Raw genomic sequence first — 56,026 nt, 5'->3', positions numbered from 1 at the left:
TTTGAGGGAAACCCCTACAATGCAATTATCAGTGGGATCCTTGAAGAAACATTTGGTGTTAGTTTTATCCGGTTTTCACTGCGTTGACCAACGAGGCCCTTACCGTCTACAGTGACAATCGAGGTAGTTTCCAGCATGCAAATTTCCAGCTTTACAGATGTAATTCGCTTCACCGAACGGTTTACCAACCTCGAGAAGCAAACAACCCACTACACCACTCGTACATATAGACTTGATAGGATGCATTGCCTATTGGAACACTTGGGCAATCCTGAGAGGTCCTTCAAGAAAATTCATCTTGCAGGTTCAAAAGGCAAAGGCTCAACAGCAAGCTACCTGGCAAGTGCTCTGACCGCCATAGGCTATAAAACAGGTCTTTACCTCTCCCCGCATTTGGTCGACTACCGTGAGCGGTTCACGTTGAGTGGGACGTTCTTTGAGGAAGCCTTGCTCGTATCAACAGGACAGGAGTTAGTAGACAGTATTGAAGGATTCTCTTTCAGGGATGAGTGGGGAGAGACCAATCCTACCACGTTTGAACTCTTCACTGCCTATGCCTATCTGCTTTTCAAGAACAGTGGCTGTAGTTGGGCGGTTATCGAGACAGGCCTCGGAGGTCGTCTTGATGCAACCAATACCATCATCCCCGAGGCTAGTGTTCTCTGTCCCATTGAGCTGGAACATACCAAGATTCTGGGCTCCACCATTAGGGAAATTGCCTCTGAGAAGAGTAAAATCATCAAACAACGGGTCCCTGTATTTATCGGACTCGAAGAAGGAGAAGCATTGGAAGTGTTCCTGGCTGAAGCAAAAACCCAGCAAAGCACACCCTACCTGCTCAAAGACTATCTGAGTTCACTGACAAGTAGCACCACCGGCGACGGGGAACACGTTCACTACCGGTGGATGAATGGGGAGGAAGAACACCTCTGCCTTTCCATGCGGGGACTGGTCCAGGCACAGAACAGTGCACTTGCAATGTTGGTCTTGAAAACACTGGGTCTCTTTGACAAATCCATGCTTCCTGCCATTGAAGCAAACCAGATACCAGGTCGATTCCAACAGCTCTCAAAATCCCCCTGCATCTATATAGATGGTGCACATACCACTCGTTCCCTGCAAGCTCTGCTCTCCTCGTTCTCAAGCCTTCACCCAACCAAGGAGAATACGGTCATTTTCGGTGCATTGGAGGACAAGGATCATACCCACATGCTCTCTCTATTGCTTGACCACTTCCAGAGAATCATCATCAGCAAGCCAGGTACCTTCAAGAAGAGTGACATCAAGCAATTGCATGAGCTTCTCTTGCAACTTGCTGATGAGCGAAACGAGCACTATGAGATTCTCTTGATTGAAGACAATCTTGAAGCATTGAAAGAAGCACTTTCTCTTACGGCAAAGGAAGGAGCAATTCTTACCTGTGGATCCTTCTACCTTGCCGGAGGTATAAAATCTGCCTATGAGCAGGTCAGGAGTTCCTATGAGTCTCAACTGGCGTGAGATAGCGCTCATTCTAGAGGAGCTACCCCTAGTGGGCAGTTCGCTGCAACACACAACACAGCATGATTTTCACTCTCTCAGTTGGCACTTCTATCATCCAGAAGCAGGGAGATGGACGTTGTATACCGAGGTAGGGACTCCCTTCAGCCGACTCCATGAGCTCAAAAAACCCATCAGTGCAAACCAGATGGGAAAGACCGCAAAGCTCCAACGTTTCATTCAGTTCTGTCGTGCAAACCTGGAGGGAGCGAAGGTGGAATCGGTCTACCAACAGCCCTACGACCGTATCGTGCGCTTACGCATGGACAACCATGGCACCATACTGAATCTCTACCTACGGTTCTACAGCGGACCAGGTGCAAACATTCTGGTTACCGATGCACAGGACATCCTACTCGATCTGCTCTACAGACGTCCTGGACGAGAAGAACAGAGTGGGCAGCCTTTCGTGCTTCCTGAACCGCGTAAAGAAGAAGGAAAACCATTTCTTGTCAGGCAGAGGACCGGCGGTTCCTTTAATGAACAGATCGAGGAAGCCTATGGGGAACAGAGCAACACCATAACCAGGGAAGAACTGGTCAAACGAGTGGAACGTACAATGGAACGGGAGCTCAAGAGCCTGAATACCACACTCAACAGTCTCATCCGCACCAGTGCCGCAACCCAGGATTTCTTGCATTTCAAGAAGTTTGGAGACCTACTCAGTGCCAACCAGCATATGCTCGAGGGTACGATGGAAGAGATAACGGTGGAAGATTGGGAGACTGGAGAACCGCTAACCATACCTATGGATGAGAAGATTCTCGCTCGAGAGAATATCTCTCTCTATTATGAGAAGTATCAAAAAGCAAAAAAAACCCATGAGAATGCCATACAAGAGGTTGAGAAGACCAAAGCACTTATTGCCCAAAGAGAAAGACACTTTTTAGCATTGCTTGATCCCAACCGTGACCAGTTGCAGGCAATAAAAAGCCTGAAAAAGGAACTTGAAGCGAGCGCTGAAAGTGAACAACAAAAGAAACAAAGTCCGGGCCTTACCATTCAAAGTGGTGCGTTCACCCTTCTTGTCGGCCGTAATGCAAAGGAAAACGACGAACTGCTTCGTCATTATGTAAAAGGAAATGACTACTGGATGCACACCCGTGATGTCCCAGGAGGGTATGTGTTCATCAAATACATCAGAGGGAAGAGTGTGCCTCTAGACGTTTTGCTCGACGCAGCAAACCTTGCGGTAGTATTCAGCAAAGCAAAAAACCAAGGTCGTGCAGATCTGTATTATACTCAGGTAAAACATCTGAGGAGGGCTAAGGGAGGGAAAACCGGTTTGGTTCTCCCAACCCAGGAGAAAAACTTGACCGTTACACTGGACGAAGGGAGACTTTCACGATTACTTTTAGGGCATGAGCATGCTTGACAGTCACCACCACATGATTTTCTATCCGGAAGACAGAGAAGTACTCTCCCAAGCAACGGAAAAACGTACAGCAGAGACATATCTCCTCTCCCTTCCCTCTGCTATTCTCATCCCACATGCAGCCTACCAGTTTTCTCTGGAAGCCTTGCATAGAAGTTTCTCAGTTGCAGGAAACCTGAAACCTTCCTTGATTGTCTTTCTTGGTCCTTTACATCAAGAAATACTGGATGCGGATGCACCGGCTTTTCTTTTTACCAGTGAACAGGAAGGGATAACCATAGCAGGGAGAGATCATCCTTTTGCAACCACTATGATCAAGGACCTCACTGTAGCCTATGCCCCCTATTTTACTCAGGAAGACAGTTACCTGATTGAGGAACCTGCCCTTGAACTGACTCTGCCCATGGTACACAGCTACTTTGGTGATGTTCCCGTGCTTCCCATTCTTGCTTCCTCATGTACCAATGAACAAATGAAAACGTATCATAAGCTTCTTGAATCGGTTCTAGAGCAAGAGAAGCACGTGCTGTTCATCGTTTCAGCAAATGCAAATGCGCTGCTGCCTTCTCCGCAGGCGGAAGAGGATGCTAAGACTTTCATTTCCCGCTTACAAACAGGTACTAGCCTGCTGGAGAACAGGAAAGGAGAGAGGATAAGCAGTTGCAACATTTCGAGCTTGGAAGCTCTCCGCCAACTCGGTTCCCTCCCTGGGAAATGGAGCATTGGTGGGTACTTTGACAAGATGGGCGAACAACCTGAACTCAGCAACCAAAACGTTACGAAGGAAAAACATGTTTGGCACATCAGTGCATACCAAGGAGCTATACATGTATAAGGTGAGTCGAACCTTTCCCTGTGAAATTGATGGACAGATGATGCAGTGCATCATAATTGGTCCCCAATCGATGGATCTTCCATCCTACCTCCTACAAGGAGAAAAAGCATGTGGTTACATCTATGAGGATGGAACACTTACCAAATGGTATTGGAAAGGCCTAAGCGTAGTGGAAGGTGAACGTTGTCTCTACTTTGATCCACTGCCATTGTTCCCCTTTTCAGACATTGCCACCAGAAAGCGCGCCCAAGCCCTCACGTTGGTACGGGATCTCGCACGTGCATTAGAAGCCCTGCCCTACTCGTTCTTGGATTTATCAAGTGGTATTCTCCCTCTCTGGAGAGTCTGGGGCATAGAAGATGGTCGATTGTTGATCCTTCCACAGGATTTGGCAGACCTGTTTGCTTCCTGCAGTGATGAAGAGACACGCTACTTCCATAGCTCTTCATGGGTGCATCATGGACTGCATCAACCTTTCACTCTCTGTGACCAGATGACAAGTCTTCTCTACTATGCAGCACTGGGTTTTCCCCCATTCTATGATAAAGACAGCAGGGAGGACTCTTTCAGAGCCCTCCCCTTGGCCTATACAGGAATAGCGCTCCCGCAATCTACGGTACAGTTCATCGACCGCACCCTTTCCCTGAGTTTGACAAAACAGCGGGATGCAGTCTTAAACAAGGAGCCGCAGAAGGCGTTGTCCTGGTTCCTTTCCCAGACAGAATCCTTGCAATGGACACTGGATGCTACTGAAACGGTACAAAGCAGGGAGTCTCTCACAGCCATCGAAGCTTGTGCTTCATTTTTGAACGGACAGCACAAACGGGCAAAACGACGAATTTTTTGGAGAAAGAAAGGTTGGCTGGTCATTACGATTGCAGCTGTGGTCATCTCTGTAAGCTGGTTTACCACCACCCGAATACAGGAATCACGTAAACCTCCCTATACCGCAGGCATGGGACCGACGCAGATCATTGAAGCGTATTATGACAGCATGAATGAGCTGAGTTTGGAGAAAATGGAGGCATCTCTTGCAAAAGGAGTGAAGAATCCATCATCGATGGAAGTCACCAACCTCTATGTAACCCGTCAGACCAGACAAGCATATGAGGGTATCAATACGCAGGTTGATCCCAATGACTGGATTGCAGAGGGTAAACCTCCAATTCTGAGGGGAACCTTCATCTATGGGATTACCAATCTATCCATTGAGCAGATAGGACATAACAGGTATCGTGCAACGGGGATAATGTACACTCCCTATGCATATACCGATGAGGAACCTGAGCAGAATATAACGGCTACTCCGGTCTATACCTATGAGCTGCAGCAGGAATTCTCTGTTGAAATGGGAGAGAAAGGATGGTATGAAATTACCGATATAGGGAACGCCTCGGTTCAACCACTGGAAAAGCTGATGGTGGAAACCTATGTCAAGAACAGCAATACTGCGCTATCTCAGTGAGTATTGCTTGCTTATCTGCAGGATCCATCCACTTGACTTCAGAAAAACTCTTAAAAAACGTCATCTGCCGCTTCGCATAGAAGCGGCTGTTTCTTTCTATCTGGTCTGCAATAATGGAACGAGACCACTCACCGTGCTCCATCGCCTGAAAGAACTCTTTGTATCCGATTCCTTGCAACCCAGGCCAGGAGCTCTCGGCGCCCATTCTCAGGAGCCCCTGAATCTCATTTTCCAATCCTTCATCGAACATCTTCTTGATCCTAAGGCCAATCCTGCTACGGAGTAGAGCACTATCGTGCGCCAAACCGATGACCAACGGGTGCATACCATACCGTGGCTCGGCAGGAAGTGAAAAACTACTCAAGGGTTTACCACTTGCCTCATAGACTTCCAAAGCTCTGCTTACCCGGTACATGTCACTGGGATGAATTCGCTCAGCTGAGACGGGGTCCACCTCAGAGAGACGCCGAAACGCCCACTCGTTTCCATGTAACTCAATCAGCGCAGAAACCTGTGCACGAACAGCCTCATCACTTGGAGGGGCTTCACTGAGACCATAGAGGAAATGTTTGAAGTAATAGGCGGTTCCCCCGCTGATGATGGGGATTTTTCCTTCCTGATGAATTTTTTCACATGCCTTGTCTGCATAGGAGATGAAATCACCTACGCTAAACTGCTCCCATGGGTCCTGAACATCAATGAGATAGTGAGTAATGGTATTCTGCACCTCTTTCGATGCCTTGGCAGAACCAATGTCCAGATGTCTGTAAACTTGGATGGAGTCGGCATTGATAACAGAAAACCTCTGCGGATCGAGATCCAGCAGAAGTTCTGTTTTTCCGACCCCAGTGGGACCGAAGAGAAAAATAATATGGCTGAAAGCTCCGCTACTCGTCAGACTCTTCGAAATGTATTTCACCTTTGAGCGCTCTTGTGAGGACTTCGCTGACAATCTTGCCATTGTTCTTCTCAATTTCTTCGCCGCCACATCCTGGGTTGCTCAGGATATTGGCTTCTTTGATTGCTACACAGGTAATCTGGTAGATATTATCCTCATAATCGATAAGACTGTTGAGTGGAATGCTCACCTCGTAACTCCTTGATTGTAAAAGGTCACTTTGCTACAATTACATTATCATAGAGATTTCTATCAATAATGTACAGCCCTTAGAACGCCCTGCGATACCCCAAGCGCATATATTGTTTGAGTTGCTTCTCACCCAAATTTGTTGAGAGGGTTCCTTGGGTTGTCACCCAAGGGAGGTACGAACCCTCCAAGAAAAACACCCCTCCCTTTCCGATGAATTCATACGAGAGGGCAAGAGCCCCTCCCAGTCCAAGGATATATCCTTTTGTGGATTCCCAACTGATTTGGCTCTTGATACCACCAGAGAGTACCAATGGCTGGAATCGTAGGCTTCTTACGGAAACAGATGCACCAAGAACTGGTGCCTTCCAATATTCTTCCACGGATCCATTGATGGTAGGAAGGCTGAAAGCGAGGTGTTGCTCAGCTCGTCGCCCAAGGATACCCACTTCAAGCGTAGTCGATTCCATTCCTTGGCTTGCTCCCAAGAACACTCCAGCAAACAGGAGGGATGGAGCAAAGGAAATGAGAATCACAAGTGAGAGTACAAGCTTACTGATTTTCACGCTTCCTTGCCTCTTCTATGATTATTTTTGCTACTTCATCTGATTGTAATTCAGTGGTATCGATCACCAAGTCGGCAACCGATGTGTCGCTGTTGTTAATCCCATACAACCTGAGATAGCGCGCGCTGTCATTGGCATCCCGCATTTTGGTCTGCTTGAGGCGTTTTTCAAAGGAGCCGCCTTCACGCTCGGTAATTCGTCTTGCCCGCTCTTCTGTGGTGGCTCTAAGGTACACTTTCAAATCAGCTTCCTTGAGCATCCAGATGGCTAGCCGACTACCCAAAACGCAATTTTCACTTGCAAGAGCCATTTCTACCTGTCTGCGGTCAACCTCCAGATCATACTCGTCAGTCTCTTCTGCAAGCTTGCAGAACGTCCAGAAATCAATCCCTTTCTCCTCACTGAGGGTACGGAACGTAACGTTGATCATCTCATACCCCAAAGCTTGGGCTACCTTGCTGGAAACTGTAGTATTTCCGCAGCCACTCTTTCCACTGATTGCTATACGCACCGTTTCCCCCGTTACTCGATATTACGAACCTGTTCCCTGATGTTTTCCAATCCGTCTTTCATTTTGACCACTTGGATATTCAGTTCCACCATCTGGCTCTTACTCCCAATGGTATTGATTTCTCTGTTCATCTCCTGGCAGAGAAAATCAAGGCGCTTGCCTACTGGCTCTCGCTCCTCAAGGAGCGAGAAGTACTCCTTCAGATGAATTGCCATGCGCTTGATCTCTTCACTCACGGAATACTTGACCAACATGACCGCAACCTCACTGAGAATTCTGTTCTCATCATAGTTCTGGTCTCCGAGCATCTCTTCAAAACGACTTCTGAGATTGGTTTTAACCAACTGTTCGAGTTCATCTGCATGACTGCCCACGATATCCAGTCCAGCTTGAATGACCTCTCCCAACCGCCTCAGGTCTACTTTGGTAGATTCACCTTCGCGTTGCTTGCTCTCAGCAAGTTGACTCAAAGCCTCTTCCAAGGTAGAGAAAAGCAGGAGGCGATATTGCTCACTATCGCTCTCACTTATACTGGAGAGCACTCCTTCACTTCCGAGATAATCAGAAAGCTGTGGTTTGAGTGCTTTCCCGGAAAGTGCAGCAATCTGGGCAAAAGCTTCACTGTACCGGCGTACCGCAGTAGGGTCGACCGTAAGTTGTACATCACTGACCAGATTCTTGACTCGAATATTCACTTCAACATGTCCACGTTTTGCAACGGCTTTCACCCGTTTATCAATCTCTATCTCAAAGGGAGAGAGGTAGTAAGGTATATTGTGGTTGATATCGAGATACCGGTTGTTGTATGACTTCACTTCAACCGCGAGTTGGAATTTTTCGCATACGGATTCTGAGAATCCGTACCCTGTCATGCTGTTCATTGGAAACTCCTTCGGATTTCGGCAATTTGCGGCCCAAGGGATCGATTATTACCAGCACCCATGGTAATACACAACCAACGCTCTTGCAACCAAGTAGAGGCAATCTCCGTAGCTGATTCGTCACTGGGTGCGAAAGCTACCCTGTCACCCATGGTCTCTCTGAGCAAGGAGAACAACCGTAAGGAGGACTCATCATCGGCTGAACCATCATTACGAGCGGAGGCATAGGTATTTTGCACGATGAGACGGTCACAGGTGGCAAGCACTTCGGCAAACTGATGCAACAATGCATTGGTCCTGCTGGCAGTATGGGCTGAGAAGACCACCAAAAGGGGGTACCCAGGATAGCGGAGATGAATCTCTTCCAATGAGGTTCTGATCTCACTTGGATGATGTGCATAATCATCCAAGTAGATGACCCGGCCTGCTCTGAACAGCTCCTCTGTCCTGCCCTTGCACCCTTGATACTTTGCAAGATGGGGTAAAAAGAGCGAGACAAGCGTGGGAAGTACTTCATCTGTTATCAGACCCTTATTTTCAACATAAAGTTTGGGCTCCGGTCGGTCCAACACCATGGCAAGGGAAAGCACCAATGCCCCGACATGGTCATCCACCAATGCCCTCGCGTGGCTGGTTACCGTAAAAGGAAGGTCCTTCAGGAGATCAAGCGTGTACCGGCCACCTGCTACCTCTTTAATGCTAAACGGTCCGTCCGATGAGAATCCATAGCTGAGAACACTGAGATCAGGACGTGTATGCTTTGCATACGAACCAAGTGCCTTTGCTCCAGAATCATCACTGCAATAGATCAGAAATCCCCCACCCTGCAGGTTGTCCACCAGTGTCTCAAAGCTCTTCATCACTTGTGCTTCGGAAGAAAAATAGTCAGGATGGTCGTATTCCACCGAGGTAACCAATACCCCCCGCAGTGAATAGGAATGAAAGTGATCCTGGTACTCACACGCTTCAAAGAGCGCACACTCCCTTCCCCCGGCAGTCTCCTTCTGCGGTGCACCATAGATTGCATAGAACGGAAACTGACCTTCACAGGCTTGCTGCAACAGATGCGTAGCAACAGAACACGTGGTGGTCTTGCCATGCGTTCCTGCAACAGCGTAACTATCCTGCTGTTTGCTGAGATAAGCTAGATACTGTGGATAGGTAGAAAGAGGGAGGGAACGCTTACGGGCTTCCTGGAGGATAGGCAACGCCTCACTGTAGGCGCTGCTGTAGATTACCTCTTTCGCATCAAGGGGAAGCACTGACGCTTCAAACCCCTCAAATACAGCAATGCCTGCTTCCTGTAGGACAGCATCACTGCTAAATATCTCGGCCGTATCGCATCCACAGACAGAGAACCCCCAACGTTGAAGCAACAGTGCCAGACTGGACATGCCAGTTCCTTTGATGCCTACCAAGAAAACGTGAGTTCCAATTGTCTGCATTCCGCCCTCCAACAAAAAAAAGACTGCCGCAAAAGACAGTCTCAGCTTCAAGGATGGTACCTTATTTGGAGGCTACAGCCTTGAGGTGGGCGTTACAAGGCTTGCAAACCTTGGCTTTTTCACCGTCAATTGTTACCTCATAGAGCACCTTTACACCGGTTCTCTTACAAACGGGACACTCGCCTCGGCCACCTTTTACCTCTTCATTGCGAATACCACTACCTCTATGTGCTTTGGACATATACATTACTCCTTACAGGTTCAAACGTTCACTCATCTGACTATACTGGTGGTCGACGCTGTATGTCAAGTACGAACTATTATTACAAGCTTACTGCAAGGGAAACCAAGAAGAGAGGATTGATATCGGTAGAAGAACCCAGGTACCAGGCTGTAGGATACCCGTACCCGATGGCAATGGTAAGGGTATCGAGCTGTGCATCCAGAGCTATGGTTTGTAACCCTCTGCTAAAACTAAAAGACAAGAGGTCTGAAGGGGTTGGTTTTTCTTCTTGGTATCCTACCAGCAGGCTTACAGACCAGTTGGGAAGCAGCTGTAACTTTGTCGAAATCCCAAGACGAAGTTGTCTCTCCTCATCACTGCCAATATTCAAGAAGTCAAAGGCACCCTGTACCTTTATAAGATGCAATTGATTGGATGCATCATACGTCGGGGAGCTGACAGAGACCCCCCAATCGAGGGTCTTTAGCACTGAGTCCCCACTGATAATCAAGGTATCATCAGCCCTGGCATAGGCAAACTGGTTGCTCACCACCCCCATCTTGAACCAATGATAATCAAGAAGAAGTCCCATACCGAAAGCAACATTGGAACTGCTGTTCAAGGATTCATACCGTCCAATCGTAGTCTCCACAATATAGTCCAGAAAGGTCTGTTCATTGCGAATCTCAATCATCGGTCGATTGCTCTCAGCAGAAGCCCGTACGGAAACCCCAAAATAAAGAGGAGCTCTCCCGGAAGCCCAGTCAAACTGAAACATCGTAATCTTGTGGCCATCATATGTACTCTGGCTGGAAGCTATCTTGCGATCCGACAAACTATTACGATTCTGGACTGTAAAGGCAAGACTCCCTGCACTGAAACTGATGGCCCAGTCAGCGACGGGCTGCACAAGCATTGGATTCGGTTCATTGTTCGCTACATATGTGGACTCAATCTGATCTTGATACCTAAAAGCAGCTAGCAGATGGGTCTCCTCCCGACCAGGAAGTGCCAACAAGGCGGGATTCGCAACAAATGAGTCTGATGCATAGTCCAACGCGAGACCGGCATTCCCCATTCCCCATGAAGCGGTGGATGCAAAATCTAGGGGAAAAGCCTGCAGGAAAGCAAGCGGTAATACGGCGAGCATTCCAGCTAATATCCAGCGTTTCATCAGATTATATTCTCCTTCTTTCCCAGCATACCAAAAAAACACAAATAAGGACACCAATACTTGCTGAACCTTTCTATTGTGATTACACCCTCACTACTGTTACCATAGAGACATGAAAACGTTACGAACACTTTTAAGCGCCATCGGCATCAACGATACGAGCGTTCCCGATACCCAGACCATCGAACAAATTTGCCAGCACTCACAGAGGTGCAAGCCCTTCTCAGTCTTCTTTGCCTTCAAGGGTCTGAGGACCGATGGAAGCCATTACATCAACGACGCAATTGAGCATGGTGCCATCTGCATCATAGCAGAGGAATCGACGCTCCGACCAAGGCTCCCTGCTTCTGTTCACTACTATACGGTGAAACACCCTCACACAGCATTTGCGTTGATGTGTTCTGCCTTCTATGATTACCCGCAGAGGCAACTCGTCATTGTTGGGGTCAGCGGCACAGATGGGAAAAGTACCACAAGTGATTACCTTTACCAGATTCTTCAGCGCCAAGGCATCAAGACAGGATTGCTGACTACCGTCAATATGGACGATGGATCAGGAAAACAGGAATCTCCCTTTCGTCAGAGCACTCCAGAGGCAGACCAACTGCAGGAATTTCTCTATCGATGTACCCAAAATGGCGCAACGCATGTCATCTTGGAGTGCACCAGTCATGCACTGAGCAAAACATTCGACCGACTTGGGGGAATAGAATTCAGTGCTGCCATTATTACCAAGGTAACCAGTGAGCATCTTGAATTCCACCATAGTCTGGAGGAATATACAAATGCAAAGGTAAATCTTGTGCGTGCACTGAAAGAGAACGGGATCCTGGTAACCAGTACGGACAATCCCAGGATTAGCGCATTTAGTGAAGCTCTCACCCCTACACAAAAAGCAATCATCCTTGGCTTGGATGTCCCGATGCGTATCGAATTCATGGGATACCAAGGGGTGGTAGTGGAAATCCTGGGCAAAAGGATACACACACCATTACTCCTTCCCAGCTTGGCAACAAACGCACTGCTTGCCGTGTTCTGTGCTGCAGATCTTCTCCATAAACCTGCAGAAGACCTGCTCCCACTCATTGAACAGATTGAACCGGTCAAGGGACGGATGCAACTGATTGAAAACGCCTTGGGAGTGCGGGCAATCATTGATTTCGCACACACTGTTGATGCATATGAAGGAATATTTTTCTTCGCAAATCGTACCAGTGAGGGAGGGAACTTAATTGCTGTCTTTGGTTCAGCAGGTGAGCGCGATACTACCAAACGTTCCCCCATGGGAAAGATTGCCAACAGGTACTGCTCGACCATCATTCTCACGGAAGAGGATCCAAGATATGAAGGAAATCAGGTGATTTTCAGTGACCTTCGTTTCTTGATGCACAATAGCGCCTGTACCGTGCTAGAGATTGAGGACCGCAGAGAGGCAATCAAGAAAGCAGTTTCCATCGCGCAAACCGGGGATACCATCCTGTTCTTGGGGAAAGGGCATGAAAAGACCATTGAGCGGGAATCAGAAAAAATCCCTTGGGATGAAATCACTGAAGTCAAGCATGCCCTCAGAGCAGAGGAACAAAGAAGACAATGCAAGTAGCGCTACTCTATGGGGGACGCTCAGCTGAGCATGAGGTGTCCATCAACAGTGCATTTACAATTCACCAAGCGCTTCTGCAAGCTGGGTATTCAGTGCTTCTCATTGCTATCACCATCAAGGGGAGATGGTTTTTGCAACAGGAATTGAATCACCAGTTTGATACTTCCCAACCACTGAATCTCAGGCCCGGAATGGGTATCTTCAAGGGGGAAGAGAAACTTTCCATCGATGCAGCCTTCGCTACCACCCATGGGTATCAAGGAGAGGATGGGAATCTACAGGGAGCCTGTCTGCTCTGCAACATTCCTCTTTGTGGTTGTGATACGGTTAGCAGTGCCATCGGTATGCATAAGGCAATCGCCTCTGAATTGTTTTCCGCCCACGGAATTCCTATTGTTCCTTCCTCCACGATTGACTCCTACCAGCTTGCAACACTCACCCGGGAGCTTTTTCATACAATGTGTGCCACCCATGGGCAGGACCTGTTCATCAAACCAGAGAATGCAGGCTCCTCAGTGGGGGTGGTAGCCCTGCCCAATGCGACCTATCATGAGTTCTTGGAAGCAGTCGAGGATGCAGCTCGCTACAGTGAACGAGTATTGGTACAGCCATACAAGAAATCCATCATGGAGGTAGAGTGTGCCATACTCAGGACAGAAGACGGGACCTTGCATGTGGCCGGACCTGGACGAGTCATAGACCCTGCAAAAGAAAGAGAAGGATTTCTGAGCTATGCCCACAAATACGGGCAGATTGACACAGCTCATATCCGAGTCCCAGCCGAGTTGCCACCCGCCATGGAAAACCGGATCAAGGACTACGCTCGCAGGGCATTTCTTGCAATCAAAGCCGACGGATATGCCAGAGTGGATTTTTTTGTCCACGGTGACACCATCTTCCTCAACGAGATCAATACCAGTCCAGGAATGACAGAGAAAAGTCACTACCCTGTACTGATGGCTTCCATTGGATTCGATTTACCCTGTGTGGTAACAAGCCTGATACATCATGCAATACAACGAGGAAAAGAGGAGCGAGGGCGTTGTTTCACGCCGCCAAAACCATGATGGAGTTGGAACCTGTCATTTTTCATGTTGATATGGATGCTTTCTATGCAGCAATCGAGGTCCTCGACAACCCCTCATATGCTGGTACCTGCCTACTCATCGGCGGCAACAGTTCCAGAGGTGTGGTTGCTACGGCAAGCTACGAGGCAAGGAAGTATGGCATCCACTCTGCTATGCCGATGGTACAAGCTCTTCGCCTGTGTCCTCATGCAGTGGTGGTCAAACCCCGCATGGCACGCTACAGCCAAGTAAGTTCACAGGTCATGGATATTCTCAGGCAGTTCTCTTCCGATTTGCAACAGATATCAATTGATGAAGCTTTTCTCGACATGACAGGGACCAGAAGATTGTTCGGCATTCCCCGCCAGGCGGGAAAAATACTGAAGGAACGGGTCAAGAAAGAGACAGGTTTGACCATTTCAGTGGGTATCGGAGCCAGTCGCTTTATAGCCAAGATGGCAAGTGACTATGATAAGCCCGATGGGCTATGCAGGGTATCCCAAGGCAAGGAGATTGCCTTCATCGATGCTGTAGGCTTGCAAAAACTCTGGGGGGTGGGGAAAGTTACCCAATCCTTGCTCGCAAAACACCACATACAAACGACAAAGGAACTACGCTCCTACACAATGGATTCTCTGCAGTCACTTTTTGGGAAGAGCATGGGGCAATTTCTCTATCTTGCATGCAGAGGCATTGATCCAGGAATCTTCTCTGGTGAAGCAAAAAGCCATTCCATCTCAACCGAGACAACCTTTGAGCATGATGTCACTTCTCTCTCCATTCTCGAGCAAACGCTGCTCTCAATGAGTCATGAGGTGATGTTCCGTGCACTGGAAGAAAAACAGATAGGACGGACGGTTGGGATTAAGGTACGGTTGCCTGACTTTACCACCTACACACTCCAGGCAACCCCACAGGGCACCATCTACAGTGCAGAGCAGATTTACCATCTGGCAAAACAGTTGCTGTTGCAGAAATGGCATGATGGAACCCCTATCAGACTGATCGGGGTTGGGCTCTATCAGCTGTATGAAGGGAGTCGGCCCTTGCAAGAGGAGCTCTTTGAGGATCCGTATCAAAAGAAACGGAAGATTGAACAAGTAGTGCTTGCCCTGCAGAAACAGGGCAAGCAGGTATTCAAGGCCAAGAATCTGGAAACACCTACTCCATCAGAGAAGTAAGTTCCTGAACACTCCGCCTGCGCTTGAAAAGCGGCGTATCCTCTTTCTGATAGGCTGGATGCATTTCTGTAAGGGTGGGTTGTCTCTCTGGGTTCTCATACAGGACGCCCAAGGGGAACGGATCACTCTCCATGGACTTTACAAGTGACTGGATCTTGTCTGAGGCGTTCCAATCATCACCAAGGACATAGCTGTGTTCCTTGTACCAGGCAAAGGTGTTCACCTTGTTGAAGGAGACACAGGGATCAAAGATATCAACCAAGGCATATCCCTTATGGATGACAGCTTGCTTGATGACCTCTTTGGTCAACTCACGGTTTCCTACAAAAGTACGGGCAACAAACCCAGCTCCCAAGCTGATGGCGAGCGCCAACGGATTCAGCGGCTCTGAGATTACTCCTTCACTCTGCAGCGGAGTCTTGAATCCCCTTTGGCTGGTAGGGCTGGCCTGACCTTTGGTCAAACCATACACCATATTGTTGTGTACCAAGTGCACAATATTTGGGTTTCTTCTGATAGTGTGGATAAAGTGGTTTCCCCCTTCTCCGTACATGTCACCATCCCCACCTTCGGCAATAACCAACAGCTCAGGATTGGTCAGCGAAATTGCCGTTGCCACAGGAAGTCCACGTCCGTGGAGACCATTAAAGAAGGAGGTATTCACATACTGAGGCATCTTGGCCGCCTGGCCGATACCACTGGAGATGACAACGTTTGTAGGATCAACATCCAACTCATCAAGACTCTCCTTGAGCAGTTGGAGCAATAAGAAGTTTCCACAACCAGGGCACCATGCTATTTCAGTGTTTATGTCAAATTGAGTTTGTTTCATGCCAGTACCTCCCCGATACGTTCGACCAACTGTTCAACGCTGAATGGACTTCCGTTGTACTTCAGGATGGTCGTATCAAAAATAATTCCCAAATCACGCCTGATCAACTGACCGAATTGGGCTGAAGCATTGTTCTCTACAAGAATCAGGTGCTCTGCTTTCTCCAGTATCTCCCTTGTACCGGAAGGGAGTGGATATACCTGGGGAAAGAATGCAAAAGCAACACCCTCATCATCGAGGGTGGCTATCGCCTCTTCAATTGCACCGTAGGTTGAACCCCAGCCTACCACCAAGGTAGTGTAATGCTTCGCACCTATAACTCTGGGTTCAATATCCTTGTATGCCGAAAGCTTCCTCATCCGTTTGTCCATCATGGCTTGTCGTACTGCAGCGCTTTCAGTTATACGTCCTTCCTCGGTATGTTCATCACTATCAACACAGACATAACCTTTCCCCTGGCCAGGTATGGCACGCTCAGAGATTCCTGAATCGGTAATCTTGTACCGCTTGTAGGAAGCGTCACTCTCGATTACATGATTCGTTCTTTCAAGCTTGGAGAAATCAATTTTCTCCATGACTCCCTCTCCATCCAGATAATACTGGTCAGTCAAGATAAAGACCGGGACCTGGTAGGCATCCGCTATTTCGAAAGCCTGATGAGAAAGCAACACTCCATCCTCCCAGGTACCTGGGGCAAGAATGACCCGGGGGAAATCTCCATGCCCGGCATAGAGTGCAAGGTTCAAATCGCCTTGCTCAGTTCGTGTAGGCAATCCTGTTCCCGGGCCAGGGCGCTGTGCGAGATGCACAACCACAGGGGTCTCGGTAATCCCCGAGAGACTGATTCCTTCTGTCATCAGGGCGAACCCTCCTCCACTGGTGGTAACCATCGCTCTTGCTCCTGCATACCAGGCACCGAGTGCCATGTTGATGGCGGCGATTTCATCTTCGGCCTGTTCGACCAGGACAGAGTGGGACCGTTCATGCGATGCAAGATAGACCAGGACACTGGTCGAAGGTGACATTGGATATGAGGCAACAAAGTTGCATCCTCCACTGAGGGCTCCGATACCGATGGTTTCAAATCCCTTGATGGCCTTCATCTTGGTAACAGAAACATCGCGTTGTATCGAGAAATGATAGTCACTCTTTTTAGCTGCTTCCTTTCCAAAATCAAACGCCTTGAGGTTGTTCTCAACCACGCTCTCTCCTTTGCTGGAGAACCGATCGGAAAGCAGGGACCGTGCAATTTCCTCTTCACAGGAAAACAGTGTACTCAACACCCCGACAAAAAACGTGTTGGCATAAATCTGACTGCCAACTTTCTGCATCTGCTCCTTGACATTCACTGGGTACAAGCGGGCACCAGTCTTACGTGCCTGTATGTAGTCTTTTTCCCCAATGATGAGGGTTTTCTCATCAATCCGGTCAAGCAATCGATCAAGGCCATCCTTGCTCAGGACGATGAGTACATCAATACGATCAACGAATGCCTGTACACGGCTCGATGAGATTCTGATCTCTGAGGTATTGTTCCCTCCACGGACCCGGCTCATGAGCTCCTTCGCAATAAACGCATGATATCCACTTTTTTGCAACAAGGAGATAACCAGGGATTCGATTGTTTGGAGCCCCTGCCCAGCTTCTCCGGAAAGGACAATACTGTATGATTGTCGTTCCATATAGACCTCCTAATCTATGAGAAAGGAATCATACAATTCCTAGCTCTTTACTTGTCTTTTATAGATGTTTATCTTATCACAGTATCGAAAAAACTCAATGAGCAAAGAACCAAACGCTTGGTAAGCTAAAGGCCCTTTTATATCTCATACGTTGATGAGAACCCTTCAAGTAAGCGCGTATCCATACTCACACTGATTAGATAATGCCTCTCTATATTCACAACATATAGTGAAAAGGAGCAACAATCAATCGTACCAAAAGGATAGTCAACCGCTTTATGAATGGAACCTTTTGCGACTCTGGAGGGGGAAGAGATGCCTCCATGTAGCATTCCAGCATTTCCTCGAGCTGTGAGGCCAGACGTTCACTTTCCATGAAAACCATGGTCTCTGTACTAAGGAAAGAACTTCTCGGATCCATATTGAATGTCCCGATTCCCACGGTAGTTCCATCTATGAGTATCGTTTTCCCATGCAAGGACCCTGGCCCCTGATACTCAAAGATATCGGAGGAACGCAATAATCGTTTCCGATTGTTCAGGTACCCAGCTATCGCCAAGTAGTTGGGACTGACAGCTTCGGAATTGGTAAGGAATATTCTTTCGGCTTCACCGGTAAATTCTGCATGCTTTCTCATCGCCCCATTGATGATGATGTATGGGCTCTGTAGCACGATTCGCTCTTTTGCCGAATTGCTATAGTCTCTCATCGCATAGAGCACTGCAGGATCCTTTGATCCTCTATCAAGTGGATTATGTACCATATGAATCATTGCTACCGGCACACATGCAGGGAGGTCAGAACTCGTTTCATACTTGCTTGCTGCCTCCATATAGGTATTGGTTGCATCCACTACTTTGCGTTCGGTTATCCGAGAAGGTTCTTGCAATTCCGCATATGGTGCGTGCCATAGCGTTTCAAAATAGGAACGCGCAGCATGTAACCCACTGGTAGATACATCTGCATCACCTCGTATCAGCACATCCATATCAAACACCGGTTTGTACTGCTCATTATCAAAGTAATACTGATCTCCGATATTCCTTCCGCCTAGTATCCCATACCTCCCGTCCACCAAGAGCATCTTGTCATGGAGACGGTGTTGCCATGTCCATGGCTTGAATGGGTTGAACGGCTCCCAATACCGTAGCTCTATGTTCTGGTGATGTGTCAGCGCATGAAACACACTTCGCAAGGAAAATCGAAGATTATGAAATATTCCATCAAGGAGAATGCGCACATGAACGCCCCTATCAGCAGCAGAGAGCACCTCACCGAAGAAAATATCTGCAGCCTCCCCAGGATAGATAGTATAGTATGCAATATCGATATAGTCTGTCGCATCCTGCAGTAAGTGTATGCGAGCATCAAAACTTTTCAGCCGATCATTGAGCAATGCTGCGCCATCATTGCCATGCAAGGGCTGAGAAGATTCATGCAAGTCTTCAGAAACTTGAGGAGAAATAGCAAACATGAGTATGCCACCTACCAAGGCATAGACTAGATAGCAGAGAATCACTTTCCTCAAAAACTTGGATACCCTTCTCATAGCTATATTTATAATAGTAACATACTGTAGATGCAAATCCCATAGCCAAAAAGAGCAGTCGGTTGATAATCAGGAGTGGAGAATCATCATCAAACCACAACAGGGTGCTTCCTAGACTGAGAATTCCTTATTCCGTGTAAGCAGAACCAATGTAATACTACTCGCAACTAACAACATCAGGATTCCCCCTTGTAGTAAAGGCATCCATTGCAACCCTATAAAAGAACCAACCAATCCAAACAGTGGCGGGGTCACCGTACTTCCTACATAGGCACTGGCCATTTGAAGACCGATGATGCGTTGGCTCGATTCAGGCCCAAAATTCCGTGGAGTCTGATGGATTAAGCTCGGAAAGATTGGAGCACAGCCCAAACCAAGCAAGAGGAGAGAGAACCCTGCAAAGGTCAAGGAAGAAAGGAACAGTGCTATAATGCTGATAAGACAGAGCAGCAAACCCAGAAAAATCATCTGGACATTACCCAAGCGGTAACTGATGAAACCACTTGCCATTCTCCCTGCAGTAATCCCTAGGAAGAACAGCGACCCATAGAATGCCGCATCAGAGGGGAGCAATTGCTTCACCTGTACCAAGTAACTTACCGCCCATAATCCTGTGGACACCTCCAAGGCACAATAGAGAAAAAATGAAAGCAAAGCAAAAGGAAGTGCCTTATGGCGAAGCGTTCCTTTCTGCTGTGAGGGATAGTCCTGTGCAGTTCGCTTCCCTTTTGGGTCAGTCCAGAGGGCAAGAGAGGCTATCAATACGATAACCTGGAGTGTTTGCATCAAGCCCAGCACCCGGTAGCCGTTGCGATATCCCCATTGCAAGGTGAGGGAAAGTCCCATGACCGCAGGACCTGCACTTGCACCCAATCCCCAAAAAGAGTGCAACCAGTTCATGTGGCGTGCCTCATAGTGCAGTGCAACATAGTTGTTGAGGGCTGAGTCAACTGAACCCGCACCCAGTCCGAGGGGAACTGCCCAAAGCATCAGGACAGGAAGTGTAGAGGCAAAGGAAAAGCCAAACAGGGCAATTGCTGTCATTGCCACGCTGACAAGGGTCACTCTTCCCGTGCCAAAGCGTTGGGTCATGCGATAGCTGGAGAGAGCAGACGCAACAGTACCGATGGAAGAGGTTGCCCCTATGAGTCCTGCACTCCAAAATGGGAGCCCAAGTGATTGTTGCATAACCGGCCATACACTGCCCAGTACACCATCAGGCAAACCAAGACTGATGAATGCGAGATAGATGACAATCAGGAGAGCCACCTCAGGCAACTCCCCAAGTGAGGAAGTAGACCGTTACCAGAACCGCAAGAACGATACGGTAAAAACCGAAGGCAGAGAAGTCGTGACGACGGACATAAGCCACCAACGCCTTGATACAGAGCAGTGAGACCAGGAAGGAGGAGACAGATCCTATAGCAATCAAGAGATATTCTTCCCGGCTATAGCTGAGTCCCAGCTTAATCAATTTCAACAAAGAAGCACCCGCCATGACAGGAATAGCCATAAAGAATGAGAATTTTGCTGCAACAGATCGTTCCAAACCAATGATGATTCCTCCAAGTATGGTGGAGCCACTTCTGCTGGTTCCAGGAATCAGGGCAAGCATCTGGAAGAGCCCAAGGTATAAGGCATCACGATAGGTAATTTCGGAAAGTTCTCTTACACGGCGTTCCCTTTTTCCCCATGTTCCCTTCTCAAGTACAATATACAACAACCCGTAGACAAAGAGAGCAATGGCAACGACTTCCCAACGATAGAGATATGTGTTCATCAAATCATCAATCAAGATGCCTATCACCCCAGCAGGGATGGTTGCAATGAGTACCTTCACCCAGAGGATGTAGGTCTCGGTCTTCTCCTTGGCATCCTTTGCTTTGGAAAAAGGGTTCAGTGTAGAAAAATAAAGAATAACCACGGCAAGAATTGATGCAAGCTGAATGATGATGAGAAAGAGTTCTCTTGCTTCTGCTCCAAGGCTAAGATGCATCACTTCATCCAACAGCAACAGATGACCCGTTGAACTGATGGGAAGCCATTCGGTAATCCCCTGCACAATTCCCAAAAGCAGTGATTTTAGACCTTCCTGAACCATATGCTCCTCCAATCTTCAGCAAGTCTAAAGCAAAGCGTTCCGCTTTACAAGCTGGATTAATCGTTCACGCATAAGTTCTCCCACCTTGTGTTGATTCCCTGCAAATGATAGATTTGCCGTGTAAGGGAGAGGAGCATGGCACTGCATATTGTTTTGTTTGAACCAGAGATACCACAAAACACTGGAAATATCGCGCGAACATGCGCAGCAGTTGGTGCAACCTTGCACCTTGTGCATCCTCTTGGTTTCAGCCTGGAAGAGAAGTACCTCAAACGTGCCGGCCTTGATTATTGGCCACTGCTCACGATGGTAGAGCATCCAAGCATTGAAGCCTTCCTTGAAGCACACCAACACAATATGTTGTATTACTTCACCACAAAAGCTCCTCAGACCTATAGTGAGGTAACCTACCCCGAGGAAACTTATCTTGTCTTCGGCAAGGAGAGCGCTGGCATCGATGAATCGCTGCTCGTCAAGAATGCAAAACGGTGTGTAAGAATCCCGATGAGGAAAGAAGCACGAAGCTTGAATCTCTCGAACAGCGTGGCAATTGGCGCATACGAATACCTACGACAACAATCCTTCCCATCTCTGCAAGGGAAAGGGATATTACATAGACTTACATGGGAGGCCTGAGCATGGATACAATCGGCATCATTGGATGTGGAAATATGGGTGGCGCTATCGCGGGAAGCCTGCAGATGAAAGTCATTGTCTATGACAGTGATTCACGCAAAGCTGAACAACTTGCGACAAACAAGGCAACCATTACCGTGGTAGACTCGCTTCAAGCACTCTTCAAGGAATGCTCAACCATGCTCATTGCAGTAAAACCGCAGATTCTCTCCACTCTTTACCCAGAATTACAAGCATTGGGAAGCAACAGTAAGCGTTGGATTTCCATCGCAGCTGGGATTCCCCTCTCTGTTCTCACCGAGAAACTGGGAACTCATGAGATTGTTCGATTCATGCCGAACATAGCTGCTCAGTATGGCCGTGCTGTTACCGCAGTAGCTCCAGCGGAGGGTTGTTCCGCATCCCTACGTGAAGATTCCCTGCAGGTTGCGTCCTCCTTTGGATCGGCCTTTCTCCTGCCCGAATCACAGTTCTCAGCCTTCATCGGAATCAGTGGATCGGCCATCGCCTATGTGTTCTCCTTCTTGCATGCTCTTGCTATGGGAGGGGTTGCACAAGGGATTGCCTATCCACAAGCTCTGCAGATAGCAAACGACACCCTTAAAAGCGCTACCTCCCTGATTGACGCAACAAAGGCAAATCCAGTGGAACTTGCCACTCGTGTCTGCTCTGCTGGGGGCACTACGATTGAAGGAATGAAAGCTCTCGCCCAAGGAGGGTTTGAGGGGCTTGTCATGCGTGCTGTGGAGGCATCAAGCGAGAAATCAAAAGTACTTGAAGAACAAGCAGCCAAACAGGGGAAATAAGTATTTCTGAAAGGAAAGAAGGGATCAGTATGATAGATTTGAAAGAAATCAAAAGCAGACGAGATGAAATTGCAGAGAATATCAGGGTGAGAAACATGCAGGTGGATATTGATGCCATCATTGACTTGCAGGAAAAGCGCTCAGCACTGTTGAGGCAGGTTGAGGAACTTCGCTCCAAAAGAAACGAGAATGCCAAAAAAATGAAGGGCAAACTCGATTCAGAGTCGCGTAGCACCCTGATTGCCGAAGGCAAGTCCTTGAAAGAATCAATTGCAGAGATTGAGAGTAGCCTCTCCCATATTGAGGAGGAGTTCCAGAAACTCGCGAGGACAATTCCCAACTATGCCCACCCCGCCGCCCCGGTGGGAAAGGAAGACAAGGACAACACCGCAATCAAGTTTGTCGGTACTCCACCCCAGTTTTCCTTCAAACCCTTGGACCATGTCCAGCTTGCTGAACGACTCGACTTGATTGATTTCGATACTGCTACCAGGGTCAGCGGCCCCAAGTTCTATTACCTCAAGCGAGAGGCTGTCATTCTACAGATGGCCTTGGAACGATATGCAATGGATATCGTAATAAAGAAAGGATTCACACCCTTCATCACACCTGATATCGCCAAGGAGGAGATTCTCCAGGGCATTGGGTTCAACCCCAGGGGGGAAGAGAGCAACATTTATACGATTGAGAATACCGATACCTGCCTGGTTGGAACTGCCGAGATAACCCTTGGAGGCTACTATGCAAACCAAATTCTCTCAAAAGACCAGCTCCCGATAAAGATGGCAGGTCTCTCCCATTGTTTCCGCAGAGAAGCTGGAGGTGCTGGACAGTATTCCAAGGGGCTTTACCGGGTTCACCAGTTCTCGAAACTCGAGATGTTCATCTACTGCACGAGTGAGGAATCTGAAGCATTTCATGATGAGATCCTCTCTATCGAGGAAGAGATTTTCAGTGGTCTTGGCGTAGCCTACCGGGTAGTAGATACCTGTACCGGTGATCTCGGTGCCCCGGCCTATCGAAAATTCGATATTGAAGCATGGATGCCAGGTCGTGGAGAAGACGGTGAGTATGGCGAGGTTACCTCCACCAGCAACTGCACCGATTACCAGGCACGTTCCTTGGCGATCCGCTATAAGGACGACGAAGGAAAGATCCAGTTCCCTCATATGCTTAATGGGACAGCCATCGCTCTGAGTAGGGCAATGGTTGCCGTCTTGGAAAATTTCCAGAATGAAGATGGATCCATAACAATCCCCCCCATCTTGGTTCCCTATACGGGTTTCTCCAAGATAGAGGCACGCTCGTAAGGATGGAAGAATGCAAATCAGCGCACTCACAACCGACTTCTATGAATTGACCATGATGCAGGGCTACTTCTTGAACAAGCACAACCCGAATGTAGTCTTCGATATGTTTTACCGTACAAACCCATTCGAGGGAGGGTATGTGATTTTCGCTGGTCTTCATGAACTGATCGACAAGCTTGAATCACTATGCTTCAGCGAAGAAGATATTGCATATTTGAAGAGCTTGGGAAAGTTTACCCCTGAATTTCTCTCCTATTTGGCTGATTATCACTTCAGTGGTGATTTGTATGCCATGGAAGAAGGTACGGTGGTTTTCCCAGGGGAGCCGTTGCTTCGCATCCATACCAGCTTGATCGAAGCCCAGTTGATCGAGGGATTGTTGCTCAACACCATCAATTTCCAGAGCCTTATTGCAACAAAAGCCTCCAGGATGTTACTTGCAAGCAAACAGGGCCTCCTCATGGAGTTCGGGCTCAGAAGAGCACAGGGAAGTGATGGAGCACTCTCTGCCAGCAGGGCTGCTTTCATAGGAGGCTGCCAAGTCACCAGTAATACCCTTGCGGGCAAGGAGTACAATATTCCTGTTGCAGGTACCATGGCCCACTCTTGGATCATGAGTTTCCAGAGTGAATTGGAGTCCTTTCGTGCCTATGCCAATCTCTACCCTGACAACACGGTTCTCTTGATCGACACCTATGATACACTCGGTTCTGGAATTGACAATGCAATCATTGTCGGACTCGAACAGAAACAGAAAGGAAAGAAAATTGGAGTGAGAATCGACAGCGGAGACCTCTCCTACCTTCCTCGTGTCATCAGGAAACGCTTGGATGCAGCCGGGCTTGAAGATGCAACCATCGTGGTCTCGAACGACCTGACTGAAGCAATCGTACAAACCCTGGTCCTTGACGGAGTTCCCATTGACAGTTGGGGCATTGGGACACATTTGGTTACCGGTGGATCGCAATCCTCCTTGAACGGGGTGTATAAGCTAGCCGCAAAGGAAGGAGATGATGGACATTTTATTCCAACTATGAAAATTTCCAACAGCTTCGAGAAAACCACCAACCCCGGCATCAAACAGGTCTACCGGTTCAGTGACGATGATGCAGGGTCGATTGCTGACTTGATTACCCTGGAGAAGGAGAAAATAACCCCGGGAAGAACGTTTGTTTTCTATCATCCATTTGCAGAGGCTGATTTCTTCGAGATGCAAAGCAGCCGCTACACCCATCTGAAGCCTTTGATCAACAAGCAGATGGAAGGTGGCAAGAGAATTGGGAAGAAGCCAAACCTTCAGGAAATCCAGAACTATGTACAAATGGAACTTAATACGTTCCACAAGAGCTACTTGAGACAAATCAATCCTCACATCTACAAGGTCAGCCTCTCCTCCAAGCTTAAGAAGTTGAAGATGGAGCTCCTGGCTGCACAGAGAAAAAAGACAAAGGAAGGACTATAGTTGCTGTACGGGAAGGCGGAGGATGGTCTTCAAATCATCCTTGCTCTTCCGCTTTGGATGGTCCAGATAAATCTCCCGATGTGACCTGCCGAGACGGACCAGATGATGTTCTTTGCAATATGTTTCCATCATTTGGAAGCTCTTTCCCTCGAAGCTGAAAGGACCGGTGTGCAGGAGCGTGACACAAAGTCCATCCTCAATGCTGGAACGATAGATATCCAAGGTAGGGATGCCCTCCTTAAAAGCTAACTCGTCCCTGACTTCCGTGAACAAGGAGTCTGTTATGTCCTCCGGTTCAGCAATCATTGCCGACCAACTCCATGGCTCCCGATTCTCAACTTCCCTTGCCGTCCAGACGCACTCCAAGAGAGGCGGCTCCATTGCTCCGGTACGTTCACAGAGGAGGTCATGCAAGGAAAAAAGCAACTCTGTGGCAAGGCTGTACTCCTCTTCGTTCGAATTCCCCTCTCCATCGATTATAAAATAAGGAACTGAGGGAACCGTACACAAGGAAGGAGTCTCTTTTGCTTTGTAGAGAGACTTCCGTAATGTTTCGACACCCATGATTACCTCCTACATGCATTGCTCGATTGCTTGAGCCAAAATCTGAGCCATCCGTTGTCTCCACTGCGGTGAAACCAAGTTTCTGGCATCCCCTTCATTGGAAAGAAATCCAACCTCCACCAATACAGCAGGCATTCTGGATCCATTGAGCACCCATAGATCACGTTCCTTCACCCCACGATTTCTGCTGGTCACCAATGAGCCATCCATGGCTTCCTCGAAAATGGTAGCCACCACGAGATTCCGCTGATTGAGCAATCGGTTCAAGGAGAGTTGAGAGTGAGCAGCATAGAGCGGAATATTCTCAATCGGAGTGAATGCATCAAGCAAAGTCACCCGCTTATCTTGTGTTTTGGTCAGTATTTCAAATCCTGAAGCTTCATCTGTCATAGCACTGTTTACATGAATGGAAACAAACAGAGCACTTGTGTGTGGTTGGAGTGGAGTCTGGTAAGCGATACTGCAACGCTCCTCAAGAGACAGGAATACGTCATCAGATCGAGTCATGACAAGTTGCAAATGGGGATGGGAGACCGCAAGCAAAGCGTGCAGGCGTTTGGCAATATCCAAGGTAAATTCTTTTTCATAGATAGTACCACCTGCAAAACTCCATGCGTTGGTAGCTCCTGGGTCATGCCCCCCATGACCAGCGTCGATAATCACCGTTCCCAAGGGATAGGAGAACGGATCTTCTGCGCCAAACACATTCAGTCCACAGACCACCATAACAAGGATGGCAATTATCAGCCTTTTCACGCATTCTCCTTGGGCCACTGGCTGCACAAGGTGTTAAAATCACGCTTCTGCAACCATATCATCCGTTTCTTTACCTCGTCGTTATACACTTCCTTGTCGAAATATCCCTTGTATCGTTTGGCTACGTTCTTCCCCCTGATTTGCTGCACGCTTAGCGCTTTGGTATAGCAACGTGTGAACCCCTGCACCTCACTGCGGTCTTCAATTACACTCTCCCGGTCAGGAACCTGCATCAGCAAATTGCTGTTGAGGGCTAGGTCATATCCATAGAGGTGACAGCGCACACCCCAATCCAGGGCTTGCCAGTATTCACTGTGAATTTCCTCATCAAATCCTCGTAAACGCTGAAACAGTGCCCGGTCATAGAGTCCCAGACAAAAAACCGGATAGAGCGTCGAGCGGATAACTGAGGGGTCAGGAGAGGGAAAATCTGAATCAGGATCCAGCTCGCGTCCTGTGAGACGGGGTATTCTTAGACACGGTATGATTTCTCGGTTGGCATTGGCAATTACCGCACCAAACGCTGCTGGATGTTCCCCCTCGCTCATTGCAGAGAAGAGGAAGGTACCATCAAATTTCACAAGCAACAGGTCACTGCGAACGATGAGAAATAGATTTGCCTGGCATTCATTGGCTACAGCATTTATCTTTTCACCCGTAAATGCATGGGTGGCAAATACCAAAAAGGTGACATCTTTAAACTCCTGCTGCATTGCAAGCATATCGAACCTACCCTCTTGGGTTACCACATGCAGGCTGTAATTCATCTCCCTCACATACCAATCCAATGCCTCCCGCAATTGTTCAGGAGTACCGGTATCGAGAATCCCTATGGCAAGTTGCTCAATGTTGTGCAATTGATTAATCCGCTTACCAATCTCTTGTTTTCTTCGATATATCCGATAGTTAGTCATCATCGCTCAACAACACCAAGTCCTCAGGGCGAAAGATAACACCCTTATGTCCTTCTTTGATAATCTTTTGGATATCCTTGCTGCTATGGCCTGCTACTGCAGTTATTTCAGTACTGTTGTAGTAAGGAACCGCTTTAGCAAACGGTTTGTCATCAATCGTACAAATCTGCACTACATCACCGGCGTCAAACACCCCATTCACCGACACGATGCCCTTGGGAAGCAGACTCTTCTTTGCTATCAGGGCCTTTTTTGCCCCTTCATCGACCACAATGGAACCGAGATGGGAGTTATAGAGAATCCAACGTTGCCGCTGACTCAAACGTTTCACACTGTGTATGCACGTTCCCACTACTTCCCCGCTAAGCAAACGAGGAAGCACCTCTTTTTCATACCCACTGGCAATAATGGTGGTGCAACCTGCCATTCTTGCTATCTTTGCAGCAAGCAGTTTTGTTTTCATACCTCCGGTAGCATGCGTGGACCCTGCACCTCCAGCATAGGACAGGATGGTCGCATCAAGTGAGGTGATGTCACTGAGCAATACCGCTTCCTTATCTTTCTTGGGATCAGCAGTAAACAGCCCAGTAATGTCGGTGAGGATGACTAGGAGATCCGCATCAATCTTGCTTGCCACCATGGCACTCATACGGTCGTTGTCAACGAAGGCCGTTCCGATCTCAGAGGTACTTACTACATCGTTCTCGTTAAAGATGGGAATAACGCCAAGGTCCAACAATGTAAATATACTGTTTCTTAGGTTCACATACGTAAGACGGTTATTCAGATCATTGCGAGTCAACAATATCTGAGAACAGACCAAGCCATGACGTTTGAAAGAACGACGATAACTGGACATAAGCAATGGCTGTCCTATGGACGCACAAGCCTGACGCATTGGGACCTGTTTTACTGGACCCTTGAGTGAAAGCTCCTTGGCACCCATGCCGATGGCTCCACTGGAGACCAGGAGCACTTGGTACCCATGTGATTGCAGGTGAGCAAGCTGATCGACTATCACATCGATGTAATGCTCATCGATGCCCCGCTCACTACTGAGCAAATTGGTTCCAACTTTTACCACTACCCTGCGTACCGATGAAAGATCCCTCATCATAGAACCTCATTACCAAGCAATGAAGGTTTGTCTAGAGGCAAGTCATGATGCAAAAAACTCCGCCCTCCATCCTTGGTATAGGAGGAGACGACCTGTCCAGTTCCCATAACGAGATATTTGGTTGTCATCAGCCCTTCCAGACCAACGGGCCCACGTGCGTGAATCTTTGCAGTACTGATACCCACCTCTGACCCAAGGCCGAAGCGGAATCCATCGGCAAACCTGGTTGAACAATTGGCAAAGACATCTGCAGAATCCACCTCAGTAAAGAATTTTCTTACCGAGTCTGAATCCTCACTCACGATGGCATCGCTATGATGGGAACCGTAGGTCTCAATATGGTTAATCGCCTCAGAGAGAGATTCCACAACATGTATGTTTATCTCGAGGGCAAGATATTCCTTTTTCCAATCCCCCTCCTGATAGGGGATACAGTCGATGATCTTACAGACTTGCTCATCCCCATGGATGATGACTCCTGCCTCAGAGAAGCGCTCCGCAAGCAGGGGAAGGACGTCAGGAGCAATTTGCTTATGTACCAGAAGCGTCTCTATTGCATTGCAGGCTGCAGGGTATTGTGTCTTGGAGTCAAACGCAATTTCTATTGCTTTGGAGATATCAGCCTTGGCATCGAGGTAGAGATGGCAAATTCCATCTGCATGTCCCAGCACAGGGATGGAGGTATGGTCCATGACATAGCGAACGAAGGCATTGGATCCTCGTGGGATCAAGAGATCAATATCCCCTTCCATCCTCAGCATGGTATCGACATCACTATGGCTTTCAAGCAACAACAGCCAAGCAGAGCCAAGCGAAGAATCCTTACAGCTTTTCTGGATTGATGCTACCAGGGCGCTATTGGTCTGGAATGCTTCCTTTCCACCCTTGAGAATAATGCCATTGCCACTCTTGAGACAGAGGGAAACAATCTGGATCAAAGCATCAGGCCGCGCTTCAAAAATCATACCGATAACCCCAATGGGTACGGCAATCTGTTCAAGCAAAAGCCCTTCATCCAGCTCTCTCCGTTGCTTGATGGTACCAATAGGATCCGGCAGGGAAGCTACCTGCTCCAACCCAAGCAGGGAGGCATGCAGCTTCTCTTCATTGAACACCAACCGTTTTATCAAGGCTTCTTTCTGCCCTGATTCCTTTGCCTGAGCTATATCTCTTTCGTTCGCAACCTTGATGGTTTCCCAGTCACGACGCAGTCCCTCCCCAATCAAATGAAGGAGTTGGTTGCGTTCCGTTTCACTACTGGATGCAAGGCGTTTGGCACGCTTTCTCAGCGAACGAATGCTCTGTTGCAATGCTGTTGATTCCATATTCAGCCCCTTATATACAGTAAGTATACACTAAACTGAATACCGGAAGGTATCAAGGTGGTAAAGAGGGAAGAGCTTCTGTTTTACGATTGCCTTTTAAAATGTATAATGGTAAAATGCAACCATTCGCAACATAGGAGATACCATATGAAATTTCGAAGCATAGTCTTACTACTCTGCATCATTCCGGCCTTGCTTTTTGCGCAGGGTGCCCCTGAACAAGCGATACAGGAACGTGATTACTATCAGGCAGTCGATGCCAACGGGAGAACACTCAAGCTACAGGAAAAACCCTCAAAGGTGTTGATTGCAGGGAAAGCAGGCAATATGCCGGCAAATGCGTTATTCCTCTTCCCTGAAGTCACCACCATGGAGCTGACCATCCCCAAGACAGACCAGGGCCTTGGAGACTTTTTCTCCTTTATCAGGCCATCTCTGGATGACAACCCACGTATCAGCCAGAATGCCAGTGTTGAAGAGATTGCCAGCTACCAAAGTGATTTGGTACTGACCAAGGCAACCCACTTTGAATCAATCGCACGAAAGCTTGATCAACTTGGAGTGGCAAACTTCACGATGAACCTTGAATCCTATGAGGATTGGAAGCGAGAAATTGTTGAACTGGGGAAATTGTTGCAAAACAACTCCCGTGCTACAGAGATCCTCAATCTCTATGAAGAACGGCTCAACCCAATCAAACAGACAGCAGCCTCAATCAAAGCCCAGGATAAAAAACGGGTACTGCTGCTACAGGCAAATACGACAGAAAACACCTATTCCTATAAAATTGCCCCAGATACCTGGATGCAGACCTGGATGGTAGAAACCATCGGGGCTGAAGCGGTATGGAAAGGATCCAACAAGGCGGCAAACGGTTGGTCGACGGTAAGTTTTGAACAAATTGCTGCTTGGGATCCTGACATCATCATCGTAGTGAGCTATCGCACCCCAACTGACCAGTACATAGAGGCAATCTATGCGTCTGAAATCTGGTCATCCCTTAGAGCAGTTAAAACCAAGCAGGTAAAAGCTAGTCCTTATGATATGATGAATTATATTCAACCCGTTGCCTCATGGATCCTTGGCCTGCAGTGGATGGCCAGTGAGGTATATCCTGAACGCTTTCCTGATTTGGATATGAGAGAGGAAGTGGCTTCCTTCTACCTGGATTTTTATAATCTCACCGATGAGGACAAGCTTGGGATGATGGTTGATCGCTACAGCAAATCTGTTGCCATAAACTTGCGATGAACGCCCGCCAACACTACCAAGCAGAACGGAAACGAAGAACAGGACTCCTTCTAGGGATGCTGGGAGCAACACTGCTCTTTGCTTTCCTATTTCTGTTTGCTGGAAGGTATCCCACAGCAGGATTTAGATTTCCAACAGACTGGGCAACCAATGAAATGACACGAAGCATCTTCCTACGCATCCGTCTTCCCCGCATTGTACTTGCCCTGCTTGCCGGGGCAATGCTTAGTGCAAGCGGATTCACCTTCCAGATGCTTTTTTCAAATCCCTTGGTTGAACCAGGTTTTCTTGGTGTAAGCCAAGGCTCTGCCTTTGGAGCTGCATTGATGATTGTCCTAGGAGTCGGTTCCACACTCCTTGTTCAACTGAGTGCAACATTCTTTGGGCTATTGGCCTTGCTTGCATCGTATTTGATTGCTACTCGGTTTCGGTTTGGCGGATGGTTGTTACGGTTGGTTCTCAGTGGAATAGCAGTTTCTGCTCTCTTTTCCAGTGCTCTTGGCGTGGTAAAATTGGTGGCAGAACCTACGAAGGACCTACAGGACATTACCTTCTGGATGATGGGTGGGCTCTGGAATGCATCATGGAGCCAAATCCTTTCAATTTTATGGGTGGTCATCCTCAGTATGGGAATACTGCTCGGGTATCGCTGGAAACTGAATTTGCTCAGCCTTCAGGAAAAAACATCTTTTTCAGTCGGGATGAATCCCAAGCGGGACAGAATCATTCTCCTGATTGTTGCAACAGTGGGAACAACCGTTACCATTTCCATCACGGGTCTCATTGGGTGGGTTGGTTTGATCACTCCACATCTGGGTCGCAAGCTGTTTGGTTCTGATAGTTCCACCAGTCTTCCTGGTTCCATGATTCTCGGATCTTTCTTCCTTTTGGTCTGTGATACCATCGGAAGGACAGTTCTCGCTACAGAGATTCCCATCGGTTTACTCACCAGTTTCCTTGGAGCCATTATCTTCATGATTATCCTTTCACTCAAGCACCAGGAGGGCAAAGCATGAATGCTTTGACAGTGAACCATCTGAGTTTTACTTACCCAAGCGGCACCAAAGCGCTTGATGACATCTCTCTTTCCGTGCAGGAAGGCCAGAGTGTAGCAATCCTGGGTTCCAATGGAGCGGGTAAATCAACGCTTCTCGACGTCCTATTGGGATGGCAGAAGAGCACAGAAGTTTCGTTGTATGACAAACCACTTTCCTCCTATGGACGAAAGGAGCTTGGAAGAACGTTAGCCCTGGTTCCCCAATTTGAGCAATACAACTTTTCTTTTTCTTTGCTGGATTATGTTTTGTTTGGACGCTCACCCTATCTTTCAGGGCTGGGAACCCCCAGCGAAGAGGATGCAGAGATAGCCTATCAGGCACTCTGTGATGTGGGTTTGGAGAGCTATGCGGAACGACATATCACTACCTTGAGCGGAGGAGAACACCAGTTATTGCTCCTTGCTCGAGCTATTGCACAGCAAAGTTCTATGCTGTTGCTCGATGAACCAACGAGTGCCTTGGACCCTGCCAACCGAAAACGGGTTATTACCATCTTGAAGCAGTTGCATACGAAGGGTAAAACCCTCCTGTTCACAACTCATGATGCAAATCTTGCCTACGACCTGGCTAGCCATGTGGCCATGGTCAAGAAGGGAAGATTACTTTGTTATGGGTCAAAAGAGGAGGTGGTCACTACCGCTATGCTGACCACCCTCTATGACACGGACCTAACTGTCGCTCAAGTCGGCACTAAGACGCTCATTTATTGAGTTCCAGAGGAACAAAGCTGAAGCTTCTTACATCAAACAATCCCATATCTGTAAGCTTGTAGGCAGGAATAACCGGTAATGACATAAAGCAGAGTGTCATGAACGGATCAATCTTCTTGCCTATATGCAGTGCATCCTGTGCAATATGATGAAGGTTGTCCAACTGTTTAGCGATTACAGAACCTGGTTCGTAGCTCATCAAACCCGCTACCTGTTGGGCAAAGGATGCAAGTATTTTTTTACCTTTCACAATGACCATGCCACCACCGATGGATACCAAATGTTCGACTGCCATGGCCATGTCTTCATCGTCATCCCCTGCGACAATGATGTTGTGTGAATCATGGGCTACGGATGTAGCCATCGCTCCACCCTGTAAGCCATACCCACGCAGGAGCGCGAGAGCAACATTTCCCGTACCGTTGTGTCGCTCAACAACAGCAAGCTTGACGATATCCTGATTCTCATCATGAACCCACTTTCCATTCTCTACCCGTACGGTAGCTTCCCCTGCTCCGGTAACTACCCCTCCTGGAATAATGTCAATTACGCGTACATGTGGACTGGAAAGAGACAAGCGAAGACGCTCCACAGAGAAACTTTTGACATTCATCTTCCCGGAGACGCGGTTATCGCGTCCAGCCTGCGAAGCTTCACAGATGATGCCATCTTCAGCTACAAGACTTCCCTTCACATAGACCTGGTGCATGGTGAACTCATTCAGGTCATTACAGAGCAAGAAGTCTGCCCGTTTGCCAGGAGCAATTGCACCTCGGTCAGTAAGATGATAGCAATCAGCGCTATTGATGGTTGCCATGCAGATGGCTTCAATAGGATCAAGACCATCCTGCACTGCGATGCGAACGTTGTTGTTGATATGTCCATCGGTGAGAATGCTTTTCGGCTGCCTATCATCAGTACAGAAGATACAGCGTCTGCTGTTTCTTGCCGTCACTCCTCCCAGGAGCATCAGCACATTCTTGCATGCTGAACCCTCACGGAGCATGACATACATACCTCGACGGATACGATCGTGTAATTCTTGTTCATTTTCGCACTCATGGTCGGTAAGGATTCCCGTGCTTGCATAGGCATCCAGCTCTGCACCACTGATCGCCGGGCTATGGCCATCGATCACCTTATGCAGACGTTTGGCCTCCATAATCTTATCCAGAACCAAATCTGTTGCAGCCACTACCCCGGGGAAATCCATCATCTCACCCAAGCCAAGAATCCGGTCATGGTTCAATGCTTCCTTGATATCCTCAGCTTTAAGGACAGCCCCACTATGCTCGAACGCGGTAGCAGGAACACAGGAGGGGACCATGAAGAACGCTTGAAGGGCGGTATTCTTGGATGCTTCCAACATATAGGAGAGCCCATCAAGACCACAGACGTTGCAGATTTCATGGGGGTCTGCAACCACTGTGGTAGTCCCACAGGGGACGACTATATTGGAAAACTCCTCAGGAGTGGCGTGGCTGGACTCAATGTGCACATGACTGTCAATGAAGCCTGGCAAGAGATATCGTCCCCCTGCGTCAACCATTGTTTCTGCCTCTCCCTGGCCACTAGCAGCAAATCCGGCAATATATCCGTCTTGAACGAGGAGGTCTGCCTCAAACCACTCCTTGTTATATACATCCAATATATGGGCACCAGTGATACACAATTGTGCTTTTTGCCTTCTTGCCGCAGTTTCTATCACTTCCTGCACTATTTTCTTGGTAACCATGCGCGCTCCTTCTGCAACATTCTGCAACGTCTTTCTAGTAGTGTATCACTTCACGATAATTCTTCAAGGACTAATTTGCTTCGTATTTATACAATATAAATGAAAGGTATCAATACCTCAGGGCAAGCCATGGACTCAGGAGGCGTTGCCTCCTTTTCCACCCCAAGGGACGAGGTATCTCACCTTGCTTTCCCGGCTCTCGCTCGGCAGAGGAACCATTATGCTGATTCCTTTCCTCTCGCTCCGCTGGGGAATAAGAATTTGTATTGATAGTGATATACATATTATTCGCTATATAGCAAAATTTTTTCTAATAATTTAGCAACATTCCTAAAATTATACCCAATAATTTGGTTATATAACAATTGTAACGATTTTTCTGTACGATTTACCATAGATAGGGTAGAATGGTATCAACCTAAACATCTGCAAGGAGTGCATCGATGGAAAAGTTTTTCAAGCTCAAAGAACGAAACACGACCGTCAAGACTGAAGTTATGGCAGGTATTACTACCTTTTTGACCATGGCTTACATTCTTGCCGTCAACCCAGGCATCCTTTCCGAAGCCGGAATGGATTTCTCCAAAGTATTTGCTGCAACTGCAATTGCTGCATCACTCGCAACCTTGGTAATGGCTCTCTTGGCCAATCTACCATTCGCGCTCGCCCCCGGAATGGGCCTGAACGCCTTCCTTACCTACACCGTTGTTCTCGGTATGGGTTACACTTGGCAGTTCGCCCTTACGGCAGTATTCGTTGAAGGTATCATTTTCTTGATCCTTACCGCTGCCAATATCCGTGAGGCAATAGTCAACAGCATCCCAGCAAACCTTAAACGCGCGATTGGCGTTGGTATCGGCCTCTTCATTGCCTTCATTGGTATGCAGAACGCCGGAATCATCGTTGGAGGTGCCACCTTGGTTTCCTTGAATCCTGACTGGTTCAGTGGAGCTTCCGGCCTCGCCATGGTTGGTCTGGTCATTACCGGCATCCTCTTGGCTCACAAGGTAAATGGAGCACTCTTGATTGGTATCATTGTAACCACTATCATCGGCATTCCTTTTGGAATCACCAAGTATGCTGGCGGTTCCTTCCTCCCTCCAGCCCCCTACTTCTTCCCGTTCGAGTTCTCAAACATCTTGAGCATTGACTTCGTAGTCGTTGTCTTCACGTTCTTGTTTGTGGACATGTTCGATACGGTTGGAACCTTGATCGGTTGTGCCACCAAGGCTGACATGATCCAGGAAGATGGATCCATCCCCAATTGTAAGGAAGCTCTCTTCGCTGATGCAATCGGAACTACCGCAGGTGCAATCCTCGGAACATCCACCGTCACCACATTTGTTGAATCTTCCAGTGGTGTTGTTGAAGGCGGAAGAACCGGTTTGACCGCTTTGACGGTTTCTGTTCTTTTTGCACTTTCCTTGTTCCTCGCACCGTTGTTCGGCTCTATTCCTAGTGCAGCTACTGCACCTGCCCTGATCATCGTCGGTGTTATGATGATGAGCCCGGTAAAGGATATCGAGTGGGACGATATGACTGAAGCCATCCCGGCATTCCTGACCATGATCTTTATGATCGTAGCCTACAGTATTGCCGATGGTATCATGTTCGGTATTCTTTCCTTCGTATTGCTTAAGCTGTTCACCAAGAAGACCAAAGACATTTCAAAGATGACTTGGGTTGTTTTCGCGCTGTTCGTGATAAAGATTATCTTCGGCGCCCTCTAAGAGCATCTGCTCTGTTCCTATGGACCTCCTTTTCTCGGGAGGTCCAATTTTTTATCCCCTACCCATCATCTTCTTTCTGCGGTACAATAACACTCATTGAGGAGAATTATATGCGCCCTAACATGATGCGGTTGGATACTGATGCAATATATTTGGTTACCGGTGCTGCCGGTTTTATCGGCTTCCATCTCACCAAACGATTGCTAGGCCTTGGGTGCACCGTCATTGGGGTAGACAATCTGAATGACTACTATGAGGTCACGCTCAAGGAAGACCGACTTAGGCTGCTGGCTTGTGAACAGTTCTTCTTCTACAAAGTCGATCTTGCAGACAGGAAAGAGATCGATACTATTTTCACCCGTCATCAGGTAACCCATGTCATTAACCTTGCTGCTCAAGCAGGGGTGAGGCACAGTATCGACAATCCTTATGTGTACCTTCAGTCAAACCTTGTAGGATTCCTCAATATCCTGGAATGTTGTCGCCATCATGCTGTAAAACATCTGGTGTATGCCAGCAGCAGTTCCGTTTACGGTTTGAACAGCAAGATTCCCTACTCCACGAACGATAAAGTTGACAATCCTGTAAGCCTCTATGCTGCTACCAAGAAATCCAATGAGCTGATGGCCCACGCGTATACGCATCTTTATCATATACCAACTACAGGACTCAGGTTTTTCACGGTCTATGGCCCCTATGGAAGACCGGATATGGCATACTTTTCATTCAGCAAACGGATTATGGAAGGGAAGAGCATTACAGTATTCAACCACGGGGACATGTGGCGTGATTTCACCTATATTGATGACATTATCACAGCACTGGAACACATCATTCCCAACCCACCAGAAGAGAATGAGGCAAAGGATCGATACAAGATCTACAACATAGGCAACAACAAACCGGTGAGGTTAAGGCAGTTCATCGAAACATTGGAACAGTGCCTGGGAAAGACCGCTGAGAAGGAGTACCTTCCGATGCAACCAGGGGATGTGTACCAAACCTATGCCGATGTTACTGACTTGATGGAAGATTTTGATTTCAGACCCAATACACCGCTTGAACAAGGGCTTGAGGCATTTGTCTCCTGGTTCAAGCCATACTATGGATATTTAAGTCACCATGTATGATGTAGTGATCATCGGAGGAGGGGCAGCGGGCTTGTTTCTTGCGGCAAATCTTCCCACTTCCAATGCATTGTTGCTCGAACACAGGGAAACTGCAGGCAAGAAGCTCCTGATAACCGGTGGTGGTATGTGTAATCTTACCAATACGCAATCGATTGAAGCGTTCCTGCAGCATTTTGGGAGCAGAGCCCAACGTAATTTTCTGCTCCCTTCTTTCCAGGCTTTTCCCCCCTCGGCACTCATGCAATGGTTTGAGACCAGGGGGGTACCCTTAACAGTCAGGGAAGATGGGAAAGTATTCCCGGCTTCGTTGGATGCCCACGAGGTCAGGGATATGTTGGTCAGGGAAAGCAAAGCCAAAATCCAGTACAACTCCAAGATTACTTCAGTCATTCGAGACGGAGATCATTTTAGTGTGCAAACCGAAGGTGGAGTTATTACCAGCAGGAATCTCGTGTTGGCTACTGGAGGAATGAGTTATCCGATAACAGGCAGTGATGGAAGTGGCTATGCTATTGCTAAGGCACTTGGTCACTCCATCATTCCCCCAAAGCCAGCACTTGCCGCCATCATGGTGGAAGCGTATCATTGGACACACCTCGCGGGAAATGCAGTCCGCTCTGCCTATGCAGAATTTCATCACGCTGGTGAAAAGAAACGCTTCCTGCAAGCAACAGGGGATATCCTTTTTACCCACGATGGACTTTCTGGCCCTTTGATTCTTACATCCAGCCGTGAGCTCAAGGCTGGGGATTCCATTACGTTTTCCTTGGTGCCTCTTGAACACAAGGTGCACGTTCCCGAACAGCTACTTGTTCTACTGACCTCACAACCCAAGAAGCAGATCACTACCATCCTCAAGGAATTCGGCCTAGCAGCATCCCTTGCTCAGCAAGTAGTTGAGGAACTGGATTTTGAAGCCACCATTACTCCTGCCAATCTAAACAAACGGCAGCGACAGAATCTTATAAGAGCGATTACAGAGAGAAGGTTCATCATCAAAGGCATCAAAGGTTTCAATGCTGCAATGGTTACCTCTGGTGGAGTATGCCTCAAAGAGGTAGAGAGGGGAAGCATGGAGTCAAAGGTAATGGACCACCTCCACTTCTGTGGTGAAATCTTGGATGTTGATGGACAGAGTGGTGGCTACAACCTTCAAGCAGCGTTTTCTACAGCATATTGTACAGCTAATCATATACAACCATAGGAGGAAAATATGGAATATCTTTGGACAACGATAACGGTAAAGAGTATGGAAGAAAGCTTGGAATTCTACCAGAATGTACTTTCACTCCCGATAAACAACAGGATGAAAATGCCTTCTGGTGAGATTGTGTTCTTGGGAGATGGGGAAACAAAGATTGAGTTGATCTATCACGAAGGGGAAGAGTCCTTTTCGAGCGGGAAAAACATCAGCATCGGATTGTCTGTAGAAAATCTCGATGCGTTCATGGAAATGCTCAAGGAAAAAGGAATTCCCATAGCGGAAGGCCCCTTTGCCCCAAATCCTTCACTTCGTTTTTGTTTTGTACATGACCCTAATGGAGTCCGTGTACAGCTTGTGGAACGTACCTGAAATAGCTTGAGCCGGGAGTTAATCCCGGCTCAATAACCCTAGACAATTTTGAAACACAGATTATTTGATGCGCTTTACAGCAGCCTCAAGCAACTCTTCCAGCTTTGCAGAAGGATTCTGGAACTTTGCAAGGAAGATCATAGCAGCAATAATGTACGGCTTGTAACTGGCTTCCTTATACAGAGGTACCAAATACCGGTCAAACACTGAAGCCTCGACTTCGCCTTCCTTACAGGAGAGACCAGTGATGTCAGCGGGTAGGCAGTGCATGTAGAGAGCCTTTCCGTCCTTGGTGGTCTTCATTAAGTCTTCAGTACAAGTCCAATCCTTGAATTTGGCGTTGTTTGCCAAGCAGCGCTTCTCCAGTGCCTTCAAAGCCTCCTGGTCACCCTGCTCAACAATCTTGGTTCTCTCTTCCATGACAGCAAAGGGAGCCCAGCTCTTGGGATAGACAATATCTGCGTCCTTGAATGCTTCAGCCATGGAATCTACGCGCTTGTAGGAACCACCACTCTTCTTTGCGTTCTCTGCAGCGACCTCTTCCACATCAGCCATTACATTGTACCCTTCTGGGTGGGCAAGTACGACATCCATGCCAAAACGGGTGAACAGTCCAATAATGCCCTGGGGGACAGAAAGCGGTTTGCCATAGGAAGGACTGTAAGCCCATGTCATGGCAACTTTCTTACCCTTGAGGTTCTCAACACCACCAAAGTGGTTGATGACATGCAGCATGTCAGCCATGCTCTGGGTTGGGTGGTCGATATCGCACTGAAGGTTGACCAAGGTAGGTCTCTGTTCAAGGACACCGTCGTCGTAACCATCCTGCACAGCCTCGGCAACCGTCTTCATGTAGGTGTGACCCTTGCCGATGTACATGTCATCACGTATACCGATGACATCAGCCATGAAGCTGATCATGTTGGCAGTCTCACGAACGGTCTCACCGTGTGCAATCTGACTGGTCTTTTCATCAAGGTCCTGAACCTCGAGACCAAGCAGGTTACAGGCACTTGCAAAGCTGAACCGTGTTCTTGTGGAGTTGTCACGGAATACGGAGATACCAAGTCCACTGTCGAACACCTTGGTGGAAATATTGTTCTCGCGCAATGCACGTAGTACTTCTGCTACCTGAAATACAGCAGCAATTTCGTCATCACTCTCTTTCCAAGTGTGGAAAAAGTCATTGAGATACATGTTGTCAGTCTTGAGGGTTTTCAGTTCCTCGATCATCTGTTTAATTGTGGCTTTGTCCTTCATGTGGGGAAACCTCCGTACGTTTTGAATCATAAAAAATCCAGACAATGGCACTATACCATGGCAGTGCACCATTGTCTAGATTTATGTTGCAGTTTGTTGCAAGCTTCCGTTACATCTTGCCAAGCTCCTTCAAGATTTTCTCCGGTGAGAAGGGCCAACTCCGCATCCAAACACCTACTGCATCGTGTATTGCAATGGCAAGTGCGGGAGCTGCTCCGTTGGTTGCAATCTCACTGATGGATTTAGCACCATAGGGACCTACCTCATCATTGATATCGATCAAAATGGCTTTGAAATCCTCGGGTTGTTCGGCAATCATAGGGACACCGTATTCACTGAATGTGGGATTGATACATACACCATTTTCATCCAACAACATTTGCTCATAGAGTGAATGTCCGATGGACTTCAGGGATGCACCATACATCTGGCAGAGTGCCAACTCCGGATTAATCGGGGTACCGGCATCCTGCAATGCGTAGTACTTCTGCACCTTCACCTGTCCGGTTCTAACGTTTACAGCAACTTGTACAAAGTGAGCACCATAGGGGATGGAGTTGTGGTTGGTTGTGAAGGAACCCTTCCCCATTACCTGACCACGACCCGTACCGGTAAGCGCATCATGACTGAGTGTTGCATAGTCAAGTGTCTTACCACTCTTGGTGCTGTACACCTCACCGGGAGAACGGAGGATTAAGTCCTCTGCTTTCTCTCCCATCTGGTAGGCAGCCTCATCAAGCAGGTTTTTCTTCAAGTCCTGTGCAGCTTTATAGCTGGCACCACCACTGAAGTAGGTGCCACTGGACGCATAAGCACCAGTATCGAAGGTACAGCTGTCAGTATCACCACTGGTAACGGTTACCTTGTCCAAAGGTACGCAGAATGCCTCACTGATCATCTTCGCACTGATGGTATCCAGCCCCGTACCCAAATCGGCACCGCCACTGAAGATCTGGAACGTTCCATCTGTCAGCAGTTTTGCCCAAGCATTGGAGTGATCGAGTCCAGGGAGGCCGCTTCCCTGCTGAATCATTGCAAAACCCTTGCCTACCTTCCAGTCGGGGTCCTTGGAGTCAACCTTCTTACCCCACTCGATCATCTTCGCACCCTGGGTGAGCGCCTGTTCCAAACCACAGGAGCCGACAGGAACCACATTTCCTTCACGACCTTCTCCAAGGCCTTTAAGAATCTCAAGCATATAGCCTGGTTCCACCTTGTTCTTCATGGCCATGTCGTAGTAATCGATTCCCAGCTTGTCTGCCAACTCTGCCATACAAACCATCAGAGCGTATGTACCCTTAGGGGCACCATAGCCCTGATAAGCTCCCGTAGGAGGAATGTTCGTGTAATACGTAGTCACATCAAACTTCATGTTGTCACACTTGAGCAAAGGCAAGGTTTTACTACAGGCATTCATCGGAACGGTAAGACAATGGTTTCCATATGGACCGGTATTGGCCCTCACGTCCATGTAAACGGCTGTGATGGTACCATCCTTTTTCCCGCCCATCTTGACCGTCATACGCATGGGGTGACGGGTAGAGTTCGCGATAAACTCTTCCTCACGTGTATTGCGATAGTAGATTGGTTTACCAGTAATCCATGTGGCATAGCCAACCAAATCCTCAACCAGGATATCCTGCTTGCTTCCATACCCACCACCGACACGTTCCTTGATGATTCGAATCTTGTTCTCAGGAATCTGGCAGACCCAAGAGACTATTCTCCTTACATGATAAGGAACCTGGGTGGAGGCATTCATGACCAATCGTCCTCCATCAATCCTTGCATAGGCAAGGTGTGGTTCAAGTGGAGTACACTGAATCTGACTGGTCTGGTAGGTTTCCTCCACCACTACATCAGCTTCCTTGAAACCTTTTTCCACATCCCCTATCTGGCCATGTGCGGCAGCAGCAATGTTTCTTCTGATGTCACCATGGAGCGGGAACTGGTAGACAACCTTTCCATCCCTGGGATCAGCATCCTTGTTGTACTCTTCCAAATTCTCAGGAGCACCACTGCGGTACTCCACGACCCCATTATGGACACGAGGAGCACCCTTTTCCATTGCTTCCTCTACAGTGAATACCGGTTTGAGAACCTCATACTCCACCTTGATTGCATCACGAGCAGCGATTGCCTGCTCATAGGTTTCTGCTACGATTGCTGCTACACGGTCACCAACATGGCGGACCTTTCTATTGAGCAACCTGCGGTCATGTGGACTGGGCTCGGGGTTCCCCTGTCCTGCCTGCATATAAAATACATCGGGACAGTTCTCATGAGTTATGATGGTAACCACACCTTCCATTGCTAATGCTTCCTTGGTATCGATTTTTTTGATGTAGGCATGAGCATATGGACTGCGAAGGATTACCATTGAGTGATATCCCGGTAATACTCTATCTTCAACAAAGCTGGCTTCGCCTGCAACCAATTGTGGCCCATCAACCTTCCCTTTGGGCTTCCCGACATAGGTCAGTTCATCTCTGAAAGAAGGAGAAATCTCGCTCTTGTAGGATCCACTCTGCATTTTCTCCAACGCGAGCTTCACTGCCAGATAGTAATGTTCATACCCCGCATCACGGATGAAGATACCACTGAGTACCTGCTTGATCTGTTCCTTGCTAGGATTACTCTCATGTTCAAGCAACCAGGTAAGGAGCAAGGCTGCAGCAGGGGCATTGTAGGCACTCTGCACTACACCTGCGTCAATCATTGCCTGCTGGATAACATTCAGATTCCGGCTCGTACCCATTGATTCAGCCGTCTTAATCTCAGCTCCATCAGCCTGGACAGCGAGCATTAGATTGGCATAGACAGGAACGTCATTGTAAATGACGGTATCACTGCCGGCAAAGCCTTCCCTATCATCACTGTCACGGACGCTGGTATATCCCAATCGAACAAGCAATTCACGCAAGCTTTCCGACTGCTTGCAAGTCACTGTATGTTTCTTACCATTTACAGTACAGACAATTGTGTTCATTGTGCACCTCCTTTGAGAAATGCAGAGAAGAGTTGTCCCACCCCTTCACTTGCGATGTAGCGCTTGTAATCGGAGCTGCCTGTCATATCATCCACAACTTCAACAGTATGTCGAACTGCAAGTTGTACATCTTCTCTTGAAGTCAGTTCACCGTTCTCGATAGCATTTTCCACCTTCTCGAGTCGTTGGACACCTTTTCCGTGTACAGCGACAAACACTCGTACATGATCAATAACCTGCTCATTGTCTTTGGTTGCACTGAATCCAACCGTAACCGCCGCACGATTCTGACTACTCAATGCATAGCGCAGAGTCCCCACAAACCGGTCATCCTTGGAGAGACTGACTGCCAACAACAATGTACCTGCGAATTGTTTGTGATAGGCATGGTACTCACGGATTGGGATGTTGTCCTCACTGTATACACCCTTCTCAGTCAGATTGGCTGTAAGCAACCGTGCACGGCTTGCAATCAATGCTGGAGCAAGATAGGAGTGATCGCTCATGATGGCAAGGTTGCCCCCAATGGTGGCCATGTTCCTTTTGGTGAAGGATCCGCAAAATCGAGCTGCATCCTTTAGCCATGTAGGAATCAGTGGTGAGTCGATCAACTGCTGAAGGCTCACCATGCTACCAATCTTGATGGTGGATCCCTCATCAGTGATGGTATCCAAACCAAGCTTGGAAAGGCTGATAGCAGTCTGTCCTTCAACGGTTGAGTGAAGACGGTTGATCTCCGTCCCCCCGGCATAAAATATACTTTTTGCATTGGAGCGCTTCTTGTTCAAAGCGTCTTCAGTAGTATTCGCTATGAGATATTCCTGTATCATACAGCCTCCTCATTGGCAGCCTGTTCCATCATACGCTTGCTGATGGCATTTGCCTTTTCAGCAAGTTCCTGCTCGTCATATCCGACCAGCTGCCCGTGGTCGACTACAACCTTTCCGTTGATAATTGTGTAATCTGTGTTGTGGTTGGTTCCACAGAAAAGCAAACTTGCAACAGGATCACTCTGACTTCCTGCGTATGGCAATGTAGAAACATCAAAGATTGCCAGATCCGCAGCCCAACTTTCTTCCAGACGGCCAACGTTGGAGAAGTTCAGTGCTTTTGCACCATTCTCTGTTGCCATGGTGAAGGCCTCATCTGCACTCAGTGCATCCGAGCCATACCGCACACGCTGGAGGAGCATCGCCTGGCGGACCTCTGCGAGCATATCGGAACTGTCATTGCTTGCACTTCCATCTACTGCAACCGCTACATTGATCCCCATCGGCAACATCTCCTTCACACGGCAGATACCACTCCCCAGACGCATGTTCGAGGAAGGACAATGAGCAATATGAGATCCAGTCTTTGCGAGGATTTCCAGTTCTTCATCATTGAAGTGGATGCCATGGGCATAAAAGACATCGTCCCCGATAAGGTTACACTCCTGCATCAGAGCAAGAGGACGCATCCCATACATCTCCTGGCAGAAATCAGCTTCATCATAGGTCTCACAGAGGTGGGTATGCAAACGTACTCCATACTTCCTTGCAAGTTCAGCGGTCTTTGTCATCAAGTCCTTGGTGACACTGAAGGGGCTGCAAGGAGCCAGGGCTATCTTGTGCATAGCATCCGGAGCGCTGTCATGATAGGTCTTGATGCACCGCTCACTATCTGCAAGGATCTCATCCTCAGTCTGGACAACGCTGTCAGGAGGAAGTCCCCCATCCTTTTTGCTCAAACTCATGGAACCTCGTGTGGGACTGAAACGCATTCCCAAGGTATCTGCAGCCTCAAATTGCAGACCCATAAGATCTCCCTTGAAGGAGCGTGGATAGAGGTAGTGGTGGTCAGTGGTAAGTGTACATCCAGTCTTCATCAGCTCGGCCATTGCAAGCATCGATGAGTAGTAGACTGCTTCTTCATCCACATATTTCCACACCTCGTAGAGGAACGTCAGCCAATCAAAGAGCTTTGCATTCTGCACAGCTGGATGATTTCTGGTCAGTGTTTGATAAAAATGGTGGTGGGTGTTGACCAAACCTGGGATAACCACATGGTTAGAACAGTCGATCGTGCGACCCTTTGCTGGAGCAGCAAGTCCACCCTCGGGAGCAATTTTGGCAACCTTGTTGTTTTCAATCAACAAATCGGCGCCCCAATATTTCTTGCCATCGAATGTAGGTTGTAGACAGTAAATGTTCTTCAAAAGAAGCAAGGAACTCATGCCTGTATATCTCCTTCTTCCTGCAAGGACACGACAAATGGTCGTCGATGCTACACTTGCAATACTTTATGAGGACGGCATGCGGGTAGTTCCGCAAGGAAGGAGTGGAGAAGGAAGGGGGCAACTCCACAACCTTGGTTCTTTCTGGATACCCTGCAGGCAGAGCCCCTTTTGCACCTGCCGGGCTAGTTCTTATGTTTCACCATTATCTTATATCATAAACAATGAAACATCATATGCTCCAAACAGCCACAAGGCTTCTTACCCTGTGGCTGTAGTATACCATATTCATCGAGTATTATTCTACGTACTACTTCTCCAATGAGTAGGGAAGCATTGCATAGAATGCAGCACAAATCTCAAGATCATCTACACGGTTGATTTCATTTGGCGCATGAGCCTGGGACTCATCACCAGGGCCGAAACCAATAGCAGGGATCTTATGACGGCCAGTGGTAGCAACCAAGTTGGTGGAGAATGTCCACTTATCTACTACGGGCTTCTTTCCAAAGAGAGCTTCATGGCTGGCAACACCAGCTTCTACCAGAGGGTGGTCTGCATCAATCTTCCAAGTGGGGAAGTACAGCTCTTGCGAGTACTCTTTCTTGGTCCAACCAATCTTCTCATAGTTGGGCATCTCAACGACGATAGACTCTGGATCATCACCGGTTGCCTTGCTGATATACTCACGTACCTGTCCAATAGCAAGCTCAGCATCCTCCCCCCAAGTAAGACGGCGGTCAAGATAGAGCATTGCGTAGTCAGCGACAGCACATTGGCTTGGTCCCTTTACATCCATCTGACTGACGGTGACGGTTCCCTTACCAAGGAAGTTCTCTGCATCCGGCTTGAGGTCTTTGTTCAACTGCTCAATGGCAAGAGCGGCTTTGGCTGCCTTGTAGGCTGCACTCACACCACGCTCAGGTGCACTGCCATGACAGGAGATACCCTTGAGGATTACCCTGATTTCCATACGCCCACGGTGACCACGATAGAGGCGGCAGGTGGTAGGTTCTGTGGACACTACCAAATCGGGCTTGAAGTTTTCTTCCTCAATGAGGTACTTCCAGCACATGCCATCACAATCTTCTTCCATGACGGTAAAAGTGAAGTATGCAGTATACTCTCCACTATAGCCAAGCTCCTTAAGAATCCTACCGGCTGTGATCATGGAAGCTGCACCACCCTTTTGATCGCTTGAACCACGACCCCAGACCTTACCATCCTTGATCTCACCACTGAAGGGATCGAAATCCCAGTTCTTCAGATTTCCAACCTCAACTGTATCAATATGGGCATCAAAGGCAAGCTTCTTGGGACCATTGCCAACGCGGCCGATTACTGAGCCCAATCCATCAATATACACTTCATCGAAACCAGCTTCTTCACAAAGGGTGACGATGAGACGGCAAACATCCTCTTCCTGGGAGCTGTAGCTCTTGGTTTGCACCATCTTTGAGAGATTCAATGCCGTGTAATCGCGATACTCAGCAGCCTTTGCCCTAATTTGTTCCTGAATTGTCATGTTATTTTACCTCTTTCTTCCTCTATTCTCTTGTGCGTCGTAATCAGACCGTTACGGAGCAATTGTATTAACTTTTTCCCAAACACGCCCTGCAACTTTTGCTGCCTCATCGTAAATTTTCTGTACATCAAGACCAGGGAATTGATGGTTTTCCATCACCAGTTTTCCGCCGACCATGACGCTTTCCACACAGTTGCTGCTCATACCCCATACAAAATGGGTTGCAGCATTGTCTGCCACCAGTGGGGTTGGTGCATGGTAGTCACAGATGTTCAAATCAGCTTTATAACCTGCAGCAATCTTCCCGTACTTTCCATCAAAATATTTCTCAACCAACTGGTTGCCACGACTCATGGCGGTCACAAAATCGGCAGGCCACCAAGAACCACCCTGATCTTTATGCTTGAAGAAGGCTATCTTGAGCTCTTCGAACATATTTCCACCGCAGCCATCTGTTCCAATCACCAAATTGTCAACCTTCTGGATTTGTTTGAAGTAACCAACGTTGTTGTTCATGTTGCTGCGGCCATTGTGCGCAAGGAACGTACCATGTGCGTTGATCTTTTCTACCTCGGCTTCATTCAACCAAAGGCCATGCACCAAGAGAGTGTTATCAGTCAAAAGCCCAAATTTTTCCAATCGGTCTACGATATCTAGATTGTACATATGATGACTGTGCAAAACATCATACCTGTCTTCTGCAACATGGAGATGCAGGCCTGCACCTGTTTCAGTCATTGCCTCACTCATTAGCTTCAATCCGGCATCAGGAATGGTGAATGGGGCGTGTCCCCCGATCATTCCACGAACCAATGAACTACTTTTTGCAGCCATGGCAAATCGAACGTTCTCCTCGATGCCGGCTTCAACTTCTTTCATTCCACCATTTCTGTCGGTGACTTCGTAGCAGGTAGCTCCGCGTACCCCAACCTCTTCCATACCTTTGGCAATGGTGTCCAAGGATCCGGCAATGTAAGATGGGCTTGCATGGTGGTCAATGCAGGTAGTGGTTCCACTTGCAATGGCATCAATCGAGCTGATCAAGGAGCTGTAGTAACAAGCCTCCTCATCCAATGCACGATCGATACGCCACCACCACTCCTTTAGGATCTGAATGAAGTCGGTCTGCGGGCCTGCAGAGGCAAGCATGCCTCTGGAAAGCCCTGAATAATAGTGATGATGGGAACAAACATTGCCTGGGATTACCGTCTTGCCTCTTCCATCAATAACTTTGTCTGCCTGTATGTTCTCTGCTACACCCTTGCCTACCTTGGTGATGACATCATCAACGATGACGATGTCTACACCTTGTTGCACCTCAAAAGGCGGCTGGGTCTGCATGATCCGAGTTTGTTTGATTACCGTAGTAGCCACATGTTCCTCCTTACGCTTGTACGTACCCAAGCAGGTAGTTGTATGAGGTGTAAACCTCTTCAATCAAGGCTGCAACTTCGTCAGTAATGCCTTCCTCTTCTCCTACCAGGATACCGTCTCCATCTATCTCGCACTCGTAGATTTTTCCATCAAGGCGAACCAGGATATCTTCATCCTCAACAACAAAACCACTGTTCTCTGAGCTCTCAAAATCATCCTTTCGGCTAAAGAGCGTAAACTTCTTTCGATAAGGACCTCCATCATAAGGGCAGAATGTTTCACAGTTGCCGCACTCGTTGCAGTATGCATCGAGGTGAAGAATCTGGAATGGGTCTGCAAACAAACCAATGTTTCTTACATCGATTGCTACATTTGCACGGTTAGGACATACATCCACACACTTATTACAGAGATAGGAGCATTCCATGCATCTAGCAGCTTCAGTGGCTGCAAATTCCTTATCGGTGAACTCCTTAGAAGTGAGTATATGGCTCTTTTTATCAGTCACTTCAGCAAAGAACTCATTTTCATCCTGTTCGAGTTGTACCCTGTCCTCGTCGCTCATCTCTTCTTCTTCTTCGAATGCATCATCATCGTCTTCATGGTCGTGATCACAATGCTCATCGTGCACATGTTCATGTTCATCCTCTTCAGGACCAAGCACCTTGTCGATGGCTGCCTCAACGGCTGCTCGGGCACTTGCAATACACCTGACAACAGTGGAAGGACCACTCTGGGCGTCACCAATGATGTACACATCGGAAACTTCTGATTCCTTGGTCTCTTCATCTGCCTTAACCCAACCTTTTTCGTTGACAGGCACTCCGTACCAAGTAAGTTTCTCTGCATCGGCATGCTCACCAATTGCAGTAATCATGGTGTCAGCTTCAATGGTGAACGTCTCGTCAGTTGCTACAGGTCTTCGTCTCCCACTGGAATCCTTTTCACCAAGTTTCATCTTGCGTACGGTAAGCATGTTTCCATCGAAACGTTCAGGATTTGCCAAGAAGATGAATTCAACATTTTCTTCCTTTGCCATACCATACTCTTCAAGGTCGGCCGGCATCTCCTTCTCTGTTCTACGGTAGATTACGGAAACTTTCTCAACTCCCTTGATTCTGGTCGCGGCGCGTGCGCTGTCCATCGCGGTGTTACCCCCACCGACAACCACGACATGTTTGCCGAGTGAGAGTGTTGAGGGGTCTTTCCTGAATGCAGAGAGGAATGCGAGAGAGGGTCTTACCCTGCTTCGGTCACCCTGCAGGGGGATGTCATTGTCAACTTCGCTTCCGATCGCATAGAAGATATAGGTATAGCCTTGCGAACGCAGCGCCTCTACCGTCATTTTCTCTGAATCGACTCCATAGTTGAACTGTACTCCATGCGCCTTGATGAACTCGACATCACTCTCAATAGCTTCCACAGGAAGACGGAATCCAGGAATGACATGGCGTACCACACCACCTGCACTCTCTTCCCTTTCAAAAACTGCAGTATCAAAACCAGCTCGAGCGAGGAAATATGCTGCAGAAAGCCCTGCAGGACCTGCACCAACAACTGCTGCCTTGATGTCAGCCTTATCGGTCGGGCCTTCCCACAGTTGCTTGTACTCTTCAAATCCGTTTTCTACAGCTATCCGCTTCATATCACGAATACGTACGGCGCCTTCATAATCCATACGGGTACAGTGCAGCTGGCACTGGTGGTCACAGATGTGGCCGGTGATAGCAGGAAGGGCATTCTTGTCATAGATGACTGCCAAGGCTTCGCCATAGCGGCCCTGTCCAACAAGCTGTACATACTCTGGTACGTCCTGATGAATAGGGCATGCTGTTTGGCAAGGAGCAACATAACAATCAAAGAGGGGGAGCTTCTCCCCAATCTTTACGGTATCAGTTCCCCTGAAGTCTTTTTCAGTCACCGCATACTTTCCATCTCGTGCATCTTCAGAGAGCTTCTCAAGTTTCTTGACATCAATACCATCCATTTCCCAGGCGTCACTCGTTTCCAAGATTTCCACGAGTTGCTTCATGCGGGTATATCCACCGGGCTTGAGCATATCGGTTGCCAAGGTAATGGGTCTGATACCACTCTCGAACAGGGCTTTAATGGTAAAGGCATTGGCTCCACCGCTGTAACTGATGGGAAGTTTGCCGTCAAATTCCTTGCTGAGCTTGAGTCCCACCGTTGTGGAGATGGGAAGCAAGGCACGACCCGACATGTACATCTCACCACCGGGAAGTACGCCCTGGTCATTGACTGACCCAAGAGTGTTGGTCAGTTTTACACCAAAACCCTTTCCTTCTTTCTTTGCAAGATCCACCAAGCGATGCAACATCGCAATGGCATCAGGATACTGCAGGTCATGTTCAAAGCTCTCTCTGCTAATGGTAAGGTAGTCAAACCCTAGATCATCAAGGATTTTGCGGACAGTATCAAATCCGAGCAATGTTGGATTAAGTTTCACGAAGGTGTCGACTTTCTTTTCAGTAAGCATATAGGTACAGATTGCTTCAATCTCTTTTGGAGGGCATCCATGCATGGTGCTGAGGGTGGTCGATGGGCTGATATTCCAGCTGATCTTTTTGCTGATGCCTTCGACCTTCTTCTCAAGGCCTTCCCAGGGAGTGCCTTCGAACAAACCTTCTTCTAAAAGTGCTTCCAACTCATTCAAGTATTCTACGAAACGTTCGTCCTTGCGTGCATCAATCATGGAATCGATGAATTTCTGCATCTTATCCGTCTTGATACCTTCTAGGTTATAGCCTACAGACATGTTAAAGATAAAGGAAGGTTTCTCAAATTTCCCGTTCTGCATGACTGCTTCAAGCAGATGAAGGATAATCCAAGCCTTCGCATATTCATCCCATGCTTTAGAGAGGGTGAATTCACTGGACCACTCTACGTTGTATCCTTCATCTCGTGCATCAATACAGGGCTTCTCAATTTCCAATGTATCGAGCACCTGTACTGTTTTCAACTCCATGAATCGGCCACCGACAAGATAGCTTGCAATGATATTCTGGGCCAACTGGGTATGGGGGCCTGCAGCTGGTCCGCAGGGGGTGGCACAACTCTGGGAGAATACGTTCAAGCTGTGCTTTCCGCTCTCATGATAAAATTGTTCTTCGGCAATGCCGAATATTGCATGGTGATTTCTGTACTCACCAACGATACGGCTAATAAGTTCCGTGAAGGGAACCGGGCGCATAATGTCTCCCATTACTCACTCCTATAAAAAGGTGTCGCCGGGTTCACTACCCGACCCTTTCTCATTCTAATGCAGTTTGAAGAGAAGTCAATATTTTTTGCAACATTTCGCAACAAATATAAAAACTCGCTCTCTTTCTCTGATTGCATTACTCCAGATGCATTTTGTTCATAAAAAGAACCATACGGTAATGAGTATAGCATTAATGTCCTTTTAAAAAAACGCACTTTTCGCTAGTATTTGCGTTTTTAAATACCGCTTAACGCAAATAAGTTTTCAAAAATTCAACTTTCACGAATATTCTCTTTACTTTTTTTCTCTTTACGGTATACTTGACTAGTCAAAAAAAAAGTAACCAAGTGTCACCACGGAGGAATAGGCATGCTAATTAATTTGAATGTCAATGAAGAAGTACGGAAGAAGAATATCCAACGTTGTAGGGAGAAAAATGTCTTGCTTCCTACCTTTAAGCAGATGATGGATCCTACAACCGTACCCGCTGATATTAAAGAAAAACTGAGCCATGTAGGGCTTTGGGACGTCGACCCCTTGAACCTCTTCAGGATCACATGGAAGAACGAACCTACCAAACAGGGCGGAACCTTCGGGGGTGTGAACTATATTGAAGTTCCTCGAGAAATCACCGGTGTAAAAGCAAGAATTCTTGCATTAGTCGGCAAATGGTTCCCAACCGGTGCACACAAAGTTGGTGCAACGTATGGTTGTCTCGCCCCTGCTTTGGTTTCTGGAAACTTCGATTCCGTTAATCAGCAGGCTGTCTGGCCTTCCACTGGCAACTACTGTCGTGGTGGTGCATACAACAGTGCACTGCTGAACTGTGACTCCATTGCAATTCTCCCTGAAGAGATGAGCCAGGAACGTTTCAACTGGCTTAAGGAAGTTGCAGGCGAAGTCATTGCCACTCCTGGTTGTGAATCCAACGTAAAGGAAATCTTTGACAAATGTCACGAGCTCGATGCAGAACGTGGAAACCATATTGTTATTTTCAACCAGTTCGACCAGTTCGGCAACTACCTCTGGCACTACAAGGTGACTGGTGCTGCTATCCTCGAAGCACTCAAGCAAGAGAATGTTGCACCTGAGAATGTCCGCGGTTATGTTTCAGCTACCGGTAGTGGTGGCACCTTGGCAGCAGGCGATTTCCTTAAGGAACATTTTCCTAGTCTGAAGATTGTTGCTGCTGAAGCGCTGCAGTGTCCCACACTTCTGCGCAATGGATTTGGTGGCCACCGCATTGAAGGTATTGGCGACAAGCACGTTCCTTGGGTACACAATGTAAAGAATACTGATATGATCGCAGCTATTGACGACCAGGATTGTATCGATCTCTACCGACTGTTCAATGAACCTGCTGGTATCGAGTATCTCAAGAAGATAGGCTTGGATTCCAAGGCTATCGATGAGTTGCAACTCTATGGTATCAGTGGTATCGGCAATGTCCTGGCAGCTATGAAGGTGGCAAAGTACTACGAGCTGACAGAAGAGGATGTTATATTCACAGTCCTTACTGACAGCTCGGAGATGTATACCTCCCGCTTGAAGGAACAGGATGAGATCCAGGGCAAGTTTGACGAGAGTGCTGCAATACGCGCACTTGCAGCTTGTGCTCATGCTCAAGGTATCGACAACTTGAAGGAACTCACTTACTACGATCGTCTGGCTGTACACAACCTGAAGTACTATACTTGGGTTGAGCAGCAGGGCAAGACCTATGAGGAAATTAATGCACAGTGGTATGATAAAAACTACTGGAAGGATATTCCTGCAATGGCTGACCAGATCGATGAGTTGATCGAGTCGTTCAACAAGGAAATCTTGGCCAAATAGGTCAAGCAAAGCAATAAATGCCGGGCCTTGTGTCCGGCATTTTCTGTATGATGAGGAGGAACCATGCGTTTTACCTATGAATGTTGTGACTGCGGTACAGTCTATGAGACGGATGAGGTATTCTATCAATGCCCTTCCTGTGCCAAGGAAAATGACGGCACTTCATTTCCAAAAGGGAATGTCATTGTTAAATTGAATAAGGAAGATGTGGAAAAGCTGGCAAAGCAGGACCATGTGACTATGTATGATTTCTTTCCCTACCCTGTCCCGGATAAGGATGCCTACCCTGTGGGAGGAACTCCTGTTGCAAAGCCAAAACGGCTTGCCTCCAAGTACGGTTTGAAAAATTTGGTTTGTAAGCTTGACAGTGCACTCCCGTCAGGGTCCTTTAAGGATCGTGCAAGCCAGTTAATCGCTGCGCAGGCTCTGTATCACAACCAACACAAGATTGCCTTGGCCTCAACGGGGAATGCCGGAGCTGCAATGAGTTGCGCCGGGGCTGCCTATGGTCTAGAAATTGTGCTCTTTGTTCCTGCAACGGCTCCGGTCAACAAGTTGATGCAGAGTGTTCTGTATGGGGCTACAGTTGTTCCGGTAAAGGGTAGTTATGATGATGCCTTTGCTCTCTCTATTGCATATACTGATGAGTTCGGGGGAATCAACAGGAATACTGCTTACAACCCGATGACTATCGAAGGAAAGAAGAGTGTTTCCATCGAGCTTTTTGAGCAATTGGGACGCAAGATACCCGATGTAGTATATGTCCCTGTTGGTGATGGCTGTATCTTTGCTGGTGTATATAAGGGCTTCTATGACCTTAAGGAAGCTGGTTTGATTGAGAAGGTTCCTAAGCTTGTTTGTGCACAGAGTAAGCAGAGTAATGCGATCAGCAATGCTTGGAAGAGCGGTGGCTTCACCAACCTTCCTAAGGCCACCACCCGTGCCGACTCAATCAGTGTGGAGAGCCCTGCCAACGGTAGAATGGCAGTGAGGTACATCAAAGAGAGTAATGGCTGGGCAACAGAGGTGGATGACGGGGAGATTCTTGATGCACAGTTCGAGCTTGCCAAGGAAGCAGGTATTTTTGTAGAGCCTGCAGCGGCTTGTGCATGGGCAGCGCTCCGTAGTGACAGTGAAATGCTTAGAGAAAAGTTTGGTGAAGAAGTAGAGGTATGCTGCTTGCTTACTGGCACAGGTTTCAAGGATATGGCAGTTTTTGAGGGAAAAGTTTCCATTCCAGAGGCTATTGATAACAGCAAAGAGGCTGTAAGGAAGCGTTTCAGCTAAAAATATTGAGAAAAGCGGTGTCAAATGGCACCGCAGTCTCCTTTCTCCTTTGACAAAATAGCCCGCTTACAGTACCTTTTGTCCTGTGATGAGGAGTTTCGTATGCAGAACTTTCTAATCGGTCTTGGTATTGGAGTAGTACTTGCTATCGTCCTCTTGGTTAGCATGTCGGTCAAACGACATAAGGAGATCCTTGAAACAAACAAGGAGACCGAACGTCTGAAGCGGATGTTGACTGACCGAATGGACTTGGAAAGTGAAGGTCTGTCCAAGCTGAAGGAACAGAATGAAGAGCTGAAGAAGCAGAATGAGAATCTCCGCATCACGCTGAACACATATTCACAGAAACCAGGAAGAAAGGAGCTCGCTCGTTTGCAGGTCTACCAACTTGCTGTCGACCGACTTACGATCAATAGTCCTGGCTTTGGTGCTGCTTGGCAGGCAGCGCTCAAGGAGAGTGAGAATGAGTTCCAAAAGACCTATGTCGGGGTACAGCCATTTATCAAGCGTCTGATTCCGACCAAGACAGAGGCAAATGTTCTCCCCCGTACTATTGATACGGAGGATGATAAGTAAACAACAGCCGAAATGGTGGAATTGGTAGACACAAGGGACTTAAAATCCCTTGCTCGCAAGGGCGTACGGGTTCGATCCCCGTTTTCGGCAAAATAATCATATTATAATTAAGACAACAAAGCCGATAATTCCTTCCAGTTTGAGGAAATACCGGCTCTGTTATTGACACCTATCTCAAACAACAAGCCGTCCTTCCCTATTACAACGACCGGTCAGCTACCCTATGAGATAACACCTATCTCAAACCAAGTCATGTACCGCTAACTATCATGCAGGGGTCAGCTACCCTATGAGATAACACCTATCTCAAACTCTATGGTCGTATTTACGAATACAATGGGAGGTCAGCTACCCTATGAGATAACACCTATCTCAAACGCAAGAGCGCAGAGCCAAAAATGCAAGGCTAGTCAGCTACCCTATGAGATAACACCTATCTCAAACCAGCCTGTGCGCAAACAGCTTTCTTCAAGAAGTCAGCTACCCTATGAGATAACACCTATCTCAAACAACGGGTAATATCAACAGGCCGTGAAATGGAGTCAGCTACC

Annotated in this window: 48 protein-coding genes, 1 tRNA gene and 1 CRISPR repeat array; of the genes, 23 read left to right on the top strand and 26 right to left on the bottom strand. The window is 47.8% G+C overall.

Annotated features, from left to right (window positions below):
* Positions 1-135 precede the first annotated feature (135 nt).
* Genes DYP60_RS05380 through DYP60_RS05365 form a run of 4 tightly spaced genes read left to right on the top strand, consistent with a single transcriptional unit; the run spans position 136 to position 5,214 of the window.
* Positions 136-1,500 (top strand): bifunctional folylpolyglutamate synthase/dihydrofolate synthase, encoded by a 1,365-nt coding sequence (locus DYP60_RS05380; protein ID WP_117329859.1) that lies wholly within the window; start codon positions 136-138, stop codon positions 1,498-1,500.
* Entirely contained in the window at positions 1,481-2,914 is a 1,434-nt protein-coding gene (locus tag DYP60_RS05375) for an NFACT RNA binding domain-containing protein (RefSeq protein WP_117329858.1), read from the top strand. Before DYP60_RS05380 ends, DYP60_RS05375 begins: the two co-directional genes overlap by 20 nt.
* Entirely contained in the window at positions 2,901-3,749 is an 849-nt protein-coding gene (gene amrB / locus DYP60_RS05370; protein ID WP_117329857.1) for an AmmeMemoRadiSam system protein B, read from the top strand. Before DYP60_RS05375 ends, amrB begins: the two co-directional genes overlap by 14 nt.
* Complete coding sequence (locus DYP60_RS05365) at positions 3,742-5,214, top strand: hypothetical protein (RefSeq protein WP_117329856.1); 1,473 nt, start codon at positions 3,742-3,744, stop codon at positions 5,212-5,214. Before amrB ends, DYP60_RS05365 begins: the two co-directional genes overlap by 8 nt.
* Here the strand turns inward: DYP60_RS05365 and miaA are convergent.
* From miaA to DYP60_RS05325, 8 genes are all read right to left on the bottom strand, one after another.
* Positions 5,183-6,133, bottom strand: coding sequence for a tRNA (adenosine(37)-N6)-dimethylallyltransferase MiaA (gene miaA / locus DYP60_RS05360; protein WP_240622828.1), 951 nt, complete (start codon positions 6,131-6,133; stop codon positions 5,183-5,185). The genes DYP60_RS05365 and miaA overlap by 32 nt on opposite strands.
* A complete protein-coding gene (locus DYP60_RS05355) occupies positions 6,102-6,302 on the bottom strand; it encodes a hypothetical protein (RefSeq protein ID WP_117329854.1) in 201 nt (66 codons plus the stop codon). Before DYP60_RS05355 ends, miaA begins: the two co-directional genes overlap by 32 nt.
* A gap of 79 nt (positions 6,303-6,381) precedes the next feature.
* Positions 6,382-6,867: a hypothetical protein gene (locus DYP60_RS05350; protein ID WP_117329853.1), complete on the bottom strand. Its 486-nt coding sequence runs from the start codon at positions 6,865-6,867 to the stop codon at positions 6,382-6,384.
* Positions 6,854-7,378: a (d)CMP kinase gene (gene cmk, locus DYP60_RS05345; RefSeq protein ID WP_117329852.1), complete on the bottom strand. Its 525-nt coding sequence runs from the start codon at positions 7,376-7,378 to the stop codon at positions 6,854-6,856. Before cmk ends, DYP60_RS05350 begins: the two co-directional genes overlap by 14 nt.
* An 11-nt stretch (positions 7,379-7,389) precedes the next feature.
* On the bottom strand, positions 7,390-8,259 hold the full coding sequence (locus DYP60_RS05340) for a YicC/YloC family endoribonuclease (RefSeq protein ID WP_117329851.1): 870 nt from the start codon (positions 8,257-8,259) through the stop codon (positions 7,390-7,392).
* Positions 8,256-9,704: a Mur ligase domain-containing protein gene (locus DYP60_RS05335; protein ID WP_117329850.1), complete on the bottom strand. Its 1,449-nt coding sequence runs from the start codon at positions 9,702-9,704 to the stop codon at positions 8,256-8,258. The genes DYP60_RS05340 and DYP60_RS05335 overlap by 4 nt, the downstream gene beginning before the upstream one ends.
* Positions 9,705-9,765: 61 nt before the next feature.
* A complete protein-coding gene (locus DYP60_RS05330; protein WP_117329849.1) occupies positions 9,766-9,945 on the bottom strand; it encodes a hypothetical protein in 180 nt (59 codons plus the stop codon).
* An 82-nt stretch (positions 9,946-10,027) separates the two neighbouring features.
* Positions 10,028-11,101 (bottom strand): hypothetical protein, encoded by a 1,074-nt coding sequence (locus DYP60_RS05325; protein WP_117329848.1) that lies wholly within the window; start codon positions 11,099-11,101, stop codon positions 10,028-10,030.
* Between the two features lie 112 nt (positions 11,102-11,213).
* On the opposite strand from DYP60_RS05325, the gene DYP60_RS05320 reads away from it, so the two are divergent.
* The 3 genes from DYP60_RS05320 to dinB are packed head-to-tail and all read left to right on the top strand — an operon-like array spanning position 11,214 to position 14,949.
* Positions 11,214-12,701, top strand: a complete 1,488-nt coding sequence (locus DYP60_RS05320; protein WP_117329847.1) for a Mur ligase family protein — start codon at positions 11,214-11,216, stop codon at positions 12,699-12,701.
* Positions 12,692-13,768 (top strand): D-alanine--D-alanine ligase, encoded by a 1,077-nt coding sequence (locus tag DYP60_RS05315; RefSeq protein ID WP_117329846.1) that lies wholly within the window; start codon positions 12,692-12,694, stop codon positions 13,766-13,768. The genes DYP60_RS05320 and DYP60_RS05315 overlap by 10 nt, the downstream gene beginning before the upstream one ends.
* A complete protein-coding gene (gene dinB, locus DYP60_RS05310) occupies positions 13,744-14,949 on the top strand; it encodes a DNA polymerase IV (RefSeq protein WP_240622827.1) in 1,206 nt (401 codons plus the stop codon). The genes DYP60_RS05315 and dinB overlap by 25 nt, the downstream gene beginning before the upstream one ends.
* Here the strand turns inward: dinB and DYP60_RS05305 are convergent.
* The 5 genes from DYP60_RS05305 to DYP60_RS05285 form a co-directional block, all read right to left on the bottom strand.
* Complete coding sequence (locus tag DYP60_RS05305; RefSeq protein ID WP_117329845.1) at positions 14,930-15,781, bottom strand: thiamine pyrophosphate-dependent enzyme; 852 nt, start codon at positions 15,779-15,781, stop codon at positions 14,930-14,932. The genes dinB and DYP60_RS05305 overlap by 20 nt on opposite strands.
* Positions 15,778-17,463, bottom strand: a complete 1,686-nt coding sequence (locus tag DYP60_RS05300) for a 2-oxoacid:acceptor oxidoreductase subunit alpha (RefSeq protein WP_117329844.1) — start codon at positions 17,461-17,463, stop codon at positions 15,778-15,780. Before DYP60_RS05300 ends, DYP60_RS05305 begins: the two co-directional genes overlap by 4 nt.
* A 217-nt stretch (positions 17,464-17,680) precedes the next feature.
* Positions 17,681-18,937, bottom strand: a complete 1,257-nt coding sequence (locus tag DYP60_RS05295) for a phospholipase D-like domain-containing protein (RefSeq protein WP_165849504.1) — start codon at positions 18,935-18,937, stop codon at positions 17,681-17,683.
* A gap of 186 nt (positions 18,938-19,123) precedes the next feature.
* A complete protein-coding gene (locus DYP60_RS05290; RefSeq protein WP_117329842.1) occupies positions 19,124-20,281 on the bottom strand; it encodes an MFS transporter in 1,158 nt (385 codons plus the stop codon).
* Between the two features lies 1 nt (position 20,282).
* A complete protein-coding gene (locus DYP60_RS05285) occupies positions 20,283-21,113 on the bottom strand; it encodes an undecaprenyl-diphosphate phosphatase (RefSeq protein ID WP_117329841.1) in 831 nt (276 codons plus the stop codon).
* A 135-nt stretch (positions 21,114-21,248) separates the two neighbouring features.
* Between DYP60_RS05285 and trmL the strand changes: the two genes are divergently transcribed.
* From trmL to DYP60_RS05265, 4 genes are read left to right on the top strand one after another with little or no spacing between them, the layout of a single operon-like run.
* Positions 21,249-21,749, top strand: coding sequence for a tRNA (uridine(34)/cytosine(34)/5-carboxymethylaminomethyluridine(34)-2'-O)-methyltransferase TrmL (gene trmL / locus DYP60_RS05280; RefSeq protein ID WP_117329840.1), 501 nt, complete (start codon positions 21,249-21,251; stop codon positions 21,747-21,749).
* Positions 21,750-21,751: 2 nt separating this feature from the next.
* Positions 21,752-22,555, top strand: a complete 804-nt coding sequence (gene proC / locus DYP60_RS05275; protein WP_117329839.1) for a pyrroline-5-carboxylate reductase — start codon at positions 21,752-21,754, stop codon at positions 22,553-22,555.
* 29 nt (positions 22,556-22,584) lie between these two features.
* A complete protein-coding gene (gene serS, locus DYP60_RS05270; protein ID WP_117329838.1) occupies positions 22,585-23,865 on the top strand; it encodes a serine--tRNA ligase in 1,281 nt (426 codons plus the stop codon).
* 10 nt (positions 23,866-23,875) lie between these two features.
* Positions 23,876-25,327, top strand: a complete 1,452-nt coding sequence (locus DYP60_RS05265; RefSeq protein WP_117329837.1) for a nicotinate phosphoribosyltransferase — start codon at positions 23,876-23,878, stop codon at positions 25,325-25,327.
* Here DYP60_RS05265 and DYP60_RS05260 read toward each other — a convergent pair.
* Genes DYP60_RS05260 through DYP60_RS05240 form a run of 5 tightly spaced genes read right to left on the bottom strand, consistent with a single transcriptional unit; the run spans position 25,322 to position 30,003 of the window.
* Positions 25,322-25,891: a GyrI-like domain-containing protein gene (locus DYP60_RS05260; protein WP_117329836.1), complete on the bottom strand. Its 570-nt coding sequence runs from the start codon at positions 25,889-25,891 to the stop codon at positions 25,322-25,324. The two genes, DYP60_RS05265 and DYP60_RS05260, sit on opposite strands and share 6 nt — an antisense overlap.
* A gap of 9 nt (positions 25,892-25,900) precedes the next feature.
* Complete coding sequence (locus tag DYP60_RS05255; protein ID WP_117329835.1) at positions 25,901-26,647, bottom strand: N-acetylmuramoyl-L-alanine amidase family protein; 747 nt, start codon at positions 26,645-26,647, stop codon at positions 25,901-25,903.
* Positions 26,644-27,561, bottom strand: a complete 918-nt coding sequence (locus DYP60_RS05250) for a glycosyltransferase family 2 protein (RefSeq protein WP_240622826.1) — start codon at positions 27,559-27,561, stop codon at positions 26,644-26,646. The genes DYP60_RS05255 and DYP60_RS05250 overlap by 4 nt, the downstream gene beginning before the upstream one ends.
* On the bottom strand, positions 27,554-28,678 hold the full coding sequence (gene proB, locus DYP60_RS05245) for a glutamate 5-kinase (protein ID WP_206363107.1): 1,125 nt from the start codon (positions 28,676-28,678) through the stop codon (positions 27,554-27,556). The genes DYP60_RS05250 and proB overlap by 8 nt, the downstream gene beginning before the upstream one ends.
* On the bottom strand, positions 28,675-30,003 hold the full coding sequence (locus DYP60_RS05240) for a glutamate-5-semialdehyde dehydrogenase (RefSeq protein ID WP_117329833.1): 1,329 nt from the start codon (positions 30,001-30,003) through the stop codon (positions 28,675-28,677). Before DYP60_RS05240 ends, proB begins: the two co-directional genes overlap by 4 nt.
* Positions 30,004-30,150: 147 nt before the next feature.
* Here DYP60_RS05240 and DYP60_RS05235 point away from each other — a divergent pair, with 147 nt between their 5' ends.
* The 3 genes from DYP60_RS05235 to DYP60_RS05225 are packed head-to-tail and all read left to right on the top strand — an operon-like array spanning position 30,151 to position 33,022.
* The gene (locus DYP60_RS05235; RefSeq protein WP_117329832.1) at positions 30,151-31,254 is read left to right on the top strand and encodes an ABC transporter substrate-binding protein; all 1,104 of its coding nucleotides are present in this window, start codon (positions 30,151-30,153) and stop codon (positions 31,252-31,254) included.
* Positions 31,251-32,270: a FecCD family ABC transporter permease gene (locus DYP60_RS05230; RefSeq protein ID WP_117329831.1), complete on the top strand. Its 1,020-nt coding sequence runs from the start codon at positions 31,251-31,253 to the stop codon at positions 32,268-32,270. Before DYP60_RS05235 ends, DYP60_RS05230 begins: the two co-directional genes overlap by 4 nt.
* Positions 32,267-33,022 (top strand): ABC transporter ATP-binding protein, encoded by a 756-nt coding sequence (locus DYP60_RS05225; protein WP_117329830.1) that lies wholly within the window; start codon positions 32,267-32,269, stop codon positions 33,020-33,022. Before DYP60_RS05230 ends, DYP60_RS05225 begins: the two co-directional genes overlap by 4 nt.
* Here the strand turns inward: DYP60_RS05225 and ade are convergent.
* Positions 33,012-34,757, bottom strand: coding sequence for an adenine deaminase (ade, locus tag DYP60_RS05220; protein ID WP_117329829.1), 1,746 nt, complete (start codon positions 34,755-34,757; stop codon positions 33,012-33,014). The genes DYP60_RS05225 and ade overlap by 11 nt on opposite strands.
* A gap of 99 nt (positions 34,758-34,856) precedes the next feature.
* Here ade and DYP60_RS14170 point away from each other — a divergent pair, with 99 nt between their 5' ends.
* The 5 genes from DYP60_RS14170 to DYP60_RS05200 all read left to right on the top strand — a co-directional run bounded on the left by DYP60_RS14170 (position 34,857) and on the right by DYP60_RS05200 (position 39,190).
* Positions 34,857-35,027, top strand: a complete 171-nt coding sequence (locus tag DYP60_RS14170; protein WP_160525445.1) for a hypothetical protein — start codon at positions 34,857-34,859, stop codon at positions 35,025-35,027.
* 173 nt (positions 35,028-35,200) lie between these two features.
* Positions 35,201-36,487 (top strand): NCS2 family permease, encoded by a 1,287-nt coding sequence (locus tag DYP60_RS05215; RefSeq protein WP_117329828.1) that lies wholly within the window; start codon positions 35,201-35,203, stop codon positions 36,485-36,487.
* A gap of 110 nt (positions 36,488-36,597) precedes the next feature.
* Positions 36,598-37,617, top strand: a complete 1,020-nt coding sequence (locus DYP60_RS05210) for an SDR family NAD(P)-dependent oxidoreductase (RefSeq protein ID WP_117329827.1) — start codon at positions 36,598-36,600, stop codon at positions 37,615-37,617.
* The gene (locus tag DYP60_RS05205; protein ID WP_117329826.1) at positions 37,610-38,821 is read left to right on the top strand and encodes a BaiN/RdsA family NAD(P)/FAD-dependent oxidoreductase; all 1,212 of its coding nucleotides are present in this window, start codon (positions 37,610-37,612) and stop codon (positions 38,819-38,821) included. The genes DYP60_RS05210 and DYP60_RS05205 overlap by 8 nt, the downstream gene beginning before the upstream one ends.
* 9 nt (positions 38,822-38,830) lie before the next feature.
* A complete protein-coding gene (locus tag DYP60_RS05200; RefSeq protein ID WP_117329825.1) occupies positions 38,831-39,190 on the top strand; it encodes a VOC family protein in 360 nt (119 codons plus the stop codon).
* A 60-nt stretch (positions 39,191-39,250) separates the two neighbouring features.
* Here the strand turns inward: DYP60_RS05200 and ygeW are convergent, their stop codons facing one another.
* The 7 genes from ygeW to ygfK all read right to left on the bottom strand — a co-directional run bounded on the left by ygeW (position 39,251) and on the right by ygfK (position 51,776).
* Positions 39,251-40,450 carry a knotted carbamoyltransferase YgeW gene (ygeW, locus tag DYP60_RS05195; protein ID WP_117329824.1) on the bottom strand — a complete coding sequence of 400 codons (1,200 nt, stop codon included), beginning with the start codon at positions 40,448-40,450 and terminating at the stop codon, positions 39,251-39,253.
* A 109-nt stretch (positions 40,451-40,559) separates the two neighbouring features.
* Complete coding sequence (locus tag DYP60_RS05190) at positions 40,560-43,439, bottom strand: molybdopterin-dependent oxidoreductase Mo/Fe-S-binding subunit (protein ID WP_117329823.1); 2,880 nt, start codon at positions 43,437-43,439, stop codon at positions 40,560-40,562.
* Entirely contained in the window at positions 43,436-44,269 is an 834-nt protein-coding gene (locus DYP60_RS05185; protein ID WP_117329822.1) for an FAD binding domain-containing protein, read from the bottom strand. The genes DYP60_RS05190 and DYP60_RS05185 overlap by 4 nt, the downstream gene beginning before the upstream one ends.
* Positions 44,266-45,654 carry an 8-oxoguanine deaminase gene (locus DYP60_RS05180; protein ID WP_117329821.1) on the bottom strand — a complete coding sequence of 463 codons (1,389 nt, stop codon included), beginning with the start codon at positions 45,652-45,654 and terminating at the stop codon, positions 44,266-44,268. Before DYP60_RS05180 ends, DYP60_RS05185 begins: the two co-directional genes overlap by 4 nt.
* Before the next feature lie 310 nt (positions 45,655-45,964).
* Complete coding sequence (locus DYP60_RS05170; RefSeq protein ID WP_117329819.1) at positions 45,965-47,179, bottom strand: YgeY family selenium metabolism-linked hydrolase; 1,215 nt, start codon at positions 47,177-47,179, stop codon at positions 45,965-45,967.
* 51 nt (positions 47,180-47,230) lie between these two features.
* Positions 47,231-48,553 (bottom strand): putative aminohydrolase SsnA, encoded by a 1,323-nt coding sequence (ssnA, locus tag DYP60_RS05165; protein ID WP_117329818.1) that lies wholly within the window; start codon positions 48,551-48,553, stop codon positions 47,231-47,233.
* A 10-nt stretch (positions 48,554-48,563) separates the two neighbouring features.
* Positions 48,564-51,776: a putative selenate reductase subunit YgfK gene (gene ygfK, locus DYP60_RS05160; protein ID WP_117329817.1), complete on the bottom strand. Its 3,213-nt coding sequence runs from the start codon at positions 51,774-51,776 to the stop codon at positions 48,564-48,566.
* 369 nt (positions 51,777-52,145) lie between these two features.
* On the opposite strand from ygfK, the gene DYP60_RS05155 reads away from it, so the two are divergent.
* The 4 genes from DYP60_RS05155 to DYP60_RS05140 all read left to right on the top strand — a co-directional run bounded on the left by DYP60_RS05155 (position 52,146) and on the right by DYP60_RS05140 (position 55,565).
* Positions 52,146-53,612, top strand: coding sequence for a pyridoxal-phosphate dependent enzyme (locus DYP60_RS05155; protein WP_117329816.1), 1,467 nt, complete (start codon positions 52,146-52,148; stop codon positions 53,610-53,612).
* Between the two features lie 63 nt (positions 53,613-53,675).
* A complete protein-coding gene (locus DYP60_RS05150; protein ID WP_117329815.1) occupies positions 53,676-54,899 on the top strand; it encodes a threonine synthase in 1,224 nt (407 codons plus the stop codon).
* 102 nt (positions 54,900-55,001) lie between these two features.
* Complete coding sequence (locus tag DYP60_RS05145) at positions 55,002-55,475, top strand: hypothetical protein (RefSeq protein WP_117329814.1); 474 nt, start codon at positions 55,002-55,004, stop codon at positions 55,473-55,475.
* 6 nt (positions 55,476-55,481) lie between these two features.
* Positions 55,482-55,565 (top strand) — tRNA-Leu (locus tag DYP60_RS05140).
* 120 nt (positions 55,566-55,685) lie between these two features.
* A CRISPR array of direct repeats spans positions 55,686-55,985; the repeat unit is 36 nt; unit sequence GGTCAGCTACCCTATGAGATAACACCTATCTCAAAC.
* Positions 55,986-56,026 lie beyond the last annotated feature (41 nt).

It is taken from the genome of Sphaerochaeta halotolerans (assembly GCF_003429665.1).
Lineage (GTDB): Bacteria > Spirochaetota > Spirochaetia > Sphaerochaetales > Sphaerochaetaceae > Sphaerochaeta > Sphaerochaeta halotolerans.
This window is presented reverse-complemented; position numbering and strand designations above follow the sequence as displayed.

What these genes read in the sequence shown, in the direction of transcription:
- DYP60_RS05335 (WP_117329850.1), bottom strand. Translation starts at nt 9,704, where the DNA reads ATGCAGACAATTGGAACTCACGTTTTCTTGGTAGGCATCAAAGGAACT.
- proB (WP_206363107.1), bottom strand. Translation starts at nt 28,678, where the DNA reads ATGATGAGGGATCTTTCATCGGTACGCAGGGTAGTGGTAAAAGTTGGA.
- ygfK (WP_117329817.1), bottom strand. Translation starts at nt 51,776, where the DNA reads ATGGGAGACATTATGCGCCCGGTTCCCTTCACGGAACTTATTAGCCGT.
- DYP60_RS05375 (WP_117329858.1), top strand. Translation starts at nt 1,481, where the DNA reads ATGAGTCTCAACTGGCGTGAGATAGCGCTCATTCTAGAGGAGCTACCC.
- DYP60_RS05380 (WP_117329859.1), top strand. Translation starts at nt 136, where the DNA reads ATGCAAATTTCCAGCTTTACAGATGTAATTCGCTTCACCGAACGGTTT.
- DYP60_RS05295 (WP_165849504.1), bottom strand. Translation starts at nt 18,937, where the DNA reads ATGTTTGCTATTTCTCCTCAAGTTTCTGAAGACTTGCATGAATCTTCT.
- DYP60_RS05365 (WP_117329856.1), top strand. Translation starts at nt 3,742, where the DNA reads ATGTATAAGGTGAGTCGAACCTTTCCCTGTGAAATTGATGGACAGATG.
- DYP60_RS14170 (WP_160525445.1), top strand. Translation starts at nt 34,857, where the DNA reads ATGAAAGGTATCAATACCTCAGGGCAAGCCATGGACTCAGGAGGCGTT.
- DYP60_RS05315 (WP_117329846.1), top strand. Translation starts at nt 12,692, where the DNA reads ATGCAAGTAGCGCTACTCTATGGGGGACGCTCAGCTGAGCATGAGGTG.
- trmL (WP_117329840.1), top strand. Translation starts at nt 21,249, where the DNA reads ATGGCACTGCATATTGTTTTGTTTGAACCAGAGATACCACAAAACACT.
- DYP60_RS05155 (WP_117329816.1), top strand. Translation starts at nt 52,146, where the DNA reads ATGCTAATTAATTTGAATGTCAATGAAGAAGTACGGAAGAAGAATATC.
- DYP60_RS05150 (WP_117329815.1), top strand. Translation starts at nt 53,676, where the DNA reads ATGCGTTTTACCTATGAATGTTGTGACTGCGGTACAGTCTATGAGACG.
- ade (WP_117329829.1), bottom strand. Translation starts at nt 34,757, where the DNA reads ATGGTTACCAAGAAAATAGTGCAGGAAGTGATAGAAACTGCGGCAAGA.
- DYP60_RS05215 (WP_117329828.1), top strand. Translation starts at nt 35,201, where the DNA reads ATGGAAAAGTTTTTCAAGCTCAAAGAACGAAACACGACCGTCAAGACT.
- DYP60_RS05265 (WP_117329837.1), top strand. Translation starts at nt 23,876, where the DNA reads ATGCAAATCAGCGCACTCACAACCGACTTCTATGAATTGACCATGATG.
- DYP60_RS05305 (WP_117329845.1), bottom strand. Translation starts at nt 15,781, where the DNA reads ATGAAACAAACTCAATTTGACATAAACACTGAAATAGCATGGTGCCCT.
- DYP60_RS05210 (WP_117329827.1), top strand. Translation starts at nt 36,598, where the DNA reads ATGCGCCCTAACATGATGCGGTTGGATACTGATGCAATATATTTGGTT.
- DYP60_RS05325 (WP_117329848.1), bottom strand. Translation starts at nt 11,101, where the DNA reads ATGAAACGCTGGATATTAGCTGGAATGCTCGCCGTATTACCGCTTGCT.
- DYP60_RS05330 (WP_117329849.1), bottom strand. Translation starts at nt 9,945, where the DNA reads ATGTCCAAAGCACATAGAGGTAGTGGTATTCGCAATGAAGAGGTAAAA.
- DYP60_RS05190 (WP_117329823.1), bottom strand. Translation starts at nt 43,439, where the DNA reads ATGAACACAATTGTCTGTACTGTAAATGGTAAGAAACATACAGTGACT.
- DYP60_RS05300 (WP_117329844.1), bottom strand. Translation starts at nt 17,463, where the DNA reads ATGGAACGACAATCATACAGTATTGTCCTTTCCGGAGAAGCTGGGCAG.
- DYP60_RS05180 (WP_117329821.1), bottom strand. Translation starts at nt 45,654, where the DNA reads ATGAGTTCCTTGCTTCTTTTGAAGAACATTTACTGTCTACAACCTACA.
- DYP60_RS05250 (WP_240622826.1), bottom strand. Translation starts at nt 27,561, where the DNA reads ATGACTAACTATCGGATATATCGAAGAAAACAAGAGATTGGTAAGCGG.
- serS (WP_117329838.1), top strand. Translation starts at nt 22,585, where the DNA reads ATGATAGATTTGAAAGAAATCAAAAGCAGACGAGATGAAATTGCAGAG.
- DYP60_RS05320 (WP_117329847.1), top strand. Translation starts at nt 11,214, where the DNA reads ATGAAAACGTTACGAACACTTTTAAGCGCCATCGGCATCAACGATACG.
- DYP60_RS05205 (WP_117329826.1), top strand. Translation starts at nt 37,610, where the DNA reads ATGTATGATGTAGTGATCATCGGAGGAGGGGCAGCGGGCTTGTTTCTT.
- DYP60_RS05230 (WP_117329831.1), top strand. Translation starts at nt 31,251, where the DNA reads ATGAACGCCCGCCAACACTACCAAGCAGAACGGAAACGAAGAACAGGA.
- ygeW (WP_117329824.1), bottom strand. Translation starts at nt 40,450, where the DNA reads ATGAAGGACAAAGCCACAATTAAACAGATGATCGAGGAACTGAAAACC.
- DYP60_RS05145 (WP_117329814.1), top strand. Translation starts at nt 55,002, where the DNA reads ATGCAGAACTTTCTAATCGGTCTTGGTATTGGAGTAGTACTTGCTATC.
- DYP60_RS05235 (WP_117329832.1), top strand. Translation starts at nt 30,151, where the DNA reads ATGAAATTTCGAAGCATAGTCTTACTACTCTGCATCATTCCGGCCTTG.
- DYP60_RS05200 (WP_117329825.1), top strand. Translation starts at nt 38,831, where the DNA reads ATGGAATATCTTTGGACAACGATAACGGTAAAGAGTATGGAAGAAAGC.
- DYP60_RS05225 (WP_117329830.1), top strand. Translation starts at nt 32,267, where the DNA reads ATGAATGCTTTGACAGTGAACCATCTGAGTTTTACTTACCCAAGCGGC.
- DYP60_RS05340 (WP_117329851.1), bottom strand. Translation starts at nt 8,259, where the DNA reads ATGAACAGCATGACAGGGTACGGATTCTCAGAATCCGTATGCGAAAAA.
- amrB (WP_117329857.1), top strand. Translation starts at nt 2,901, where the DNA reads ATGAGCATGCTTGACAGTCACCACCACATGATTTTCTATCCGGAAGAC.
- proC (WP_117329839.1), top strand. Translation starts at nt 21,752, where the DNA reads ATGGATACAATCGGCATCATTGGATGTGGAAATATGGGTGGCGCTATC.
- DYP60_RS05170 (WP_117329819.1), bottom strand. Translation starts at nt 47,179, where the DNA reads ATGACAATTCAGGAACAAATTAGGGCAAAGGCTGCTGAGTATCGCGAT.
- DYP60_RS05185 (WP_117329822.1), bottom strand. Translation starts at nt 44,269, where the DNA reads ATGATACAGGAATATCTCATAGCGAATACTACTGAAGACGCTTTGAAC.
- DYP60_RS05285 (WP_117329841.1), bottom strand. Translation starts at nt 21,113, where the DNA reads ATGGTTCAGGAAGGTCTAAAATCACTGCTTTTGGGAATTGTGCAGGGG.
- DYP60_RS05260 (WP_117329836.1), bottom strand. Translation starts at nt 25,891, where the DNA reads ATGGGTGTCGAAACATTACGGAAGTCTCTCTACAAAGCAAAAGAGACT.
- DYP60_RS05240 (WP_117329833.1), bottom strand. Translation starts at nt 30,003, where the DNA reads ATGGAATCAACAGCATTGCAACAGAGCATTCGTTCGCTGAGAAAGCGT.